This is a genomic window from Sulfitobacter dubius (genome assembly GCF_027214245.1).
Lineage (GTDB): Bacteria > Pseudomonadota > Alphaproteobacteria > Rhodobacterales > Rhodobacteraceae > Sulfitobacter > Sulfitobacter dubius_A.
Genome location: NZ_JAPWHM010000006.1, coordinates 1 through 57,671 on the forward strand (window position 1 = coordinate 1; position 57,671 = coordinate 57,671).

Below are 57,671 nucleotides of genomic sequence, written 5' to 3' on the forward strand. Positions count from 1 at the left end.
AGCGCCAGGGGCCGGTCTGTCGCGGCCGGCCCAGACCTGCCATTACCTTGATGATCGAACGCTGCGATGCAGCTTCACGATATCGGCCATTCATCCCTCGCGCATCATTTTCGAAGGTGAAGGTCGGCGGAGCGGACAAAGGAAGCATCCGCTCGAGTTATCTCCGTCTCATCATGCAGTTTTTCGAGGAGCTGGACCGCGCGTGAGAGGTCACGTCCGTTATCCGCGCCTCATCTCGCGATCGTTTTCAAGATGACCTCTGCGGCCTCCTTCGGGCGGTCCCATTGCGGGAAGTGGCCACACCGCTCGAACCAGTGTAACCGCGCGGTGGGGAAGGCCGCTTGTGCGCGCTCCGCCTGACGTGGCAGCAGGAGTCGGTCCTGACGGCCCCAGCCAATCGTCACGCGGCCCGGAGGTGTGGCGGTCCCCTCCTGCAACGGACCACGCGCCAGTTCGCGCAGCATCGCGTCGAACACATCGGTCTCGGCTATGGCCGTCAGCTCGTTCCGGACCAGCATGGGATCAAGGGCGCCGGGCTTCGCCGACAGTTGCGCGAGCAGAACGGCCCGCGCGGCACGGCTGTGCGAGAGCGCCGGAATGTGCCGCCGCAGGAGGCGCACCAGCCGGACCGAGGCGGCAAGCGTGGAGCGGAACCACGCCGTCTCCCAGCCGCACCAGAAACCGCCCGGATCATAAGCGACCGTGTGGCCGCCGATGCCCCGCCGTGCCAGTTCCAGCACCAGCCGCGCGCCGACAGAACTGCCGACGGTATCAATGTCGACAAGCCCGTTCCGGTCGATAAACTGTTCGAGCGCATCCGCATAGGCGGCAATCGTCTGGCGCCCCGGAATCGCCGGAGACCCGCCGTGTCCAGGCAGATCGACCAATATGACTTCGCGTTCGCGAGCAAGCATCGGCAGTATGCCGTCCCAGGACCGGACGCTTCCACCCAGCCCGTGAACCAGGAGCAAGGGTGTTCCGGCACCGTGACGTTCGCAATTCAGTTCTATGCCCAAGGAACGTTCGGCAGCGAAACTGGTTCCGCCGGTTGTCCTGGTAGCCGACGGGTCGTCGTGCCGACGGAGGCATGCAGCGGACGCGCATATTCCGATCCTCCTGCGCATCGCCGCCGCCGACGCACCCGCGCAGCAGATATCAATTCCTGACCCCTGTGCGGTCGTCTCGCCGCAGTCAAGGACGGCCCAAACCGGACACTCAGCACTTCTATCAGAATCTGCGGCCGCAGTCCGCATTACAGACTTTCGCTGCAGGAGCAAAATCTAAAGAGTAAAAATCAAACAGATCATCGAATAAAGGGACATTTGCATTGTCATCCTATAGGAGGGTGTAACGTCCTCCGTAACATCCTCCATACGCCTACTGAACAGAGACGTTACTTCTTGAAATCAGCATCTCGATTGGCATCCCGCCTGCGCTCAGCGACAATTGAGTTGTCGAACCGCGAAACTGTCTTGTCTACCCAGCGGTGAACTAGAGGATTGGACGAAACGTCTTTCAGCTGAATCAGTCGCGCCCTCTCAGTTTCGATTTTATTGGTGTATGACCCCCACCAGCTCCCTGATGTAATTCTCGAAGTGACGGCATCCAATGCGTCCAAATCATCAATGTATTGGTCAGTGAAATCGACAAAATTGGCTGACCACTCGCTATTTTCTTCGTCACCTGGGAATAGCTCAATCCATTCAAGCACGAGTGGCAGACGCTCTTTTTTTTCGTCAAGCATCCAAGCAACAATTATTTCCATAGGCATGTCGTTAAGGACGCCAGCGCCTGCAGGGTTCCCTGTTCGCGCCTTGAAAAGCCCATTTAACCGATGCTCCCGCAAGGCATCCGCATTTTTTATATGTTCATGAAATTTCTGCCACACCTGTTCGGGGTCGATAGAAATTAACTTTCGGAGAATTTCTTGGGCGTAATCGTCAAAAGAGAGTTGGACACTGTACTCCTCAACTTCAGTTACGCTCAGAATAAAATTCAACAATTTTTCTGCGAATGTATCGTCCACGAAACCTTCATCGAGCAACTTCTCTACAATGTCGTGCCAATGGTACCAATCCATGTTCGAATAGTTATTACGCTCAAAGAGGGTGGGATTTGCTACGATACCCTTGACGACCTCAACAAACGGTTCTCGATTGAAGCTTTTCTTGTAGAGCATCCGTCCTATGAAATCGATGGCAGCCCACGCGCCAACGCTGCCGCGTTGATTCATGATGTGGAGCAGATCAACGATGAGATCAGGGGCGATACCTTCCAACGTCTCAGAAAAAGCAATTGCGTCGGTGGAGCGCGGCTCGATTTTGCCCTCATTCAGCAGTTCGATCACGCGACACATAAGTGAGTCATCCAAACCTGCAGCGGCGATAAAGTTAACTGCATGCGGAACAAGCACTTCGACAGCGAGGGCTTCGTTCAGGCATTCAAGCGCGGTGTCACGGTTATTCCGGCGTGCGCCCCTGATGACGCTACCTACGAAATTCGCAAACTTCGTTGTATCGTCTTGCAGCGACTGCAAGCTCTTTAAATGTTCAAGCAATGTGTGCGGATCATCGGCGTGGGCGGAAATCTTATCGACAGTGATCCAGCCCGAATTGAATTCTCCAACTGCAAACGCATCTAAAACTGGAAAGAAATGTTCCGCAGTCTTCGGGCTGCGTGCAACAATTTCTTCAACCTTGTTAGTACTATAATTAAAGTCGTTTTCGCCATCGCGATTGTACATGGCATCCGGGTCATGAATGTCAATCGCCCATCCCGAACTGTAGACTAGCAAAAGCTCAACATCAGATTTCGGCAACAGCTCGTCATAATATGTGCGGAGCTTGGCCTGATAGTCTTCAGGAGTATGATTTCGGTCGAAGTAGAGCCATTGGTTGACGGCCATAAGCGGTTTGGTCCAATGCGGATGGCGCTCAAGCAGCCGAGCAATCATGTCTTGAACTTCGCTAAACATTGGTTGGATATGAAGCAAGCTCCTCAGATGCGAACCGATGGAATTCAGCGCGGTTCTTGCATGCTCTTGTTGGTCGCCAAGTGCGATGCGCTCTAAGCGTTTTAGAGCTTCCCGATAGTAATCCCATATCTCGCCATAATTTTTGGGATGCCAATCGTCGAGCGCTTCATCTGCTCCGATGTTCTCGCTCCCACCCGATCTGGAAAAATGTCCGCTTTCTAGCATCCTATCGAGTGCTGAAAGGCAAATTTCTTGCACACGTTGGTCTTTATGGGAGAGACCTTCATCAAGAACAAACAATTTTTCCCTTGGGGTTGCTTCCGTGCCAGAAAGTTGAAGTTGGTACAGGCTCGTGAACTGTCCAGTTGCATTGTTGGCCCAATTCTCATTTTCTGCCGCACCTAGAAGAAGCAGAAGTCGGGCGGCTGAAATGAAAGTCTGATGCCGAAATACCAGCTTCTCCAAGGCCCACACGACATGGCGTCGTCCGGTTTCAAAAGACTTCAACTCGTCAACAGATTTTTCACCAAGCAGCCGTTCCAGATGGTCCATCGTTGCGTCGGGCGCGAGATGGACAAATCGATCAAGCAATTTTGAGCCAAACTCAGTATCCAGAAAGGCTAGGTCAGGTAATGCTTCTCGGACTAGTTCTTGGGCGAACTCTCTGACTCTTTCAGACCATGACACCCACCTTAGGCGTCCGACCATGCGAAGTCTCATGTCTTCACTCAAAGACCAGAAAAAGCCCGCCAATGTACCCGATGGTTTAGATTCCAACCACATGTTCGCCAATCTCATAGCAAGCGGGAGGGGTTGAACAGCGGCATAGTCTCCCTGCCTAAGGATTACGCCGGTTTCCGCGAAAGAGGCCAAGTCGCCGAAAATTTCTTGCGAGTCACGCCCCGCGAATTTGGCGACTTCTTCGAGTTCGCTACCCACATCTCCCTCGACCCCGACTAGCGTAAACAGACTCACGAGCTGGAGGCTTTCCAGCGCGGATGCGTCCTCACCACGCTCACCCCAAACGATGCGGGAAACCAATGCCTCGACAGAACCAAGCTCGAAGTCTTTGTCTTCCAACGCCCTTGCAGCAAAAACGGCCATTCGTGGAAAGCCCTGGGCTAATTCGCGCACCAACGTGGCGTTGCGTCCCTTTGCGCGTTCGTGAACAGCGCTCGCGATGTCGATGATATGCTCGTCGGACGCCGGATTGAGTTTCACGACGAGGTTCTTCCGCATCGACTGCGCGTTCGATTCGACACCAATCGTAATGACATTGCACTTCGAGCCTTGTCGATGCGCAATCTCGCTTAGTCGTGTGTGAATTGGGTTTGGGCAATCATCGACGATCAAAATTGCTCGCGAACCAGAGTCGGCAATCTCGCGGGCGAGATTGAGCAGCCGATCACCGACATCTTCATAGTTGCAATAGACAACTTGATTGGCATCCAATGCATCGTCTGGTTCTGCACCTTTGTTAATGAGTTCATAGACGAAACGCGTTTTTCCAAACCCTGAAGGTGCAAAAACCCGAAGCGCGTTACCTCTGTCGCCGAAAAACTTGAAGATTATCTGGCGAATTTCTTGCAGATCCTTCTCTTCGGCGATGCTCGGGTCATCGTTTTTCCAACGCCGTATCTCTGAGCCTTGCGCCAAATATCGAGGCTGTTCGCTGACTTTATATGGAACCTCCGATATTTCGGGCGATTTTGACCAATCTTCGTGGGTCTGAAATCCACCTAAATGTACATCGCGTAATATGGCGTTGAGCCAAAGCCCGACGGACGGATGAGCGTTTGTCCATGCCGCAAGTTTGTTGCAGTCGAATATGTCTATTGAGGTGAGTCTGCTTGGATCATGCCCTGCCTCAATAATACCATCGCGAATAGCGTTGATACGATCCGTTCGTTTTGTTCCAACGACTGCCGTTGCTGTGACGACAATATATGCTCCGCTTCGGTTGATGGTTTGAACGAGGGCCTCATTCAGAATCTTTTTGTTGCCAGTCTTTTGAGAGGCTTTGGTCCAAGTCTCTTTTTTTAGACCGGATGGTGAAGTTGCCCCGCGCTTACTCTGAAACACTGAGTAGCGGCTCGGCAACCAATCTGTTTGGTTTGGGCCTCCTGACCACTCTACTCTGCCATCTTCACCACCATCAGCGATGGTGATCTGAGCGGGTACGCTGCCAGAGCGGAGTGGAATACTGTGCTTGAGAAGTTCCGCATTGACGAGCCGACGCAGCAGTTCCACGATCTGGTTGGCGTCTAGCCTTTCTATTTGGTTTGCATCAACTTCAAAGATCATTCTTCGCACGTTTCCTCTGTTGGTTCGCCCTTCCCGATGTATTGGCCGAGATTGCGGTCGTAGGGGCCTGCGTTGGGCAGTACAATTGCTACACCACAACAAATAGGACAACCAGCACGATCAATGAGTCTTGCGGCTTGAACGCGAGTTGGCTTAACGCGCTCCTGCTTCAGTAAAGAATGTCCGCTCTTCGAGGCTCAGCTTTCCAAATGCGCGGGCGCAGCGAAAGTCCGGAATCCGCCCCTTGCGTCCAAAGGCTTAGCCAACCGCAGCGAAAACCATGGTCCGCGATGAATAGGACTTCAAACATGCGGGGCGTCCTTAGTCCCGTTGAGTAGCTTCAACCCTATCTGCCCACCGTCTCGGGAGGTTCATGCGCAAGCTGCATCAAAAGGTAAGTAAGATTAGTCTGCACCAGTCTTTTCCGGAAAAATGATTTAGAAGTAGGCCCCGTAGGCTTTGCCGTAGAAATTGCACCTCGCATCTGTAGGCACAGCGTTTCCGTTATTGGTAGGCTCCGCTGCGACTGCGAATTCGTAACGATAACTTAAAAGGCAGTTGCAGGGTGACTTCTGGCCCCAATAGGGTGGGCGTCAACCATGCAGTTGACATGTATATCGAACTACGAGCCTGATCATGGATTGATACCAAGCGGGGCTAGTACAAAAATGTTTGGGACCGCTTGCCATAAGTAGTCACATGATGGACCCCGTCCGTGAACAAGCAGTTCGGCTGGTTGATGAGGGAACAATTGCGATCAAGCAGGGCGAGAAGCGCGTCGATCCTAAGTCGTTCATTGGGATATACCGCATCGCCATCGCCAAGAAGCCGAATTAGTCTTGCGCCAAGCCGCGCCACCAAACGGCCTGTGGTTTGTTCTTTGGGTGCCGGCGGTTCACTCCGGGGCGCCGTCGTTCAACCAGACCGGCCCACGTTCGCCCAATGCCACCTTGGCTTCATGCACCTTTCCTTGAGCAGTTTTCACGTCTTCATTTGTCTTTGCATTCTTCACAGCCAAGCGTGCTTGCATGAGTTCTTTTACAAGCGCCGCCCGTTCCGCTTCGGGGAGGGTGGGATTGGTACAATGCGAAAGACGGTTCTTGAAAAACAATAATTTAAGGGGGATTACCTTAGCGGAATTGCATGACATACTAGCATTCCAACTATTTTCAGATGCAGGTTAAAAGATGGCGAAGATGACCAAGGATAAATTGCGCTCGCGAGATTGGTTTGCGCGCGAAGGTGATCCGGAAATGTCGGCGCTGTATCTTGAACGTTATCTGAACTACGGGCTCACGCGCAACGAGCTTCAGGGCGGCAAGCCGATCATCGCGATTGCACAGACGGGCAGCGATCTCAGCCCCTGTAACCGCCATCATATCGAGCTTTCCAAGCGTGTCAGGGATGGAGTTATCGCGGCAGGCGGGACCTGTATCGAGGTGCCTGTGCATCCCATTCAGGAGACCGGCAAACGCCCTACGGCCAATCTGGACCGCAATCTTGCCTATTTGTCATTGGTTGAGACGCTTTACGGCTATCCAATCGATGGCGTGGTCCTGAACATCGGATGCGACAAGACGACTCCGGCCCTGTTGATGGCGGCTGCGACGGTCAATATTCCGGCGATCGCACTGTCTGTCGGCCCCATGTTGAACGGCTATTGGAATGGGGAGCGCGCAGGCTCGGGCACGGTGATCTGGAAAGCGCGCGAGTTGATGGCAAAGGGCGAGATCGATGGCGAAGAGTTTATGGAGATTGCCGCCTCCAGCGCGCCATCCGTCGGATATTGCAACACGATGGGAACGGCCACCACGATGAACTCCCTGGCGGAGGCTTTGGGCATGCAGCTTCCCGGCTCCGCTGCCATTCCCGCGCCGTACCGCGAACGCGGGCAGATCAGTTATGAGACAGGAAAGCGTATCGTCGGGATGGTCTGGGACGATCTGCGCCCGTCCGACATCATGACGCGGGAGGCTTTTGAAAACGCCATCGTCATCAACTCGGCCATTGGCGGCTCTACCAATGCGCCCATTCACCTCAATGCGATCGCGGCGCACCTCGGGGTACCGCTGGACAATGACGACTGGCAAGCCTTGGGGCATAAGGTGCCGCTGTTGGTGAACCTCCAGCCGGCGGGGGAGTATCTGGGCGAAGATTATCACCGCGCGGGCGGCGTGCCTTCCGTGGTGGCGCGTCTGTTGGAGGGTGGATTGCTGCCGCACCCTCAGGCGACCACTGTGAATGGACGGTCGATGGGCGACAATTGCGAAGGGCGCGCCGCGACGAACGATGACGTGATCCGCAGATTGGAGAACCCGCTATCGACGAATGCGGGGTTCTTGAACCTCTCGGGCAACCTGTTCGAAAGTGCGCTTATGAAGACCAGCGTAATCTCTGACGATTTTCGCAAACGCTATTTGTCGAATGCGGACGACCCCAATGCCTTTGAAGGCCGCGCTATCGTGTTCGACGGCACTGAGGATTATCACAACCGCATCGATGACCCTGCCGAGGATATCGACGAGAACTGCGTCTTGTTCATGCGGGGTGCGGGGCCGAAGGGCTATCCGGGCGGGGCTGAAGTGGTCAACATGCGCCCCCCTTCCTATTTGCTGAATAAAGGGATCGCCGCCTTGCCCTGCGTCGGCGACGGGCGGCAGTCTGGCACGTCCGGGTCGCCTTCGATCCTCAACGCCTCACCCGAAGCAGCGGAGGGAGGCGGCTTGGCTCTTTTGAAAACCGGTGACCGGGTGCGATTTGATCTGGGGAAAGGGACCGCGGACATGCTGGTACCGCTGGATGAGCTGGCCGAGCGGGCGCGTCAACTTGTCAGCGACGGGGGATACCAAATGCCCGCCAGCCAGACACCGTGGCAGCAGTACTTCCGCGAGCTAACAACCGGATTGGACAAAGGGATGACATTGCGCGATGCGCCTTTCTATCGCGATGTCGCCCGTAAGAGCAGTCCGAGGGATAGTCACTGATGACCGGTTTGTTCATCCTATAAAGAGGGCGGACGCCATTCGAGCGTGAGTTGGCGCCCGTCTCTAGCGCCCCAACCAGCCGCCATCGACAGGCAACGTAATCCCCGTGACATAACGCGCGGCGGGGGAGGCGAGGAACGTGACCGCACCCGCGATATCTTCAGGCTCGGCCCAGCGACCCAGTGGGATACGGTCGAGGATCGCTTTGTTCCGCTCGGGGTCAGCGCGCAGGTCTGCGGTGTTGTTGCTTACGACATAGCCCGGCGCGACAGCATTCACTGTGATTCCCTGTGCCGACCACTCGTTAGACAGGGTTTTCTTAAGCCCCGCCACGGCGCTTTTCGATGCCGTATAGGATGGCACGCGAATGCCGCCCTGAAACGAGAGCAGCGATGCAACGTTGATCACACTGCCGCTTTGTTGTGCCGTCACGCGCGTCTCGCGTCCTGGCCAAGCCCACGGAAGAGACCAGCTTCAGGTCGAACCCGGCCAGGCCAAGATGGTGGGCCAAGGCACGGTGATAATTACCGGTCGCCTCAAACCCGATCCGCACTGGCAGATCATAGCTGGCAAGAGCGGCTGAGAGGCGCTGAAAATCCTCCAAGGTGTTCGCAATTGTCATGCGGCGGCGACGCTTTTTGCCCGGGATGCCAATCAGCACCTCGTGCCGATGCTTGGAAATGTCGATAGCGACCAACACGGTCGTAAGGGTAGAATGGGTAGCGGTCATAGCCGGTCTCCTCAGCAGTGTGGTTGTGCAAAACCATTGTTGAGACCTGAGACCCGGTTATGGCCACCCGCTGCGCAATTTAGAGGCTGCGCAGGCGGCCATAACCTACCAGAAGCCATTCTTCCCGACGTGCTGCGGGACAGAGTTCACGAGTCGGGCCATTCTGGGGTGGGCCGATCAGAACGCAATTCCGTAGCACTATATCGACCCAGGGAAGCCGCAGCAGAACGCCTTTATCAAGTCATTCAACGGCAGCCTGCGCGACGAGCTGCTGAACGAGGAGATATTTGACACCCTGGACGACGCCCGCCGGAAGCTGGCGCTCTGGCGTTACGACTACAACACCGTCAGGCCGCACTCATCGCTCGGGAACAAAACACCGATCGAAGCGAGCTGGACGCTTGAGCAATTTAAGTGCTCCGCGCCCGGCGCGCTTGCCCAGCCCGAAACCGACGACTATCAAAATCAAACCCGCAGGCTCTCGTCATGAACGAGGGACCAGTGGGGGGCAGGTCAATGCTCTTATCTGAAAGCTCATGCCAACCGGCGTCGCAGAGTTCGTCCGACTATTCGTGTTTAAGCGACGCTCCTATATTCCGAAGCCAAACCAAAGACGGGAAGTTGTTGCCTCTTTCGGCAGCTGGAATGCGCTCCGGTTGCCGCAAATGTGAGCGTAATTTATGCAGGCGGGCCAGAACGGCGCTTATACAGCTCCGTTGAGGATTTAAAAACAAACAATCTTGACTGCTTTTAAATAAGCTCCCAACCTAACTGAACATAAGAATCAAGATAGACATCTCAGGGAGCATAAACATGATTAAGCGTCTTCTCGCAGGAATGGTGATCTCGGGCATAGCCGGAGTCGCGGCGGCCGAAGTGGAATTTACAGCAAATTCGTTTTACGCGGCCGAACATCCTCATTCGAAGTATGGCTACATTGAATGGGCCAAAATGGTTGAAGAAATGTCTGGCGGAGAACTGAAGCCAAACGTCTACACCGGTACCGTGCTGCTCGCGCCGCGTGCGAACCTGCAAGGTATTCGCGACAACGTGGTTCAGGTTGCGCATCATGCGGCAGTATACACCCCCTCGGAGATGCCTGTTGCAAACAGCATCCAGGAACTGGGTTTTAACTATTCCGATCCGCTGACGATGATTTTAGCCTCGACCGATTTTAGTATGAACAACGAAACACAGCTTCAGGAATGGGCCGAAAAGGGGGTCGTATATCTTGGTTCTTATGCGACGCCGCCCTATGTCCTGTTTTGCCGTGAACCCGTGCGTACGCTGGAAGAATTCAAAGGAAAGCGTATCCGCACGGCCGGATCGAGCGTGTCGCAGTGGGTTGAAAAAGCAGGGGGCATCCCCGTCAACGTCCCCTCCAGCGAAATGTATACCGGCCTTGAGCGCGGGACACTCGACTGTGCTTCGAATGCCGCAAATGACCTCATTGACCGGTCGCTCTGGGAAGTCGCGGAACATACCACGATGCTGTCGACAGGCATGTATTGGACGGGCCCACAGTGGGGCTTCAACCCTGAATTCTGGTCTGGGCTTAGCACCGAGCATCGCGAAATTCTGCTGGAAACAACCGCACGTGCTATGTCGCGCATGATTGTCGAGTATGTCGGCAGCGCCGAAGAAAAGCTCGCTCTGGCGAAGGAGAAGGGCAACAATGTCTATGAACCGGGCGAAGACCTGCTTGCGTCGGCTGAGGAGTACCGCGCGAACTCAGTGGAAACCGCTTACCAGACCTCGCAAGAGACCTATGGACTGAGCAACGGCAAAGAGGTCATCGATGACTTCATCGCGACCCATGAAAAATGGGAAGACTTGCTGACCGACGTTGACCGTACTGATGCGGATGCGGTTGCTGAACTGGCCTTGCGCGAGATCTACAGCAAAATCGACGCCTCCACTTACGGCATTCAATAATACTGAGAAGGGCGCCCGCGTGGCAATCGCGCGCGCCTTTATGATGGAGCGCGGGCACATGGCAGAACGAAAACGACGCACTCAGGCCGAACGGTCGCTTGAGACGACTTCCAGCCTTCTTGAGGCCACGCTGGCGTGTATCAAGGACAAGGGGCTGATCAACACCTCGACGACTGAGGTGGCGCGACGTGCGAAAGTTTCGCGAGGGGCGCTGCTGCATCACTTTCCGACCAAAGAAGAATTGATGGCCGAAGCCCTGCGGTCATTGCTGTTGCGCGAAACAGAAGAAGCCGAACGGGCGGCAAGTTCCGTTGTGGATGACTCACTCACGATCGACCAATTTCTCGACTTCGTCTGGCAACGGTTCTCCGGTGACCTGTACATGGTCTCAATGGAATTTGTGAACGCCGCGCGCACAGATCCTAAGATCAAGGCCGCATTGGTGCCTGTCGGGCAGGACTTCAACGACGCTTATGGTCGTATCTGGGAAAAGATCGATGGGCCGTCCGATGACCCCGCTGTGCAAATGCGCCAAAAGGTCGAGATCACCGCGATCATGTGTTTAGCGCGCGGAATGGCAACGCAGACGATCTGGCGCGATGACCCCGACCTTTTCCGCGAGACGATCAATTACTGGAAAGGGCTTCTGAAGCTTTCGCGTAAACATCAAAATTCCGAGCGTGCATCATGAACGAGATAGAAACACGCGGAGAAGACGGCACATTTTCCGTTCTTGACCGCAGTATCTACCTGCTGAATCGAGGATTTGTCGTGTTTGCGGCTATGGCGCTCATCCTGATGATGTTCCATGTCACTGTTGAGGTCGCAGGCCGTGCGACCGGTGCCTTTACGATGATCGGCACGTTAGAGATCGTTTCCTTCTACTATATGATTATGCTGGTCATGCTGCCGATGGGCTTTGTTGAGCTGCGTAATGAACATATACGGGTTGATCTCTTTGTTCAGTGGATGCCTGCCCGGGTGCAGCTTGTTCTCTACGTACTCAGTTGCCTTATGAGCATCACTTTCTTTGCAATGATGTTCTGGCAAAGTTTCTATGATGCGCTGAACTCCACTCAGCGAATGGAAACCATCATGTCGAATTTCATCTTCTACATCTGGCCGAGTCGCTGGGCTTTGCCGATCGGTTTCTTCGGGTTGTTGTTGGCCTCGCTCTCCAACCTCCTGAAATCAATCCGCCATAGAAAGGCGTTGTAACGTGGACAATACGACTATTGGAGTGATTGCTGTCGCAGTTACGCTCTTGCTCATCGCACTACGCTTTCCGATTGGGGTGGTACTGGGACTAGTCTCAATCGTCGGCATCGCTGAGATCACCAATATGCGCATCGCATGGGGCGTAGTGTCAGCAACGCCGTTCGATTTCATTGGTCAATGGGAACTGACTGCAGCGCCGATGTTCCTTTTCATGGGGTATTTGGCCACCGAGGGGAAGTTGACCAGTGGGTTGTTCGGCGCACTCAGGTTGTTTCTCGCGCGGCTTCCCGGCGGCTTGGCAATTGCGAGTGTGGGGGCCTGCACCTTTTTCGCGGCGGCCTCTGGCTCCAGTGTTGCCACAGCGGCGGCCATGTCGCGCATCGCTGTGCCTGAGATGCTCAAAAACGGGTATGATAAGGGGTTAGCCACTGGCACAATCGCGGCCTCAGGCACATTGGGTTCGCTTATTCCGCCCAGCGTATTGCTCATCCTTTATGGCGTATATGCGCAGGTTTCGGTTGGCCAATTGTTCATGGCCGGCTTTATTCCGGGGCTGATGTCGGCCGTTCTGTATGGGATGATGATTGTCGCGCGCGTGAAGGCAAAGCCAAGCCTTGCCGGCACTGTCGTGGTTGAGGCTACGCGGGCGGAAAAACTTGAGGCCCTCAAAGAAATCTGGCCCCTGCCGACCCTGATCCTTCTGGTTCTAGGCGGGATATTCAGCGGCTATTTCTCACCCACCGAAGCGGGCGCGCTGGGTGCATTCTTTGCGCTTTGCATCGCCTTGATAAGGAGATCGCTAAGCTGGGTGGAATTTAAGGCCGCCGTGGTTAGCACGCTGCAAAGCACCGCGTCGATCTTTTTGATCCTGATCGGTTCGGTTCTATTTACCAAATTTTTGGCAATGTCGCGTTTGCCGACAGCGTTTTCCGGAATGATCCTTTCTGTGAGCGACAGCCAGTGGTGGATCCTATTCGCGGTCGCCGTGATCTATCTTCTCCTCGGCATGCTGATCGATTCCATCGGGTTGTTGCTGCTCACCCTGCCGTTGATCCTTCCACTTGTGGATGCAGCGGGGATCGATGCGATATGGTTCGGCATCATTGTCATTAAGCTGCTCGAAGTCGGCCTGGTGACCCCGCCAATTGGGCTGAACGTCTATGTCATCAAAGGTGCTCTAGGAGACCTCGTGACCCTGCCCGAAGTTTTTCGTGGGGTAGCGTGGTTCATTGTAATGGACTTCGTCGCCTTGCTTCTAATCATCCTAATCCCCGCTTTGTCGCTCTGGCTTCCGTCGCTGCTCTACCAATGAACGAGGGCGCTCGTACTCCAGCCTTCGCTGATGGCGGATCACCAAAACTCATAACGCGACTATTAAGAAAAAAGGAACTCCCATGACTATGCAGATTATCCGAAACGCCCGCATCATTGATGGATCGCAGGACCGTGCGGCTGACCCGCAGGACATCGTCATCGAGAACGGCGTCTTCCAGGAGGTATCCGATAAGGTCTCTCTGCGTTGCGACAATGAAATCGACGCGAAAAACCACTTCGTGATGCCCGGCTTAATCGACTGCCATGTGCATGTGATCGCCACGACAGCTGACCTAAAAGCGAATGCCGACCTGCCCAACTCACTGCTTGCCTACCGCATGATGGCGCTGATGAAGAACATGATATCACGTGGCTTCACGACGGTCCGCGATCTGGGCGGCGCAGATGTCGGCATCGTCGATGCAATTGAGGAAGGTCTGCTGGTCGCGCCCCGTCTGGTGATCTGCGGAAAAGCACTGTCGCAAACCGGGGGGCATACGGACTACCGTGGTCGATACAATCCACGCAGTGTGGATTACTATCGTGATCAAATCGGCGCGATGGGGAGGATCGTTGATGGCGTCGACGACCTGCGCCGCGCTTGCCGCGAAGAGATCAAGGGCGGGGCAAATTTCATCAAACTTATGGCCAATGGCGGTGTCTCTTCACCGACTGATCCTATCGGATTCTTGGGATTCTCTGTGGCAGAGCTTGAAGCAGCGGTCGAAGAGGCGTCCAACGCAGAAACCTACGTCGCAGGCCATCTATATACCGATGAGGCGATCAACCGGGCCTTGGACGCTGGTGTTTACTCGATCGAGCACGCAAACCTGATCAAACGCGAAACTGCCCGCCGCGTGGCCCAAAAAGGGGCGGTCGTCGTCCCGACCAACATCACATATGAACTCCTTGGTACGCGGGGCGCCGATTTCGGTCTGCCGCCTGAATCGATCGCAAAGGTCGCTGACGTGCGGGACGCAGGGTTGGAGGCCCTGACCATGCTTCATGAAGAAGGAGTGCTGATGGGCTATGGCTCAGATCTGCTGGGGGGCATGCAGCACTATCAGTCGGGCGAATTCCCTCTGCGCGGTCGCTTCCTCCCGGCCCATGTCGTCATCCGCTCGGCAACCTTGGATGCCGCTAAGGTGATGCGAATGGAGGGGCAGATCGGCTGCATCGCAGAAGGGGCGTATGCGGATCTTATCATGGTGCGGAGCAATCCGTTGGACGACCTTTCAGTGCTTGACGGGCAGGGCGAGCACATCAATGCGATCATGAAGGATGGTCGCTTCGTGAAGGCTTTATAAAAGTCGCCGATCGGGGGGGGGCACCCCCCCCCTTCCTAATACAAGGCGGTGAAGGTACTGCTCGAAACATACCTTACAATAGGATCTATTCATGCCCGCCCTAGACCAGATCATCGCCTTTCAAGACGAGTTGACCAGCATCCGCCGTGACTTCCACGCTCATCCAGAAATTGGGTTTGAAGAATTTCGCACTTCGTCTCGCATTGCCAAGTTACTGGAAAGCTGGGGCATAGAGGTAACGCGGCAAGTCGGAAAAACCGGCGTAGTGGGGGTGCTCAACGGCGCACGCTCTGGTCGTACAATCGGTCTCCGCGCGGATATGGATGCCCTGCCAATGGAGGAGCGGACGAATCTGCCATATTCATCTCAAAACGAAGGCGTGTTTCATGGCTGTGGTCATGACGGTCATATAACAATGCTACTAGGCGCGGCGCGCTATCTAGCAGAGAACCGAAATTTTTCTGGCAGCGTTGTCTTTATATTCCAACCCGCAGAAGAAGGGCTGGGTGGCGCGCGCGCAATGATTGCCGATGGTCTTTTTGAGCGTTTTCCCTGTGACGAGCTTTATGGCATGCACAATTCGCCCTATAGCAACCATTCCGATATCTCAATCCGTCCAGGCAAAGCGCAGGCCGGGGCAAGCTTCTTCGATATCGACATCGTGGGCCAAGGCAGCCATGGTGCGATGCCACAAACGAGCCGTGATCCGGTAGTGATCGGCGCCGGATTAGTAAAAGAATTTCAAGAAATCGTTTCACGAAATATGGACCCGACCCATCCGGCTGTCGTTTCTGTCACGCAGTTTAACGCAGGATCGGCCTATAACGTTATTCCAGAGAGCGCTACGTTGCGGGGGACCTTTCGGTTCTTTGACGATGCCGATGGCGCGCTCATCGAAACGCGGATGCGCAAAATTTGTGCTGGATTTGCTCTATCACACGAGATCGCGATCAACGTCGATATCCGCAATATATTCAGCGTCCTGTCGAATGATCCGCAAAGGGTTCAAGACCTCATCGAGGTAGCGCGGGAGATTGTGGGAGACCAGGCCAAACTAAATGCGCCTCTCACGATGGGGTCCGAGGATATGGCGGACCTTCTCAACGTCGTACCGGGCGCCTTTTTTAATTTAGGACATCACGGAGACGTACCATTGCACAACCCGGGTTTCATATTTGACGATACAATCCTGCCTGTTGGGGCAAGTGTTTTCGCGCGGCTCGTCGAACGCCGCGGAGCTGCTTAATTTCTCATCAGTACCTTCACAGAATTATCAAAATTCCTAACCGCGCCTGATCACGGCGCGGTTTTTTGTTGACCGAATCATATTTCGTAATCCAGGTTGCTTAATATGGATCATATGTTCCAAAATATGGAACAACGGAGGTTTCGTGTCAATTCTGCAAAATGCCCAGGCTGTTCTTAAGCTTTACTCTGCCGACTGCCTGGAACTGACGGTGACGGATGTCGCCCGCCGTCTGGATATGCCAAAAGCGAATGCCTCCCGTCTAATGAAAGCGATGCGCGATACCGGCATGCTGAGCACAATCGGCGATACGATGCGCCATCGTCCGGGTACGGTGATGCTCGATTTGGCTGCTATCTTCCGGCGCTCGTCTCGGTTGATCTCCCGTGCGAGCGAAGCTGTCTCGACACTATCAACCCAGTTCGGCCACACTGGTTACATCTCTATTCTGGATCGCCAAGAGGTCACTGCGGTTGCTGACTTCCCGGGCACCAACGCGCTAAGGGTCGTATCGAACATCGGACGTCGGCTGTCGGCGCACCAAAGTGCCACTGGGCGGTCAATACTCGCGCGCATGTCGGACGATGAAGTTGCAGCGCTTTATGAGGAACAGCCTTTAACTGGCAGTTTGCGTTCTCAACTGTCGCAGATACGCCGGAACGGATTTGCCGCTTCCTCTCAAGAGAGCACTGCTGGTGTAGATGCAATCGCGGTCGCCGTCGGCGATCCCGCGACCCACGAAATCATCAGCCTATGCATCGTCTACCCGCACGGCATCGTCGATGACGATGGGCGCAATCAAATGCTTAAGGCGCTCGCACGAGCCGCGGGCGAAATTGCGGCGGACTTTGGCGACAGTGCCTTTGTCGCCCCCAATCTCGAATAATAAGGACAATTCGGTATGACTTTATCGCAAAATCGTTGGCGCGTCGGCTTTGATATCGGTGGCACATTCACTGATTTCGTCCTTTACGACGCCGAAACCGCCAATGTCACGCTGCACAAACGCCTAACCACACCTCACGATCCTTCGGAGGCAGCACTGCTCGGCCTTTCCGAACTTTTGGAGTTGCGGGAAATCAGCCATGCTGATGTTTCCGAAATTGTTCATGGTACCACTTTGGTGACCAATGCCATCATTGAACGGAAAGGCGCCCCAGTCGGCCTGATTACGACAACGGGTTTCCGCGACCTGTTAGAGATGGGCACCGAGCAACGGTACGATATTTATGATCTGTTCGTTTCATTTCCCGACCCGATGGTCAGCCGCGATTTGCGGCTTGAGGTTGCGGAGCGGATGAATGCTACAGGCGAGGTTGTTAAGGCACTAGATGAGGACGCCGTTCTTTCCGCCGCGCGTCAGCTTGTCGACGCGGGCTGTGAAGCGATTGCGATCACCTTCCTGCATTCCTACGCCAATCCCACACATGAACAACGTGCCGCTGAGCTGATCAGTGCTGAATATCCCGAGATTTCAGTATCCATTTCTTCCGAAGTCGTCGCAGAAATGGGCGAGTATCAGCGGATTGTAACAACTTGTGCGAACGCTTTCGTGCAGCCGCTTATGCACAGGTATCTGACCAAGCTGGAGCAACACTTGCGCGGTGCCGGTTTCGTCGGCCCGCTGCGTTTAATGCATTCTGCCGGTGGTCTTGTTTCTTTAGAGACGGCACGCGATTTCCCGATACGTCTGCTGGAAAGTGGTCCTGCTGGCGGTGGTCTAGCGACTGCACTCTTTGGCGAGGCCGCGGGCCTGTCGGATGTAATTTCTTTCGATATGGGCGGCACAACGGCGAAGGCTTGTATGATCGAAAACGGGCGCGCCGAAGTTGCGCCGATGATGGAAGCCGCTCGCGTTCACCGGTTTACGAAAGGGTCAGGCTTGCCGATCAAAGCCCCCGTGATTGAGATGATCGAGATTGGTGCCGGAGGGGGCTCCATCGCTGCAATCGACGAAGTAGGATTGCTTAAAGTCGGGCCTCATTCCGCGGGCTCAGATCCGGGCCCTGCATGCTATGGAATGGGCGGTTTGGAGCCCACGGTGACGGACGCAAACCTCGCACTCGGCTATTATGATCCCGGCTTCTTTCTTGGCGGGCAGATGAGTTTGGATCTCGAAGCGGCACAAACTGCAATTGCGCGTGTCGGCAGCCGCCTAGGTCTCACCGTGCCGGAAACAGCGCTCGGCATTCACAAGGTTGTGGTTGAGAGTATGGCGGCAGCGGCCCGCGTCCACCTTGTCGAGCGCGGCAAAGACCCGCGCGAATATTCGATGGTAGGATTTGGCGGCGCTGGCCCTGCGCATGCGGTCGATGTAGCACGAGCTATGGGAATTACTTCGGTTCTTATCCCGCCCGCTTCCGGCGCGGCTTCGGCGGTTGGATTCCTAGCAGCGCCATTGTCTTTTGATGGCGTACGTTCGCGCCGGGTTGAGTTGACGCCGGGCTTTGATGCAGAGGCCATCAATACCCTACTGGCGGATTTGGAGGCAGAAGGTCTGCACCATTTAACCCGCGCTGGCATTGATGCTGATCAGGCCGTGATCGAGCGCACCGCAGACATGCGTCTTGTGGGGCAGATGCACGATATCTCGGTTCCACTGCCACTGGGGCCCCTGGATGAAAGTAAACTCCCTGCTATCAGAGCCGCTTTTGTCAGCGCCTATTCGACGCGCTACGCTGAACCGTTTGAAGGTGCGCGTTTCGAAGCGGTAACTTTCCGTGTTCGGGTAGCCGGACCCACGCCAAAGCTGGCATTGACCGGTGCTACGGGCGGCGGCGACAGCGCCAATAGATTGAAAGGTCATCGCAAATGTTGGTTTGACGAGGGCGAGTTCGAAACCGCAGTCTACGACCGCTATGCTTTGCAGGCTGGCGATGAACTTTCTGGCCCGGCCATCATTGAAGAACGTGAATCAACGACTGTGATCGGCCCAAACGACTATGTCAGCATCGATGCTGGTTTGAACCTCTGTGTCAGAGTTGGCGCAGTCGCTGCTGCAGAAGAGTTGATCCCTGAGAATATGAGCCGCGCCAAGGCGGTAGCGAGAATCAAAGGTGACCCGATCGGTTTGGAGATCATGTGGTCACGCCTCGTGAACGTCGTAGAAGAAATGTGGCTAACAGTGTGCCGAACCGCATTCTCGCTCGTCATTGCAGAGGCGCAAGATTTCGCTTGCGAGCTGCTCGACAAGGATGGTGAGACATTGGCGCATAGCCCGCGCGCCATGCCGGTATTCAATTTGACGCTCCCGCGTGCAGTCAAAGCGCTACTGGCGGCATATCCAGCTGACACCTTGAAGCCTGGGGATGTGTTGATCACCAACGATCCTTGGCTTTGTGCGGGGCACTTATTCGATATTGCGATTGTGACACCGGCGTTCAGCAACGGAAAACTTGTCGGCTTGATGGGAACTGTCGGCCATGTCTCTGACATTGGGGGCACCAAAGACAGCCTTCATGCACGAGAAATCTATGAAGAAGGGCTGCAAATCCCACCGATGAAGCTTTTCGAGGCAGGCACTCCGAATGAAACGCTCGTGCGGATGATTCAGCAAAACGTCCGCAATGGCGAGCAGGTTCTGGGCGACATCTATTCCTTCGTCGCGGCAAATGCTTTGGGAGCGGAGCGTCTGGACGCATTCATGCGCGACTACGGGCTGCACGACCTCAGCGCGCTAGCCGAGGTTGTACAGGGGCTTTCGGAAAAAGCGATGCGCGACGCGATCCGCCAAATTCCGGACGGAGATTATCACTCGAAGATCACCAATAATCCGCTCGGCGAAATCATCGAATATCCGGTGCTGGTCAAAGTGGCCGGTGATGCGATTACGGTGGATTTTGACGGTGTGCCGCCGCAGCTACCGCAGGGTGGTTTGAACTCTACGCTCAACTACACGGCTGCCCATGCAACTTACCCGCTCAAGTGCATGTTGACCCCAACGGTGCGCGGAAATGCCGGTTGCTACCGCCCCTTCACAGTCACAGCCCCTGAAGGGTCCATTTTGAATCCGACCTATCCCGCCGCGGTGAACCTGCGGACACGGACCGGCTGGTATCTGGCACCAAATATATTCGGAGCGCTGGCGAGTGCCGCACGTGACAAGGTTCAGAGCTTTACCGGCCTAGCCGTCGCCGCCAATATCTACGGCCAAGATCCGTCAGGACAATTCTATTCTGACATGCTGTTCTGTGGCGGTGGGCAGGGTGGATCGGACCGGGGCGATGGCCACTCATCCTTGCTATGGCCAACCTCTGCGGCGAATACGTCAATTGAATTAATGGAAAGTCGTGTGCCGGTTCTGGTAATGGAAAAAGCCTATGTTCCCGACAGCGGCGGAGCAGGCAAAACTCGTGGCGGCTTGGCACAGCGTATCTTGTTCCGCAAGCGCGATGATGATGGCATCGAAATGCTTGTCTCAGTTTATCCTGAAGGGGTCGACAATCCGATTGACGGCTTCTTTGGCGGCTTGCCCGGACTTGGTGCGCGGGGACGGATTGTTTCGGCATCGGGCGAAGAGTTGCACGATTGCGGCACTGGTGAGCTTGTCTCGCTCTTCAGCCCGGACGAAGTCGTAGAACTTACACTTGGCGGTGGATCAGGGTTTGGACATCCAGCCGAGCGTGCGCCCGCTGCTGTGACTCGAGATTTGCAGCTAGGTCTGATCACACCAGACCATGCATCGCGCCATTATTCACAAGCGACACCTTCCACGCCAGCTCAGGCCAAAAGCAAAGTGCCTGCCTGATCCACAACGACGGGGGGCAGAAAATTACCCCCCGCTTTCCCAACCTGGAGAAACTGATGCATACTTCTTCCCCCCTAAATCTGACCCGTCGCAGCCTGTTGGCTATGGCTGGTGCCGGTCTCGCAACAACAGTCTTCCCTAAAGCGATGTTCGCTCAGAACTCTGCGGTTATGGTCATCGCATCGGGTCAGGATATCCCGAACTTTGACCCCCACACCGCGACCGGCTATTCGGCGTCTTTCTTTATGCGCAACGTCTACGATCCACTCGTGCGCGTATCCGGTAATCCGCCCGAACCAACGCCAGCAATTGCTGCCAACTGGGATGTAAGTGAAGATGGGCTGGAATATACTTTTAATCTGAACCCGGACGCAACATTTCACTCGGGCAATAATGTGACAGCAGGGGACGTCGTCTATTCCTTCCGGCGGGCTCTTCGGCTTGCCAAGGGTAACTCTTGGATGATCCGAGATATTGTGACCGAAGAAGGTGTCACCGCCGTAGATGACGAGACGGTCAAATTCACCCTCGCGGTACCGTTTGCGCCTTTCCTGCAGGTGTTGCCATGGGTCTTTATCGTCGAGAAGGCAGTGGTCGAAGCCAATCTCGGTAGCGATGATGGGCAAACTTGGCTCATGACCAATACGGCAGCGTCCGGACCTTTCGCCGTGACGCGTTACCAGCCCGGCACGCTCTATCACCTTGCGCGGGCGGAAACCGCTTGGCAGGCAGGAGGTGGTAACCTTGCAGGTGTTATCTGGCAGATTGTCCATGAAACGGCGACCCAGCGTCTGATGGTTCAGCGCGGCGAAGCACAAATCGCTGTGGACGTTACTTCTGAGGATATGGACGCTCTAGCAGATGCGCCCGGCGTTGTTCGGATACTTGAGCCCGAGTACCGGACATTCTCGATCAAAATGAATACCGAAAATGGACCCTGTGCTGACATTAATATGCGCAAGGCAATTTCCTACGCGACAAACTATCAAGCAATCATTGACGCCGCAGGCTATGCCGATCTGATGACGGGGCCTCTACCGGGGGGGATTTTGGGCTTCAACCCTGATCTGGCGGTCTATCGAATGGACCTCGAGAAGGCTAAGGAGCATCTTGCGATGACCGAAACGCCTGAGGGCGGGATTAAACTGCGGATGGTCCATGTATCGGGATTGGAGCAACAGCGCCGCTGGGCATTGATCATGCTCGACAGCCTGAAGGCGTTGAACATCGAATTGGAGATCATGCCAATGAACTGGCCCGACATGGTTGCCGCTAGCCAATCACCTGAGACCTTCCCTGATCTGTTCCCAGTCTATCAGACAGCAAACTATGGCGACCCGGATAACATCGCATATGCAGCCTACCATTCTTCCCGCAACGGCGGTTGGCAGAACGCTGTCTATAACAATCCAGAGGTTGATGCCTTGATCGAGGCGGGACGCGCCGAAGTAGACCCCGCGAAGCGCGAAGGCATTTATCACAAGTTTCAAGAAGTCGTTGTTGCCGACGCGCCGGATATTTTTGGTGTTCTGGAAAAGCGGCGGCTGGCGATGCGGGATTCTGTGAAGAACTATCACTTCACCCCCGTAGCTTCCAACGCGATTGAGGTTTTCGGCCTGTCGATGGAGTAAGCTACTTTTTTTAAGGGGGGCGGGCTCATCATATTGGCCCGCCTGCTCAGATTGAATACGCTAGAAAAGGGCTTGCCCGATGCTTCAATTTATCCTGCGACGATTGCTGATGCTGATCCCGGTGATCATCGGCCTGACCATCATTATGTTTGCCATCGCGCGGATCTTGCCAGGCGATCCTGTCGGTCTCGCCGCAGGCCCTAATGCGACAGAATCGGAGATCGCCGCGCTATCGACTGAGTTTGGCCTCGATCAGCCAGTCTGGGTGCAATATTGGACATATGTAACCGGGTTGCTTCACGGAGATCTGGGAACGTCGCTTTTGACACGCCGACCGGTCGCCGCCGACATCGCCGCTTATTTGCCCGCGACACTGGAACTGGTGCTCGCCGCGATGGGGTTTGCCATCGTGGTCGGAATTCCACTGGGATTGGTGACCGCCGTTTGGCGCAACAAGTGGCCGGACTACCTCAGCCAAATCGGCGCCATTGGCGCTATTTCGATGCCGCGTTTCTTTCTCGGCCTGCTGCTGCAACTGTGTTTTGCGATGTGGCTAATGTGGCTGCCTCTAGGCGGGCGTTTGCCTATTATTGTTATCCCGCCACCGAACATCACAGGCTTTCTGACAATCGATAGTTTGCTGGCCGGCGACTGGAATACCTTCACTCTGGTACTGCGCCACCTTGCCTTACCGGCAATCGCAATGTCGCTGTCTCCCTTGGCCACAATCATGCGCATGATGCGTTCTTCGACCATCGAAGTGATGCAACAAGACTATGTAATGACTGCGCGGGCGCTGGGTCTGGCTCCGCGTTTGATCATCACCAAGTACGTCGCCCGAAATGCGGTATCGGCAACACTAACAGTCATTGGACTGTATTTCGGCTGGCTCTTGGGTGGGACCGTACTGGTAGAAACCGTATTCGACTGGCCAGGGCTTGGACTCTACGCCACGAAAGCCATCGTAAGCCAGGATATGATGCCTGTGATCGGGGTCGCACTGGTGATTGGTCTGCTTTTTGTGCTCGCCAACTTGATCATTGACGTACTTTACGGCGTCATCAACCCAAAGGTACGCTACTCATGACCGACGCCGTTTCAATCGACGACTTGTCACCACCAAAGTATGACAAGCTGCGTCGCGGCTTCTTCAGGTTTCGGCAAAGCAAGCTGTCGCTGCTGGGCGTGGTTCTTGTTGCCATGGTGCTATTTTTCACGGCTTTTGGTGCCATTCTTGCCCCCTATCCGGAACATATCGCTGGCGGGGTGGACACCGCAAACCGCTTTATCGCCCCCTCTTGGTCTTATCCGTTTGGCACGAACGAGCTGGGCCAAGATGTTCTGTCACTTGTCATGGCGGGCACCACGGTTTCTGTTCTGGCAGGGTTCGGCGTGGTTCTTATTGGCTCAATTATCGGAACGTTGATTGGCGCGGTCGCCGGCTTTGCGGGCGGCTGGGTGGATGAGGTACTAATGCGGCTGACCGATTTAACGCTAACTATACCTGGTCTTATCCTTGCCATGGCAATCGCCGCAGCGCTGGGGCCGGGATTTGGCAACATGGTCATCGCGATCTCTCTATCCTGGTGGCCGGGCTATGCGCGACTGGTCCGGGGCGAGGTGCTTGCAGCGCGGGAAGAAGTCTATGTGACCGCAGCACGCGCAATCGGTGCCACGCCCCGGCGCATCCTGTTCCGCCACATTTTGCCCAATACCGTGTCGCCGATCATTGTGAAAATGTCGCTCGATATGGGCTTCGCCATCCTGACTGTCGCTGGCCTGGGGTTTATTGGCATCGGCGTCCGGCCTCCAACCCCGGAATGGGGCACGCTTCTTTCAATCTCTCGGTCGTACATGCCGGATTACTGGTGGACGGCCATGGCCCCTGGCATGGCGATGTTCGTGGCTGTGTTTGGCTTCAACCTGCTTGGTGACGGCCTGCGAGACGTACTTGATCCGAAAGCGAGGCGCTGATGACCGCTCTGCTCGAAATCCGTGATCTTCATCTGCACATGAGCAGCTATGAAGGCCATGCACATGTTCTTAATGGCATCAACCTGACCGTAAAACGGGGCGAGATCTGGGGCCTTGTCGGGGAAAGTGGTTGCGGAAAATCGCTCACTGGCCTGTCGGTTTCACGCCTCGCTACTTCGCCTCCCGCGACTTATTCCAAGGGCAAGATATTGCTTGAAGGAACCGATTTGTTATCCCTTGCACCCCGTCAGATGCAAAAACTGCGTGGCAAACGTATCGGCATGATTTTTCAGGACCCGACGACCAACCTGAATCCGGCTTTTCGGATTGGCGAGCAACTAACGGACGTAGCACTTGCTGCCGCGTCGCAAGATGACACCATTCTTGATTGCCCGCCGGGTTCAGGCAAACGCACCCGTCGTTCCGCGGCGCTGCGCCTTGCGGGCGAGATGTTGGCGAAGGTTGGCATCCCCAATGCTCACGCCCGCCTTTCCAGTTATCCGCACGAGTTTTCTGGCGGGATGCGGCAACGGGTGCTTATCGCGATGGCAATGATCGGGCGTCCCGACCTTCTGATCGCGGATGAACCGACAACAGCGCTTGATGTATCGGTTCAAGCGCAGATTTTGAAGCAGATCAAATCCAACGTTGCCGAATATCACATGGGTGTGGTGTTGATCACCCACAACCTTGGTGTTGTCGCTCAGACCTGCAGCCACGTTGCTGTGATGTATGCGGGAAATATCGTCGAAAGCGGGCCTGTTGGCGCCGTCATCGGTGACCCGGTGCATCCCTATACCCGGGCGCTGATTTCTGCCATTCCGACAAAAAACACCAAGCGCGGCGCGCTGAAGGGCCTTGCGGGGACTGTCCCAAATCTTTTGCAACCGCCCGCCGGATGCCGTTTTGCCCCACGTTGCGCATTTGCGCAACCTGCTTGCTCTAACTCCACGCCACTGCCTGAACCCGTCGGGACAGACCACAGCGTCGCTTGTATCCGCGCGGCCGAAATGGAGCCAATGACCAATGCTTGATGCAACCCCGATGCTTGAAATTAATGACGTCAGCAAAGTCTATCCGGGCCGCCGCGGAATGTTCGGAAAATCGTCTGAGGTACATGCCCTGAACAAGGTATCGCTATCGGTGAACCGTGGCGAAAGCTTTGGTCTCGTCGGGGAAAGTGGGTCAGGAAAAACCACCATGACACGCTCTATCCTGCAATTGGAGAGACCGACTTCGGGCGTAATCCGCTTTAAGGGCCAGGACATGGCCCATCTCTCGCCGCTTGAAATGCGGCAGTTGCGCGCTCGCATACAAATCGTGTTTCAAGATCCTTATGCATCGCTCAATCCGCGCATGTCGGTGCATGATATTGTGACCGAACCGATGCTCATTCACATGCAGTCACTGGGTCTGAACTCGCGCGAACGCACCGACCGTGCCGCAGAGCTTTTGTCATTGGTTGGCCTTGGCCCCCAGCATTTACGCCGCTATCCGCATGAGTTTTCGGGCGGTCAGCGCCAACGTATCTGCATTGCACGCGCGCTCGCCTCCGGCCCTGAACTTCTGATCCTTGACGAACCTACGTCAGCGCTGGATGTGTCCGTTCAAGCCCAAGTACTAAACTTGCTCTTCGATCTTCAAGATAAACTCGGATTGACCTATTTTTTCATAAGCCATGACCTTGCGGTTGTGAGATACCTTTGTGATCGCGTCGCCTTGATCTTGCACGGGCAGATTGTCGAAGAAGGAAGCAGTAACGAGATTTTTGATAACCCTCAAAGCGACTATGCCAAGATGTTGATTGGGGCGATGCCTGAAGTCCGGGTCTAAGTGAGGCCGGCGAAAACTTTCTTAAGATTTTTAAGGTTATATTGTGGACCTGACTGTGCAGCCAGTGCAGCAAATTGACGGAAGGCAGATTGCCCGCCCTGTTCGCTGGCCCATGAGGTCGCGCAGGTGATCGGTGCGCTCATCAGTTTGCACCTGCCACTTCTGGAATTCAGCGGGCTCGATCTCGGCCCGCTCAACCGCTTCAGAGAACCGCGATACGCACCGACGGCGATGTGGCCGAGGTCACTTCAAAGTCCCGCGCCACAATACCCGCAGGGCGGAACGGCAAGGCCGGAGTTTTTGCGGATGTGGTGACCTTTCCTGCGTCTGCCGGTGCGAGCTATGTGACAGGGGCGCGTATTCGGATCGATGGGGGTGCGATTAACACGGTTTAGTTAAGCGAGGAATAAAGGTGGAGGGAATAAAACGGAACGTATCTTATACATTCTATAATCGATCCAATCATTTGTGCCGTCAGGATTTGACGCAGAAAGATACAGTGCAGTATCGACAGTAAGGTCACAAACCACATATCGAATAGGTACAGCTTTACGAGGCCTTCAGCTTTGCCCGACCGTATTTCGCCCCTGATCCTTTTCCGCAACCAGACCTTCCGCTCTTTGTGGATCGCCGCGCTGGCGTCGAACTTTGGTGGGCTGGTGCAGGCGGTGGGTGCCGCGTGGCTTATGACCTCGCTCTCGGGCTCGCAGAGTATGGTGGCTCTGGTGCAGGGCTCTGTCGCTTTGCCGATCATGATCTTCTCGTTGCTGGCGGGTGTCTTTGCCGATAATTTCGATCGCCGCCGGGTCATGTTGATCGCGCAGAGCTTTATGTTCGGCGTCTCAATTCTACTAACCTTTATGGCTTTTGAGGGTTGGCTTACACCTTGGCTGCTCTTGGCTTTTACGTTCTCCATCGGTTGCGGGACGGCGCTGCATAACCCGTCTTGGCAGGCGACCATGGGCGATATCGTCAGCCGTGAGGAGCTGCCCTCGGCGGTGTCGCTCAACTCTATGGGGTTCAACCTGATGCGGAGCATCGGGCCTGCGGCTGGCGGGGCGATTGTTGCGATTGCGGGCGCAGCGGCGGCCTTTGCCGTCAATGCGCTGAGCTATGTGGCGATCATTCTTGCCTTGTTGCGGTGGACAGCGCCGCTGCGTGATACTCATCTGCCGCGTGAACCGATGGGCAGCGCCTTTTCCGCCGGGCTGCGCTATGTCGCGATGTCGCCCAATCTGATGCGGGTTATCCTGCGCGGATTTTGGTTCGGACTGTCGGCCATCGCTCTGCTGGCGCTTCTGCCGGTCGTGGTGCGTGAGACATTGCAGGCGACGGCCTTTGTCTATGGCATCATGCTGGGGTGTTTCGGCATGGGGGCTGTGTTTGGTGCTTTGGCAAACGCGGGGCTGCGGGCGCGGTTCCGGAATGAGATGATCGCGCGTGGCGGTTTTGTTGGCTTCGCCCTCAGCTGTGCCGTGCTGGCGGTCAGCGCGCAGCCTGTTTTGTCGGGTACCGCGCTGATGCTCGCTGGGGCGTGTTGGGTGCTGTCGCTGTCGATGTTCAACGTGACAATTCAGCTTTCAACCCCGCGATGGGTCGTGGGCAGGGTGATCGCACTTTACCAGACCGGCACCTTCGGGGGCATGGCGGCAGGCAGTTTGATCTGGGGGATCGTCGCCGACCGGGGCGGGCCGGAAACCGCACTTGCCGGGGCCAGTGTGATGCTGCTGATCGGTGCGTTGATCGGCTTGCGGCTGCCGCTGCCGGAGTTTAGCGGGCTCGATCTCGACCCCCTCAACCGTTTCAAAGAACCCGACACGCGGTTTGATCTCAGCTATCGCAGCGGGCCGGTAATGGTCATGGTCGATTATGAGATTGCGCAGTCGGATGTGCCGGAATTTCTAACCGCGATGAGCCTGCGACGTCGGGTACGCATTCGCGATGGCGCGCAGCAATGGGCGCTGTTGCGCGATCTGCACCGACCGGAGCATTGGAGCGAGAGCTATCATGTGCCAACTTGGGGCGAATATGTCCGCCACAATGAGCGGCGGACCAATGCAGATGCAGAGCTATCGGATCAGATCCGGCGGCTCCACCGCGGCGAGGCACCGCCCGAAGTGCATCGGATGATTGAGCGCCAAACCGTGCCACTGCGCGACGATATGTTGCAAAAGGAGACATGAACAAAGCCCATTCAAAATCATCGAGTGTGAATCACTCATATTGTTCAAGGTGCTGAACCCGCGCCGGTAGGCCGTTCACATCATTAAGCTCACCAAAGTGGGTCATTCGACCCTTGAAAGGCAAGTTTCAGCCATTTGGACGAAGGCTCACATAATAGGCCTGCCTTTGCAGTCGCATCGCGCGGCCAATGCCACAGGGGAAGAGGATTATTTTGAAGCCAGTTTCTTGTGGCAATTGGAAGGGTGGGAAAGCGGAACTCCTAACGGTCCGAACGGGCCCGTTTTCGGGGCCAAGAGGTTATTTATAGTCATCGATTCAGTACGTTGAGGGACTTTCCGCCTGAAGAGGAGCCGGAACCCTAAGCGGAACTCAACCTTAGATCTACTTTGGTTAATGATCTGCGCTTTATCCACCTTGCCAATGCGGTTTCTCCTGTCTCAGGATCGGTGTGATGGGGTCTCTGTCCCGTCGGAAGGATCACTCGTCGCACCGGTCAAGGTAGGCTTCGTTTTCGAGAGGGACTCGAAGATCGGACGTTCGCTGAACGCAGCGTTTGGGCCCCGGTACCCTCCACTGACCATCATCGTGTCGTGCCAAAGCCAGCCTACCTGTTTCGCCGCTGTCAGCGATATCGCCCATTCCTGCCAAAAGGTATTGTCAGACAGATACTGCTGAGTCCGGCACCTAAAACCCGGACGAGGCCCGTCAGAAAATTGGAGCATGAATGTCCGCCGAGTGCGGGCGAAGACGAAGGGCAGTCGCGACGATCGTGATCTCCAAGCCAAGCGCGAACTTTGCTCAGCGATTCGCTTTCTCGGAGGTGAATACCCCTGTTTCCCGCATCGGGTCACCTGTTCGCTCGTTTAGACGCAGTGAAAACCGCCCCTTTGAGTTAGGAAACAGTTTGTTTCCAAGCCCAACGGGCGTGCGAAAGAGTCATTTGAACCGTCGCTTCGGGATGCCCTGCTTGGAAAATTCGCCTTTCGAAAAGGCTTCAAGTGACTGTTTTCGCAAAGCTATGTGTTTCCCATGCTCCGGCCAAGCCGCTAAGCGAACTGCCGAACACGCGCGTTCACCCTACCAATTCAATCTCTGCCTCTCCGTTTCCAATGGGGGGCAGGTTCGACTGCTCAAAGGAAATGAACATGCACGCAGCCGCTAGCCTCCGGGCTTTTATTGAACTTCATCTAACCGCGTTTCGGGCGGTGATTGCCGGCACTGATCCAGAAGGCACGGATATGGACGCACCGAGGCTCGAAGAATGGACGCCTGTCTTGCGCGGTGCCCAGTTGTCGCTGGCGGGAAATGTGGAAGGCCATCCGGCGCTCGGAAAAACGCAGATTGTCACGTCACCGTTGATCCATGTTTCTGAGGACGACCAATGGGCGCGTACGCTTTCGCGCTGGTACCGTCTCGGAGCGCCGCTTGCGACAGATACCGCGAATGCTTTTCCAGAAACCGCGGTTGCGGGGTACTGCGAAATATTGGCGCCCGATGTACTTAGTGTTCCTTTGCACTTTGCCAGGCGTCTTACCGATAAGCGTCCAGTTCGAATGGCAAAACAGGCCTTCGAACTAGGATTCGATGATCTGGTTCCGGCGCTGACCCTGGTGGCAAGAACATGGCCGACGATCGGTGACGAAAAAATTACGAGATAACAAAATCTTAGCCTGGTCAGAAAATTCTTCAAAAATAATCTCTAAGTTTTTTCGCGACCTCCTCGTACCTCCATCCTTATGAGGCGACGGCGTTCTGCCGCGTCCTGAATAATCAATCGGCGGTCTCTGCCATAGCTTTGAAACCTCGGTTTCAGAGGACGGATGAGGCTTGCCTAGACGAAAGATGACAAGATGAGTTTCGACGACACCTACCTTCATAGCCGCGCCACGCGGGCCATCCCGAAGAAATCTCCGTTCCACTTCGTGGGTCAGATGACTTTCTTGAATGCAAACGGCAAATCGCAGGCAATGGAGTACAACAGTCTGCTGGAATACCACGTGGCGATCTGCAGCCGTTACCGGCCGGACGTCGTGGATGTTGAAGAGCAGATCGCGCCTATCATGGTACGTCACGGCACAGTGCGGGCGACCCCGTACTGGTTTGACTTGCGGCTGACCCATCGGAACGGGCAGCGCACCGCCATTTCGGTAAAGCCGCAGCGCAAGGCCGAGCGCCATGTGTTTCACGCGAAGATGGAAGCTGTCACCAGGGTCGCGACGATGGAGACCGCCAATAGGGTTTGCGTCGCGACTGAGCGGAACGTCGACCCAATCGAACTGGCGAATGCCAAATTGTTTCATGCTGCGCGGCACCCTGATCCGTACATGGATGATCAGGTGACTTCGGCGCTGGACGCCCTGACGAAACCTATGCAGATCCGCGAGTTTCTGGACGCCTGCGGCATTGGTTCGACTGGATTTTGGAGTGTGATCCGGCTGATCCGCTCCGGAGCCGCCAAGGTCCTCGCAGCGGAGCGCATCACGCCTCGGACTATTATCACGCACGGGGAGAATAGCTAATGCCGGTCTCGCTGAAGCCCCGTCGCAAACTGCTGGAGGAAGGGTGCCGTTTCCGCATCGGCCCGCGCCTTGCTGAGGTAATTGCCGTACGCCCTGAGGGGTATGTCGTCATCTGGGAGGAGTGGACTGATCCCAAGACAGGTGTCGTAAATGACTCTGCCCACGAATTGCTGAATTACCCACGTGTCGAAACGGAAAATAGCCATGGCCAGTTGGTGATCCTCAGCCGGCCGGGGATGAAGGATGCCGACCCGTCCTCCATTCCCCGCCATTGGCGGACCCACAAAGAAACTTCGCGGATGCTTGTCCGCAAAGCTTGCGCTCTTGGAGCACAGGAGTTGATGTCGGAAGGACGGATCGGAATGACGCGTCAAGCTTTCGAGCAAGATGCCGAATTGATCATTGCGCGGGCGAGGACTGTGCATGCTCAGCTCGTGCAGGAGGAAAACGCGACACGGCATAAGCGTGGGGCACGGGCGACGCTTTATGGCGAAGAAGCGGTGCGCAACCCTTATGTTTTTGAGCTCACGGTTAAGGCAGGAGACCCCTCGTCAAAAGGAGCATCCATTTACAAGTGGCTTGGAAAGCTGAATCGGCTTGGAGAAGATGGACTGTATGACAAGCTCCGCGCATGCGGTGGAAAGGCCGGGCATTCGGAAGAGCTCGCAGATTTTGTAACGTCAGTAATCGACGACTTGATTGATGAGGAACGCCAAGAACTCAGCTCGTTGCATGACAGTGTTCTGGCTGCGATCAATCATGAAAACAAGCGGCGGGTGAGTGCAGAGCTGCCTTTGCCTACATTGTCCAATCGGGTTAGCCAGACGTTTGTGCGCAAACAGGCCGCGCGTCTCGGGCGCGCTGCGCTGGTGACGCGGCAGCGCGGCTTTGATCAGGCATATAAGGACATGCACGCCTTGGGTGTCGGTATCACGACCCTCAGGGCGCTCGAACGCGTCGAGATCGATGAGTACACCATCGACCTGACACTCTTGTTGCGGCTGACAGGGATCTTCAAGTTGCTTACGCCTGCAGAGGCGAAGACCCTCGGGCTGGACGGAAAGCCAAAGCGCGTAGTGATTTCTGCCGCTATCGACGTACACACACGCTGTCTCTTGGCGCTCCAGATCGTGCCGAAAGGGATCACCGGGGTTTTGAAGCAGACGCTCGAGATGATCTATACAGACAAGACTACGATCTCCGATGCCGCTGGCTGCAAATATGACTGGTTCCAGCACGGAGCGCCCGAGGAAGTCGTAATGGATCGTGGCGGATCCTACATCTCGGATGAAGCTTATCATATCTTGGCGTCTCTCGGGATCACCAACCTCGGTACCCCGGCTGGAAAACCCTGGTTGCGGCCGTTCATCGAGCGTGTCTTCGGCACGATGCACAAGACATTCCTGCAGAGGTTCTCTGGCCGCAATTTTTCAAACGTCGTTGAACGTGGCCGCAATGATCCGGCAGCGCGGGCGACGCTTACGTTGGAAGAATTCCTGAGCTGGCTGGTCCGGTGGACGGTCGACGGATATCACAACAGACGCCAAGAAGGTTTGGGCATGACGCCACTTCAGGCGTGGAAAAATGCGACCGAAGATTTGCCGGTGAGGGAACTCAGCAGTCGGGAAATGCGCCTCGCCTTCGGCACCCGGGTCACGCGGAAACTGGGGCGGCACGGGCTGACCATCAACCGGGTAAATTATCAAGGGAAGTACCTAGAGAATCTCTGGTTCGGCCCCGATGGCGACAATAAGATTCTCGAGGTCTGCTACTGGCACGGTGATATCGGCACAATTGATGTGCGTGCCGATGCTGGGGAGTGGAAAACAATCCTTGCTGCCGATGAGCGCTGGATTGGGAAGACCGAGATGGACGTGCGCGAGTGGTTGGTATCCCGCCGGGAGATTGATCCGGAAGCGGAGGCTACACGGCTCGAACTTGTCTATGAAATGGACCAGCGTTCAGGCTCCCTGAAGGCCATGAACGGGCTGCTGGCTAGGTCGCGTGATGCTAAGGGCCTGGAACAGGCGGACGCCTACTTTGCACAGCACACGGATACTGCAGAGCGCCGGCACCTCGCCGGGCCTCACCGCGACTTGCTGGCAGATGAAGTCGAAGTCACGGGACAAGAAACAGTGGATTCGACGCAGAACTCCGCTGACGCGACTGGTCTTCCGGCCGACGATGATCTTCTGGAGTGATCTATCCGCTCTCCTGCCTCTGACCGCGGTGGGGGGCGATAATACTAGCATAATCAGTAAGTTACGAGAAAGTCACAAAATTACTGAAAAACCGCTGAGTTCTTTCGCGTGTCCCTCATATCTCCGCCCTACAACAGAAAACCCCAAGGAGTACCCTCCCCATGACGACCCTTTTGTCCACCCCTCTGACCCCCGCCAGCACCAAGCCCGAAAAGCTCGCGTGGCTGATGGATCGCTACTTTCGCCTCGACCGCGATTACGCCCTGATCAGCAGGCTCCATATGTTGTTCGCGTCTGATGAGAACGGCGAACTGACTTCCGAGCCCCGCGTCGACCCTCTGACCCGCGAAACTCGCGGCTTGATGCTGGTCGGCAATTCCGGCACCGGGAAGTCGGCATTGGCGCTGCGGACCCTCCGTGCGCTGCCGATGTTCGAATTGGCCGGTCGCGAGACCGAAGGCAACACGCTTTATGTCACGGTGCCGCCTGAGGCTACGATCAAGAGCCTTGCAGGGCGGATCGCGAAGGATCTCGGGTACCTAGACATTAACCCGCGTGCAAAGGCCTATGAGGCCTGGGATGTGGCGCGTCACAGCATGCAGAAACGTGGCATCCGCTTGCTGGTGATCGACGAGACCCACCACCTGCTGCGCAAGGGGTCCGGTCGTGATGTGGAAGGTGCGGTACAGACACTTAAGTCCCTTCTGCAGGGTGAATGGCCGGTCGCGGTAATTATCGCCGGGGTCTATAAGCTGCACAACGGCATCATGACCGATCCGGAAACGGATCGTCGTTTCCCGAAGTTCGAGCTGACTTCCATCTTGGAAGGATCACGTGAGGCGCAGACATTTGCGCGCAGCATGCAGCTTTGCGCTGATAAGGTTGGCCTGTCACTGCCAAAGGATGCGCATTTGCCCGAACGTATCCTCTTCGCCGAAGGGGGCGTGGTGGGCCGTTGTATTTGGCTCGCTAAAGCGGTCCTCAGCAGGGCGCTGGACGAAGAGCGCGCTGAAGTAACACTTCAGGACGCCAGTTTCCAGTTCGAACTGGAATACGGTGCCTTTCCCATGTCGCCGTTCGCGCAGGGATCGTGGAGTACCGTACGGCAGGCCTTGCTTGATGGGGGCTGGTCCCGGTGACACAGCTCCTTCCTCACATTCCGTTCGCCCCGCGCGAAACTCTTTTGTCCTACGCGGGGCGCCTCGCGGCGATCCACACGGGGCAGGGTATCACCCGGCTTCTGGCTGACATGCGCATCAATTCGGAGCAGTTCATCCTTGGTCGCGATCAAGCCGTCACGCAGTTCGCCGAGGTGGTGGATGTGGACTTGGCACTCCTTCAGCGGTCCAACATGCGCGCGATGGGGCCTGATGTCATGTTCCGCGAAGAGCGTGTGCAAAAGACCTTTCTTGTCCGCGCGGCGGACAAGTACTGCCCGGTTTGCTTGGCCGAGGATGGGTCTCATCGTGGGTGGAAGCAGCGTCTGAATTGGTGTTTCGCACCTGTGCATCGCTGCCCTGACCACGGAGTCTTCCTGAGCCGCCTGTCGACGCCCACCCGCACCCTTCAGGAAGCTGCGGGGCAGCTGGACTGGCAGGTGAGAGAAGCGAAAGGAAAGTCTCCGGCCTACCTGCATTGGCTTGAGGCCCGTCTGTGGGCGGGTGCCACAACGGACCCCTGGCTCGACGAGCAGTCAATACAGCAAGTACTGGACGCCTGTCTGATGGTGGGAAGCACGCTGACCCACGGCCACCGGCAGCCGGCGAAGAAGCTTTCTCCAATTAAGCAGGAAGCGGCCATCCAGGTTGGCTTTGATCATTTCATCCATGGACCGGAGGGGGTTACCATGGCCTTGGATGAGATCCGTGAGAACTCTCCAGCACGCGCTGTCCAAGCTGGGCCACTGGCGCACTACGGCCTGTTGTTCGATTGGCTGGACCGTCGGAGCAAAGGGTACGAACCGGGTCCGATCCGCGATATCCTGAGGGATCATATCATCAAACATGACGCCGTGGACGTCGGTACAAAAGTCCTCGGTGTGGAGGTCAGGAAGCGGCGATATCACAGTGTCCAGAGCCTCGCCGAAACCCTTGGTATCAATCGCACCCGGATGTCACGCCTCCTTCAGAAGTTGAACCGCGTTCCGCAGGGGGCCACTGATGCAGAGAGTGGATTACTCAGGTTCGAAGCAGACGAAATTGCTACACTGGTGTCAGACTTCGAAACTGCTGTCCCACTGTCAGACGTACCCGACTATATCGGCGCTTCTCTCACTCAAATGCAGGCTCTCTATGCGGCGAACCTGCTTTTGCCACTGGTTCCGCGCAATTCCCGGGGCGCGGTCCGGAATGTGGTCTTCGCCAAGCGGCATCTCGACACGTTTCTGGTGCCTTTCGAAGCATTGCCGAAAGTGGACCAATCTCAGGTCGAGGGTCTCCATTCTATTGCATATGCCTGTCAGCGTGGAGGCGGCACGACTGCCGAAGTGGTCAAGGCCATCGTAGATGGCGATCTTTCTGCGTTTCGGCTGCCTGACAAAAGTGGGTTGGCAGCTATCGTCCTCTCTCCTCTGGAGGCCATCACGCGCCGCGCCATCTGATCTCCTTTTAACGATTTTTGCCAAGGGTCCGCATTGCGGACCCTTTTTTTTGTTCGGGCATTCCAAAGGAGCGGGAAGAACTTAGCTTTGTTACGGGAAAAACTTAGAGTTTTGACATTTTTACGTGTTTTTAAGGTGCTGATATCTATGTCAAAAAATGGGCAAATTCTCGTGGCGGGAAAAACTTGGTATAGTTTTACAAGGGGCAGACGGCTCTGCACTTCACCTGATCAAAATCGCTGCTGGCCCCGCTTGCGGAGGGCTTGCGTGAATATGAACCGATGCCGTTGACAACTGTCACACTGGCGAAAACTGGCGCCGTTTAAGCGCCAGCGACATTCATTTCGTTCCGCTAGATCAGGTCGCTATCGGTGCTGCCGCCGCTCCGTTTCAGCGGAACGCTACAACCCCAATGATCGCCTCAATTGCCCCACAATCTGGTGCAGACCGGAGGAATCTCGCCTTCGATCGCCGCCATGGCATCGACGATAAGATCCTCGCGCCAGCGGCGGCCTGCGATTTGCACGCCGATGGGCTGTGGTCCGCTGGGCAGCTCTGCGATATGCGTGGGGATGTTGCCCGCGGGCAGGCCGGTAAAGTTCATGACGAAAGACCAAAGCCCCGTGCCCAAGACCTCACGGACGCCTTCCAGACCTTCGGTGTCGCGCCCGGCTGTGAAGAACGGGGCAAACATGAAGGGGGTCAACACGAGGGGGTAGTCCTCTAGGAACATCGACCATTCGCGCGCGTAATGAGTGCGTTTGGCGACCATGGCGAGCTGCTCGGTGCCTTTGAAGGGCGGGTATTCGGTGTAGTAATTTTCAAAGATCGCCTTTAGATCGTCGGACCCATGGGTGCGAATATCCTCGCCCATCAGGGCCTGCACTTCGCCCAATAGGGCGCGATACCCATTTTTGCCAATTTCATAGGCGAGGGGCGGCTCCACTTCTTCGACGGCATAACCCGCGTTGGAGAGCGCAGATGCCGCCTTGTCGAGGGCGGTGGCCACGTCCGGGTGCAGGCCAAAGCCGAAATCATCGCGGGTGAAGGCGACGCGGATCGGGCCTTTGATTGCTTCGCCGCGCCATGGCAGGGGCACGTGAAACGGATCACGCGCATCTGCGGCGATCAGGCTGGGCATCGACAGATGCAGGTCCGCTGCCCTGCGCGCAATTAGGCCCTGCACCGACATGGATTGCGCCAAAAAGCCCCGCTCGGCCTTCTGGCTGGGGTTGAATGCGGCCACCCGGCCCAGACCCGGTTTTACCGTCACCGCTCCATTGGCCGAGGCCGGGAAGCGCAGGGAGCCGCCGATGTCGTTGCCATGCGCCAGCGCGCCGATCCCCGCCATGACAGCCGCCCCCGCCCCGCCGGAGGAGCCGCCCGCCGACAGGTGCCGCCCCCAAGGATTGTAGGTGCGCCCGTGGAGCGGGTTGTCGGTATCTGCGCGAAAGGAGAACTCAGGCGTATTGGTGCGCCCGATCACGATGGCGCCCGCCTGCTTGAGGTTGCGCACCAATGGTGCATCCTCGGGCGCGATGTTGTCTTTATAAGCGGGTACGCCATTGCTTGTCGCGTGACCCTTCTGATCGACGTTGATCTTGATGGTGATCGGGACACCGTGCAGCGGACCCTTGGCCGCGCTGCTTGCATCAAGAGCGGCAGCCTCGGCACGGGCTTCATCAGCAAGGCTCTCCACCACTGCGTTGAGAGCCGGATTGGCCTCTTCCATGCGTGCGATTGCGGCCTCGGTCGCTTCCACTGCCGAAATCTTTCCTGCGCGGATTGCGGTTGTGATTTCCTGCGCGTTCCATTGCCAGAGCGGTTTACTGTCAGTCATTCCAATTCCTTTCGTGTCAAACGTTCTTCACGGCCTGTTCGGGGCCAATTCTACCGCAAGCCTCTCAGCGAAAAGACTAGCCCTATCAGAAGGTTGAGGGTGGTAAGTTGGCATCGTTAAATACTTGCAGGCACCCTGACGGCGGAGAGGACCGTGGAGGGCGTGACGTCGGGGTATGACCTTGCGAATGCATGCCGGCACAGGATCATCCCGCCATGATCGCGCGTGAGGCTTCAATGGCCAAAGGCGCGGCCCTGGCGACGAATTCAGCCGGAGTGTATTCGGAGAGAGACCCCGCGAGGTGTATGACACAGAGCGGCGCGCCGTCCCGATCCGTGATGGCAGCGCCCACCGCCACCTCGCCAAGCGCATATTCCTCGCAAACCACGGCATAGCGATTTTCACGCGCGATCGCGAGTTCGGCCATGATCGCTTCGGGATCGACTTTGGTGTTGGAGGTGAAAGGTTGCAGCGTCGCACGGGTCAGGATCTCGCGCGCTTTCTCTTCCGGAAGCTGTGAAAGAGCAGCGCGCCCGCCAGCAGTACAATAGGTTGGCACACTGTGCCCGACGAGGGTCGCAAAGAAGGTCTCGCGCTTGCTTTGCATGCGCAGGGCATAGATCAGCCGCGTCTCGTCATAGAGGCTCAGATCGACCCGCTCGCGCAAGGACTTGCGCAATTCGAGCAGTACCGGCGTCGCTTTCTGCACCACGGGGTCGAGCCTGAGCAGGTCGTGCGCATGATCCAGCAAGCGGGCACCAGGAAGATACCCACGATCATCTGCACTTCGCCTGATATAGCCAAGCTTTGTGAGCGTATGCACGAGCCGCTGTGCCGCGGATCGGTCCAACCCCGCATTTTCGGCGATACTGGAAAGGGTCAGCGGACCTGTTGCATGGTGAAAGGCCCCAAGCACCTGCATTGCGCGCTCTGCTGCCCGAACGAACAAACGATCATCATCTGCCTGATTGTGCGCCGCCTGTGGGGCTTCAACCCGGAAATATTTGTCCATGAATGACACCTTGTTGACGAATCGTAAAATTGCGGTTTACGCTTGCTGTGCACTATATCTATAGTGACAGGCGATACACAATGGAAGAAATTACCTAACCCGATTTTGTGTAAACAGGGCGATAGCGGCCCTTAAGACGTTTAGGAGGTTGGTTTGACTGGTGGATCTGGATTGCGGGTGGCTGTTGCGGGCTTTCTGCACGAGACGAACACATTCGCCCCAAATCCAGCGGATATGGAGGCTTTCCAACGCGGCGGCGGCTATGTCCCTATGATGCGCGGCGCGGCGATGTTGCCCGCTTTCCAAGAGGTCAATCTTGGCATGACGGGCGCGCTGCGGGTTGGGCGGGCTCAAGGCTGGGATATTGTTCCGATCCTTTGGGCAGGGGCGATCCCCTCGGCCCATGTAAGTCGCGACGCCTATGAGACGATCGCCGGTGAGATCATCGAAGGCATCCGAAATGCCGGGCCGCTCGACGGGGTCTTTTTGGACCTGCACGGCGCCATGGTGGCTGAACATCTCGACGACGGGGAAGGGGAGCTGGTTCGCCGTCTGCGCGAGGTCGTCGGGCCGGATTTGCCCATCGCCACGGCGCTCGATCTTCATGGCAATATCTCTGAAGATTTTGTTTCGAATGTCGATGTGCTGGTCGGTTTTCGCACCTATCCGCATGTGGATATGGCCGAAACCGGCGCCGCTGCGGCCCGCCATCTTGACCGGATCATGACCACGGGCCTGCGCCCGACCAAGGCCTTTCGCCAGATGTCATATCTGGTGCCGATCCCGTTTCAATCGACCGAAATGTCGCCGGGGCGCGAGATCTATGAGGGTGTTGCTGCCTGCGAGGCTGCCGGGGCGCTATCGGCCAGCCTGTTCATGGGCTTTCCAGCCGCGGATATACCGGACTGTGGCCCAGTGGCCGTGGCCTATGGCGAAACTCAGGCCGACGCAGATGCCGCCGCCGACAGGCTTGCGGCGTCCTATGAAGCGGCAGCGCCCGCTTTTCTAAAGAACGAAGCCTATGACCCCGACGCAGCGGTGGCAGAGGCGCTTTCCCGCGCCGCCGGGCCGGGCAGGGGGCCTGTCATCATCGCCGACACACAAGACAATCCCGGCGCAGGGGGCGTTTCAGCGACCACCGGCATGTTGCGCGCCTTGGTCAAGGCAGAGGCGCAGAATGCAGCCATTGGTTTGATCGTTGACCCCGCCGCCGCCGAAGCGGCCCATCATGCCGGGGTCGGGGCCGAAGTTAATGTCGCCCTAGGCGGCCATGCCAGCGTGACGGAGGACGCCCCGTTTCAGACGACGGCCACCGTGATGCATCTGTCTGACGGGACGCTGCGCGCGACGGGCCCCTATTATGGCGGCACGGCGCTGAATCTCGGCCTCTCTGCATGTCTGCGCATCGGCGGGGTCCATGTCGTCGTAACCAGCCGCATTGCCCAGATGGCCGACCGCGAAATGTTTCGTTTTGTCGGCATCCCGCCCGAAGAGATGGACCTGCTGGTGGTCAAAAGTTCCACCCATTTCCGCGCAGACTTTGCCCCCATCGCGCGCGACATCCTCGTCGCCTGCGCGCCGGGGCCGATGCCCCTCAATCCGGCTGATTTGCCCTTCACGCGCCTGCGCGCTGGGCTTCGGCTGTCCCCAGATGGTCCCCGGTTCGGGACCGACGGTGCACCTTCTGCACCACCTGACCATGGCGGCAAGACTGCCATGGCCCAATAAAAAATCAAAAGATCACTCAACAAGGGAAAACCACATGATACCTCTACGATCCGCACTGAAACAGTCGCGCGGACTTGCCGCCGCCTTCGCCGCCACCACGGCGCTTTTGGCGCCCGGCTCTCTGGCGGCGCAGGATGGCGAAACGACCATCACGGCGGTCATGCACTCGGGCCTGCGGGTTCTTGATCCGGTCATCACCACCGCGCATATCACCCGTAACCACGGCTACATGGTCTATGACGTGCTGACCGCCGTAGACGAGAACTTTGAGCCGCAGCCGCAGATGGCCAGCTGGGAAATCTCGGAAGACGGGTTGGTCTATACTTTCACCCTGCGCGAAGGGCTGATGTTCCATGACGGCGCGCCGGTCACCGGCGAAGATGTTGTGGCCTCTCTGAAACGCTGGGGCAAACGTGATGGCGGTGGCCAGCTGATCTTTGACGTGACCGAAAGCCTTGAGGCCAGCGATGAGAAGACCATCGTTTGGACGCTGACCGAGCCTTTCGGCCCGCTCTTGTCGGTGATCTCCAAACAATCCGCCGTGCCGCCCTTCATCATGCCCAAGCGCGTGGCCGAAACCTCGGCGGATGAGACGATCACGGAGTATATCGGCTCCGGCCCCTTCGTCTTTAACCAAGATGAATACGAGCCCGGCGTGAACGTCACCTATGAGAAGTTCGACGACTACGTCCCACGCGACGAAGAAGCCTCGTGGATGGCGGGTGGCAAGGTCGTCAATGTCGACCGTGTGGTCTGGACCACGATGCCCGACGCGCTGACCGCGATCAACGCGCTCTCGGCGGGGGAGATCGACTATCTCGAACAGGTGCAGATTGATCTGCTGCCGATCCTCGAAAGCAGCCCCGAGGTCACGGTCGAGACGCGCGATGACCTTGGCTATGTGACCATCGGTCGGCCCAACCACCTGCACCCGCCCTTCGACAATAAGCTGGTCCGTCAGGCGGCCATGGCGGCACTGGATCAAGAATCCATGCTGCAAACGATGCAGGGCGACCCGGCCTATTACAACGTCTGCGGCGCGATTTTTGGCTGTTCGACCCCTCTGGGCAACGAAGCGGATGCAGAGATCGTGACCGGTGGCGCGGACCCGGAAAAGGCCAAGGCGCTGCTCGAAGAAGCGGGCTATGACGGCACGCCGATCGTGCTGATGGCGCCGACGGATGTGATCAGCCTGATCAACCAGCCGGTGGTGGCCGCCCAAGCCCTGCGCGAGGCGGGTTTCGAAGTCGACATGCAGTCGATGGACTGGCAATCGGTCGTGCAGCGCCGTGCCCAGCAAAGCCCGGTCTCTGAGGGCGGCTGGAACATGTTCTTCACCAACTGGATGGTGCCCGAGATTTCGGACCCGCTGACCAACGTGATGGTCAGTGGCCGTGGTGACGAGGCATGGTTCGGCTGGCCCGATGACCCCGAGATCGAAGAGCTGCGTGCGAAGTTCATGAAGGCCGAAGGGCCCGAGGCGCAAAAGGAAGTGGCTGTCGAGATCCAGAAACATGTCATGGATAACGTCAACTACATCATGATGGGGGAATATCTGATCCCGCAGGCGCGCCGCAACACGATCCAGAACATGCTGCCGTCGCCCGTGCCGGTGTTTTGGAACATGACCAAAGAGGCGGAGTAATCCAGCCCTCGGAGAGCGCGCCCGGCGCGCTCTCCACCGTCACCTCTGCACGCAGGCAGCGCCCCGAACCGACTTCGGGACTGCCTTCTTTCCGCCGAAAGGGACCTTCCGGAAAATGCTCGTCTATATCCTGAAGCGCGTCTTGGCCACGATCCCGGTCATGCTGATCGTCGCCATTTTCGTGTTCCTCCTGCTGCGTCTCACCCCCGGTGATCCGGCAGCCATTCTTGCCGGCGATGCCGCCACCCCCGCACAGCTTGAGCGGATCCGTGACCGTCTGGGTCTGAACGATCCACTGCTGACACAGTTTTTCACATGGATCGGCCAATTGCTGCGCGGTGATCTGGGCGTATCGCTTTTGTCGAATACCTCGGTGGCGGGCATGTTGGGCGACCGGCTGGGACCGACCATCAACATCGCGCTGATGACCATCACGATCTCCGTCCTGCTGGCGGTGCCGATGGGGGTGATCGCCGCTTGGCGTCACCGCACATGGGTCGACTTTCTGGTGATGTCTTTCTCGGTGCTGGGCTTTTCGGTGCCGGTCTTCGTGATCGGCTATATCCTGATCCAAATCTTCGCGATCGAACTGCGTTGGGTGCCGGTGCAGGGCTACAAGGCGCCCTCGGAGGGCATCGGGCCGTTCTTCTCGCGCGCGATCCTGCCCTCGCTGACGCTGGCCACGATTTACGTGGCTCTCATCGCGCGGATGACGCGGGCCTCTATGCTCGAAGTGCTGGGCGAAGATTACATCCGCACCGCCCGCGCCAAGGGCGTGCGTGAGAATGTCGTGCTGTTCCGCCATGCGCTGCGCAATGCCGCGGTGCCGATCCTGACCATCATCGGCACCGGTTTCGCGCTGCTGATCTCGGGCGTGGTGGTGACGGAGAGCGTCTTTAACATCCCCGGCATCGGGCGTCTGACGGTCGATGCGATCCTCGCGCGCGACTACCCGGTCATTCAGGCGATGATCCTGCTTACCGCGGGCATCTACGTCTTCGTGAACCTCTTGGTTGACGTCTCCTATTCATTCTTCGACCCAAGGATCCGGTACTGACATGATCGAGCAACCCCAATCCCGTCACAGCGCCTTTCAGGTGCTGACCGGACTGCTTTCCCTGCCTGCAGGCGCAAGGGTCGGTATCGGCCCTATGCTGGCGGCTCTGACCCTTGTAACCATCGTGCTGGCCTCCATTCTGGCACCACTCTACGTGCCCTATGACCCGCTGGCGATGAACTCAGCCGCGCGGCTCAAACCACCGTCCGAGGAGTTTCTGCTGGGCACCGACCCTTACGGGCGGGACACATTCTCCCGCGTGATGGTGGGCGGGCGCGTGTCGCTGCTTATTGGCGTCGGCGCGGCGCTGGTCAGCGTCGCCATCGGCTTGGCCATCGGCCTTGTGGCTGGTTTCTTCCGCATGGCCGATAGCATTATCATGCGGATCATGGACAGCCTCATGGCGATCCCGGCGATCCTCTTGGCGATTGCCTTGGTCGCGCTGAACGGGCCGAGCCTTGGGTCGGTGATCATCGCCATCACCGTGCCAGAGGTGCCGCGCGTGGTGCGACTGGTCCGCTCTGTCGTGCTTTCAGCGCGCGAGGAACCCTATGTCGAGGCCGCCATCGCGCTTGGCTCCTCCATGCCCAAAATCCTGATCCAGCACCTGATGCCCAACACCATGGCACCGCTGATCGTGCAGGGCACCTATATCTGTGCCTCGGCGATCCTGATTGAAGCGATCCTGAGCTTCCTTGGCGCGGGCGTCAGCACCGAGATCCCCACATGGGGGAACATCATGGCCGAGGGGCGGACCTATTTCCAGATCAAGCCGGGGCTAATCTTTTGGCCGGGTCTGCTGCTGTCGCTTTGCATCCTGTCGATCAACCTTCTGGGCGACACCGCACGCGATCTGCTCGATCCGCGCATGAAGAAACGGGAGGGCTGAGAGATGCAGTTCAAGAACAAAGACTTCTCGGAGGCGCGTGAGGTGCTCAAAGTGCGCGATCTGCGCATCGGGCTGGCCGGGCGGCCACAGGCGAAACCGGTGATTGACGGCATCGACCTGACGATCCGGGCGGGCGAAACGCATTGCTTGGTGGGTGAATCCGGTTCGGGCAAATCCGTGACCTCGCTGGCGGCCATGGGGCTGCTGCCGAAATCGGCCCTAGAGGTACAGGGCGGCAGCATCACGCTGGATGATTTCGAGATCACCAGCGCCAGCCACGCCCAGATGCGCCAGCTGCGCGCGCGGCGCATCGCCATGATTTTCCAAGAACCGATGACCGCGCTGAACCCGGTGCTGCGGGTGGGCGAGCAGATCATGGAAGTGCTTAACATGCACAGTGACCTCAGCCAGTCCGAGGCCAAGAAACGCACGCTCGACATGATGGATCAGGTGCATCTGCCGGATGTGAACCGCATTTTCTCGGCCTTCCCGCACCAGCTTTCTGGCGGGCAACGCCAGCGCATCATGATCGCCATGGCGCTGATCCTCGACCCTGATCTGCTGATCGCGGATGAGCCGACAACGGCCCTGGACGTGACCACGCAGTTGCAGATCCTCAAGTTGATTGCCGAGATGCAAGAGCGCCACGGCACTGCCGTGCTCTTCATCACCCACGACATGGGCGTGGTGGCCGAGATCGCGGATACCGTGACGGTCATGCAGCAGGGCAAGATCGTCGAACGCGCGCCGATTGAAAAGCTGCTGACCAAGCCGGAAAAGGACTATACCCGCACCCTGCTGACTGCCGTGCCAAACCTCACCCCGCGCCCCGCAAGGGCGGCGGCGGCGCAGAACGAGGTGGTGCGTGTGGCCGGGCTCGACATGACCTATGGCGGCGGCGGCTTCCTGCGCCGCAGCGAAGGGGTCAAGGCCGCGCAGGATGTCAGCTTTACCATCAAACCGGGGCGGACGCTGGGCATCGTGGGGGAGTCCGGTTCGGGCAAATCCACCGTGGCGCGGGCCATCATGCGGCTGATCGACCCGACAGCGGGCAGCGTGAATGTCGCGGGGACCGAGATCGCCAAACTCTCCCGCCGTCAGCTGCGCGACCACCGCAAGCATTTGCAAATCGTGTTCCAAGACCCCTACCGCTCGCTTAACCCGCGTTGGACCGTGGCGCGCAGCCTTTGCGAGGGGCCGATCAATTTCGGCACCCCGCGCGAAGAGGCGATGCGCCATGCGGCCGAGCTGATGGAGCTGGTGGACCTGCCGCGCGATGCGCTTGACCGCTATCCGCATCAGTTCTCAGGCGGGCAGCGCCAGCGTATCGCCATTGCGCGGGCGGTGGCGATGAAACCCGATCTGCTGGTCGCGGATGAGGCCGTCTCGGCCCTCGATGTGAGTGTGCAGGCACAGGTGCTCGACCTTTTGGATGACATTCAAGAGAAGTTCGGCGTGGCCATGCTTTTCATCACCCATGACCTGCGCGTTGCCGCGCAAATTTGTGACGAAGTCTTGGTCATGCAGCGCGGGCAGGTTGTTGAATATGGCCCCGCGGGCGATGTGCTGGCCAATCCGCATCACGACTACACCCGCAACCTGATCGAAGCGGCACCGGGCCGCCATTGGGATTTTGCCAACTATCGCGCGCTCGGCAGCGCCGCCATGACGACAGGAGCCACCGCATGACCGTCCTTCCCAAGATCGAAGCCTTCGCCGCCGATCTCACCGCCATCCGCCAAGACATCCATGCCCACCCCGAACTGGGGTTCGAAGAGGTCCGCACCGCGGGCATCGTGGCCGAAAAGCTGCGCGCCTACGACGTGGATGAGGTCCATGAAGGGCTGGGCGGCACCGGGGTTGTGGGCATCATCAAGGGCGCGGGCGGCGGCAACCGCCGTGTGGGGTTGCGTGCGGATATGGACGCCCTCCCGATTGTCGAGGATTCCGGCGTGCCCTATGCCTCGACCAACCCCGGGCGGATGCATGCCTGCGGCCACGACGGCCACACCACCATGCTGCTGGGGGCCGCGCGCTATCTGGCGGAAACGCGCGATTTCGACGGCACCGTGGTGCTGATTTTCCAACCTGCCGAAGAAGGCTTGGGCGGTGCGCGCCGGATGCTGGAGGAAGGGCTCTTCGAGAAATTCCCCTGTGACGAGATCTACGGCATGCACAACGATCCAAACTCGGAGCCGGGTATGGTCAATGTCACCCCCGGTGCGGCCATGGCAGGGGCGGCGTTCTTTGATATCACCGTCAAGGGCACCGGCAGCCACGCCGCCATGCCCCATCAGTCGCGTGACCCCATCGTCATCGGCACGGCGCTGGTGCAGCAGTTGCAATCCGTCGTCAGCCGCAACACCCCGCCGACCAAGCCAATCGTGCTGTCTGTCACTAAATTCAACGCAGGTTCGGCCTATAACGTGGTGCCCGACACCGCCACCATCGCTGGCACGATCCGTTATTTCCATGAAGACGTGATCGAAATGGCTGAGGCCCGGATGCGCGAACTCTGCGCAGGTATGGCCACGGCCTATGGAATCGAGATCGACGTCGACATCCGCAATGTCTTTGACGTGTTGATGAATGACCCCGAATTGACCACCGCCTATGTCGAAGCAGCCGCCAGCGTGGTGGGCGGCGAGAACGCCCATGTCTCGACCGAACAGGCTAGCGGGTCGGAGGATTTTGCCGATATGCTGAAAGTCGTGCCGGGCGCCTATTGCCGGGTGGGCCATGCGGGCAGTGTGCCCTTGCACAACCCCGGCTTCGTGCTGGACGACGCCATTCTGCCTGTCGGTGCCTCGATCTATGCGCGGATCGTTGAGACGCGCCTGCCGAAGGTCGGCATCTAAGCTATTGCACTCACCCGCTTAATTTAAGCCATTCGCCCTGCTGTCGTGCGGCGGAGAAAAGGAGTTTGAATATGACCAACCCGCTCGATTTGCCCTTTGATACCGAAGAGATGCTCACCGGGCTGCGCCCTTGGATCGAAACCGAAAGCCCCACATTCGACGGGGCGGCGGTGAACCGCATGATGGATGTGGTGCAGCACGAACTGGCGATCTTGGGCGCGCGGACCGAGCGTATCCCAAGCCCGATGGGGCTGGGCGACAGCCTGCGGGCGGAGATGCCTCATCCGAAGGCGGGCGAGGGGGGCATTCTGCTTCTGGGCCATATGGACACGGTTCACCCCATCGGCACATTGGCCAAACTGCCCTACAAACGCGAAGGCGAGATTTGTTATGGGCCCGGCCTGATGGACATGAAGGGCGGCAATTACGTCTATCTTGATGCGCTGCGCAAACTGCTGGCCGCCGGGGTCGAGACGCCGCTGCCGGTGACGGTGCTGTTCACCCCCGATGAGGAAATCGGCACCCCCGCCACCCGCCGGCTGATCGAAGAAGAGGCCAAGCGCCACAAATACATCCTCGTCCCCGAACCCGCGCGCCCCGACGGCGGCGCGGTGATCGGGCGCTATGCCATCGCGCGGTTCAATCTTCAGACGCGGGGCCGCCCCAGTCACGCGGGCTGGGCGCTGTCTGAAGGCCGCTCGGCCATCGCTGAGATGGCAAAGGCCGTGGGCACGATCGAAGGCATGACGACCGAAGACTGCACCTTTTCGCTCGGGGTCTTTCACGCGGGCCAATGGGTCAACTGCGTGTCCTCGGTCTGCGATGCCGAGGTGCTGAGCATGGCCAAGACGCAAGAACAACTCGACGCAAGCGTGGAAAAGATGATGGCGCTGAACTCGGACGAGGGCGACGTGATCATGGAAATCCGCCGCGGCGTCACCCGCCCGGTTTGGGAGCCCGATCAGCCCGGCACGATGGCGATGCTGAAGCTTGCCCAAGACATCGGGGGCGAACTGGGGATCGAGATCACCGGAAGCTCTGCCGGGGGCGGATCGGACGGCAACTTTACCGGTTTTCTGGGCCTGCCGACGCTGGATTCCATCGGCGTCCGCGGCAAGGGGCTGCATACGTTGCAAGAACATATCTATATCGACAGCCTGACCGAGCGAGCCAAGCTGGCGGCGGGTCTGTTCTGTCGGCTGACACCTTAAAGAGGGATCAAGGCCCAAGAGGGGGCTGTCGGTTCCCTCTACGCCAGCCCGGCGGCCATCTGCTGCGCGTCGCTCCATTCGCGGGGGGATTGGCCATACATGCGCTTGAATTCCCGGCTGAATTGCGAGGCGCTAACATAGCCCACACCCATCGCCGCCTCGCTGACCGTGGTCCCGCCTGCGATTTTCACGGCGGCATTGTTCAGCCGCATGGATTTGACGAATTGAATCGGCGACATCGTCGTTACCTTTTTGAATTTACGATGAAATACCGCGCGGCTCATCCCGGCGCGTTGGGCCATATCGTCGATAGAGATGGGCGCATCCAAATGGGCGGCGACATGCGAAATCGCCCGCGCAACGGCATTGCCCGCCCCAAAGGCGCGTCGCGCAAAGACCCCTGCCTCCCCTTTGAGAATAGCATAGTAAAGCTCACGCAGGCGCGCATCGGAGAGCACGGCGCGGTCGGTCTCGCTCTCACCCAATTGCAACAGACGCAGCAGCGCGTCAGAGAAGGCGTCATCCCATGCGGCCAGCTTGATGCCCTCCGCCCGCAGGTCGCCGGGGGCGGGGGGGATGAGGTTTCCCGCGCTTTCCATTTCCAGCGATAGTTCGGCCATCAAACGCCCATCTAGGGCGATCAAGACGCCATAAAGCGGGGTTTGGGGTGACGCGCTTGGCGTGCCCGCTTTGACCGGCATCGACATCGGGCAGCACATATAGCGGCTGTCGTCATAGACATAGCGCTTGCCGTCCAAAACGGCCTCCTTGGCGCCGCTGACGATGGCAATGACACAGGGTTCATAGACCGCTGGCATACAGGGGATCGCGCTGGTCGCTTGGAAAAGCTGAACGCCCTTGATGCCGGTCTCGGTCAAGCCGTCGCGCTGGCTGTGCTGTTCGATGATATGTCGGATTTGCTCTTTGCTCATGGTGCCAATCTAGGGCCGCATGTTTGATGAAAGCAATAGGAGTGAGAGGATCAGGCAAGTAATCGCGACGATCTGGCCTGTTTCCCCCGGGGGGTGAGATTTATCTGCAAGGTCAACGGGGCGCGATGCCTCTTTAACGGTAAGGAGCAAGACCATGGCAGACAAGACTTTCGGCGCGAACGGCTGGACCCCTGAGCGGATTGGCAGGCTGGAGGGGAAGACCTTTGTGATCACCGGGGCCAATGTGGGGGCCGGTTTTCAGGCGGCGCGGACCTTGCTGAGCAAAGGTGCCGCAGTCGTGATGCTGAACCGCAGTGCAGAGCGGTCGGCGGAGGCCGTGGCAAAGCTGAAAGACGAATATGGCGCGGCGGCGCAGGTCAGCTTTGTTCGGATGGATCTGGCCGATCTGGACACGGTGCGCAGCGCTGCGGCATCGATTCTGAGCGATGTTCCCCAGATCGATGCGCTGATCTGCAACGCCGCCATCGCGCAGGTGCCGAGCCGCCGGTTGACCAAGGCGGGACATGAAAGCCAGTTGGGCACCAATCACTACGGCCACTTCCTGCTCTGCGGCTTGTTGTTCGACCGGATCGAAGAGACCGCGGGCCGGATCGTGGTGGTGGCGAGCCTTGGCTACAAGATGGGCCTGCGCACCATCCAGTTCGACGACATGAACTGGGACAAAAACTACCGCGCCAACTCCGCCTATAGTCAGAGCAAGCTGGCGCAGATGATGTTTGCCTATGAATTGCAGGACCGCGTCGCGCGGGCGGGAAAGAACGTTGAAGTCTTTGTCTGTCACCCCGGTGCCTCGGCCACCTCTTTGATCAGCACCAGCGGTGGCCTGATGACGCGGTTCACGTGGTGGCTCATGTCGAAACTGCCGATCGTTCAAACGGCAGAGCGGGGCGCCTATCCAGAGGTCATGTGCGCCACCGAAGACGGGCTGGCGCAGCGCGCGCTTTACGGGCCCACAGGCCGGATGGAGATGGTCGGCCCGGTTGGGCGCGGATCGCTGGAACCCTATGCCTATGACAAAGCCACGATGGTCAAACTCTGGCAGCGGTCCGAAGAAGAGACAGGATTTCACTGGGACGTGTGAGGGGGGCGGGGCATGTAGCTGCCCCGCCAGACCTTGCGAAATCAGGCACACTTTGCCCCGGCGTAGAGTGTCGTTTGGCAAGTCAATTGCACAATAAAGTTGCAGTTGATGTGTCGTTAGCGGACAATTCTTGCCAAACGAGATCATTCGGTTAGTCTCTGATCTCGGGTCGCCCGACCAATAGCGTATTTCGAAGTAAGCAAAGGGGCGGCCACTCTGGGAGGAGGAAACATGACTGAGACTAAAAAGTTCAATCGACGTTCGTTCCTGACGAAGTCCGCACTTGCTGGGGGGGCCGCTACTGGGAGCATGCTGGCCGCACCGGCGGTGTTGGCGCAAGCGCCGATCGTCATCAAGATGCAGACGTCGTGGAACGACGCCAACATCTGGCAAGACTTTGCCCGCGACTACGCGACCCGGGTCGAGGAAATGTCGGGCGGGCGTCTGAAGGTCGACGTGCTGCCTGCGGGCGCGGTCGTGGCGGCGTTTCAGGTGCTCGATGCGGTGAACGACGGTCTGATCGACGCGGCGCATTCGGTGCCCGTCTATTGGTACGGCAAGAACAAGGCCGCATCGCTCTTTGGCACCGGCCCGGTCTTCGGCGGCTCTGCCACCACCATGCTGTCGTGGTTCTACCAAGGCGGCGGTCAGGAGCTTTATAACGAACTGACGCAGGATATCATGGGCCTCGACGTTGTCGGCTACATGGGCTTCCCGATGTTCGCGCAGCCGTTCGGCTGGTTCAAGAACGAGGTCAATACGGTCGACGACCTGCAAGGCTTCAAATACCGCACCGTGGGTCTGGCCGCCGATCTGATGGCCAAGCTGGGCATGTCGGTCGCACAATTGCCGGGCGGTGAAATTGTACCCGCGATGGAGCGGGGCGTGATCGATGCCTTTGAGTTCAACAACCCGTCGTCGGACAAGGACTTCGGCGCACAGGACGTGGCCAAGAACTACTACCTGTCGTCCTATCACCAAGCGTCTGAGAGCTTTGAGTTCCTGTTCTCCAAGATGTTCCTCGAAGACCTAGACCCTGATCTTCAAGCGATCCTCAAATACGCTGTGGAAGCGGTTTCGACCGCGAACACGGCGAAGGCGATGGACCGCTACTCGGCTGACCTGCAGTTCCTGCAGAATGAAGCAGGGGTGAACGTCCGGCGCACCTCGAAAGAGATCCTCGATGCGCAGCTTAAAGCATGGGATGAGTTGATCCCCGAGTTGGAATCTGACCCCTTCATGAAAAAGACCCTCGACAGTCAGCGCGAATGGGTCGACCGCGTGGCCTATTACGAGTTGATGAACTCGCCGGATTACGGGCTTGCTTACGAGCATTACTTCCCCGGCAAGATCAAAATGTGATCACGCATACCCGCAAGTAATGAGGCCCCCGGCGCCACCATGCGCCGGGGGCTCTACGAGACATTGGGGACATCATGATATCTTTCATTCGGTTCGCCGATAACCTTTCCGCATGGTTCGGCAAGGCTTTCGCTTGGCTCATTTTGCTGATGTCCATCGGCACGGGCTACGAAGTTTTTGTGCGCTATGTGCTGAACAATCCGACCGCTTGGGCGCTGGATGTGTCCTTCATCATGTATGGCACACTCTTTATGATGGGCGGGGCTTATACTTTGTCGCGTGGCGGGCATGTGCGAGGGGATTTCCTCTACCGGCTGTTCCAGCCGCGCACCCAAGGCATGATCGACCTCGTGCTCTATATCATCTTCTTTTTCCCCGGGGTCACGGCGCTGATCCTTGCGGGGTGGAAATACGCCGCCCGGTCTTGGTCATATGGCGAAGTGTCGGTCAACAGCCCGGCGGGCGTGCCGATCTATCAATTCAAGGCGATCATCGTGGCGGCGGGAATCCTGCTGTTCATCCAAGGCATTGCGCAGGTCTGCCGCTGTCTTATCGCCATACGTTCCAACTACTGGCTCGAAGCCGAGGAAGACGTCTTTGAGACCGAAGACCTCATGATGCGCGAAGCCAATAAGGCCGAAAAGGGCCATCTCACATGACCGATCCGCAAATCGCCCTGATGATGCTTGGGCTGTTCATCGTCTTTGTTTTCCTAGGGTTCCCAATTGCCTTCACGCTGATGGCGATGGGCATCGGCTTTGGCTACTACGCCTATTTCGACGCGCGCCGCATGTGGCGCAGCTTTGACCGGCTGGAGGAAACCGCCGGCCCCTGGGAGCAATGGTCGACGTGGTTCGAGGGGTTATTTAACAACCGAATATTCGACCTCTTCGTGAACCAGACCTTTACGGTGATGTCGAACGAAGTGCTGACCGCCGTGCCGTTATTCTTGTTCATGGGCTATATCGTCGAGCGGTCGAACATTGTGGACCGTCTGTTCACCACGCTCAACATCGCGTCCAAGAACATCCCCGGTTCGATGGGGGTCGCGGCGCTGATCACCTGTGCACTGTTCGCCACCGCCACCGGGATCGTCGGTGCCGTAGTGACGCTGATGGGCCTCTTGGCGCTGCCCGCGATGCTGAAGGCACGCTATGATCCGTCCTTCGCGGCAGGCATCATCTGTGCGGGCGGGACGCTGGGCATCCTGATCCCGCCCTCGATCATGCTGATCGTCTATGCGGCGGCAACGAACGTCTCCATCGTGCGGCTCTATGCGGCGGCGCTGCTGCCGGGGCTGACGCTGGTCGGGCTCTACCTAGTCTATATCATCGGTCGCTCGCTCTTGCAGCCGTCTTCGGCCCCACGTCCCACAGCGGATGAGGTGCCGGACATGCCGATGGGCAAACTCTTGTTGATGATCGCTACGTCCTTCCTGCCGCTTGCCTTCCTCATTTTCGCGGTGTTGGGGTCGATCCTCTTCGGCCTCGCCACCCCAACAGAGGCGGCGTCGATCGGCGCGCTTGGGGGTATCTTCCTCGCTTTCATCTATCGCGCGATGACATGGCAGCGGATGCGCGAGAGTGTCTACCTCACGGTGCGCACCACGGCGATGGTCTGCTGGCTTTTTGTCGGCTCCTACACTTTCTCGGCAGTCTTCTCCTACCTCGGGGGCGAGCATGTGATCTCCGAGTTCGTTCAATCGCTGAACCTCTCGCCAATCATGTTCCTGATCCTCGCGCAGCTCATCATCTTCCTGCTCGGCTGGCCGCTGGAATGGTCAGAGATCATCATCATCTTCGTGCCGATCTTCCTGCCGCTGCTGGCGGTGTTTGAGATCGACCCGCTGTTCTTTGGCATCCTCGTGGCGCTGAATCTGCAGACCAGTTTCTTAACGCCACCGATGGCCATGTCAGCCTATTATCTCAAGGGCATCGCCCCGCCGGAACTACGGCTGACACAGATCTTCGCGGGGGTCATGCCCTTCCTGTTCTGCGTCATCCTGTCGATGGTGCTAATGTATGTCTTCCCGCAGATCGTCTTCTACCTGCCGGAGCTGTTCTATGGGGGCTGAGGCAAAGATGACAGCCGCCGCAGCGCTCGGCGTGGTCGAACTGCGCGACCGCTTGGCGAGCGGCGCGCTCGACGCTTTGGCGCTGGTGGAAAGCTGTATCGCGCGGATCGAAGCGCGCGAGGAGGTGGTCGGCGCTTGGGCATGGTTCGATCCCGAGTTTGCCCGCGCGCAGGCCCGCACGCTCGACAGCTATCGCCGGGCAGGCAGGCCGCTGGGGCGTTTGCATGGGCTGCCGGTGGGGCTGAAAGACGTCATCGACACCCGCAGCATCCCCACGGAAAACGGCGCGGCCCATGACAAGGGGCGCGTGCCGCTGCGCGATGCTTTCATCGTGGAGCGGCTCAAGGCCGAGGGCGCGATCATCATGGGCAAGACGGTCACGACCGAACTGGCCTTCATGCATCCGAACAAGACCACCAATCCGCACAACCCAAACCATACCCCCGGCGGCTCGTCCCAAGGCTCGGCTGCGGCGGTGGCGGATGGAATGGTGCCGCTGGCCATCGGTACGCAGACGGGTGGCTCGGTGATCCGGCCCGCGTCTTTTTGCGGGGTGACGGGGTATAAACCCACCTTCGGCGCGATCCCACGGCGCGGGGTGCTGACGCAATCGCCCTCGCTCGACACCATTGGTGTCTTTGCCAGTGATCCCGCCGGTACGGCGCTGCTGGCCGAGGTGCTATTCGGCCATGATCCCGAAGACAGCGCCACCACCCTTGCCCCCACGCCCGCGCTTTTGGCGCAGACCACCACCGCGCCGCCGATCCCGCCGGTCTTTGGTTTCGTTCGCCCGCCGGGGTGGGAGGATGCCGATCCGCAGCTTCACGCGGCTTTCGAAGAATTGGTCGCAGCACTTGGCGATCAGGCGTTTGAGCTGCCCCTGCCGTCGGTCTTCGACGGGGCGGCCGAGGCGCGCAAACGCATCAACTTTGCCGAGATGGCCTATCACTATTACCCCTATTTGCGAGATGGGGCCGACCTGCTGTCGCCTGCGACCCGCGAGGCGATGGAGGCGGGCAACAAGGTACTGGCCCGCGATTATCAATCGGCCCGCGACCTGCCCAAGGTGCTGACCGCCGCGCTGGAGGAGTTGCTGACCCGCTGCGATGCGATCCTTTGTCCCTCCGCCACCGGCCCCGCTCCGCGCGGGCTGGAGACGACCGGCGATCCGATTTTCAACGGGCTATGGACGCTCTGCGGCAGCCCCTGTGTGAACGTGCCTTTGATGACTTCGGAAGACGGGCTGCCGATGGGCGTGCAACTGGTCGGCGGTCACGGCCAAGACGGACGATTGATGCGCAGCGCCCAGTGGCTTTTCGACTGGGCCGACGGAACAACCCAATGAGGATTGAAACATGAACCGCTTGCTTGCCCTTTTCGCCTTTGCCGCGATTGCGGTCTTTTTGCTGATCCTTGCTATAGAGGTGCCCAGCATCGACCTGATCATCATCGTCGCGGTGACACTGGCCTTCGTGGCCTATGATTTCTTCACCTCCAGTCGGAAAGACCGGGACTGACCCATGGCCAAACCCGTCATCTGGATCACCCGACAGCTTTCGGACGCCACGCTTGAACGGGCGCGCCGTGATTATGAGGTGATCTGGGATCCCGCCGACGAACCCGGCAGTGCCGAAGACATTATCGCGATGAGCGCGCGGGTGGATGGGATGATCCCCTGCCATTCCGAGCATTTCAGCGCGGAGGTCGTGGCGCAGCTTGACCCTCGGCTCAAGATCATCGCCAACCACTCCGTCGGCGTGGATCACTGCGATCTGCCAAGCCTCAAGGAACGGGGTATTGTCGTGACGAACACGCCCGGCGTTTTGTCGGATGCTACGGCGGAACTGGCGCTGATGTTGATGCTGGGTGCGGCGCGTCATGCGGTGGCGGGTGACCGGCTGGTGCGCAGCGGGCAGTGGCAGTCGTGGTCGCCTGCGATGCTGGTGGGCAAGCAGCTTTCCGGCGCGCGGCTTGGCATCGTCGGGATGGGCGGCGTGGGCCGTGCCTTTGCCCGCAAGGCGCGCGGGCTGGATATGGAGATCCATTATCACAACCGCCGTCGACTGGATACGGAAGCGGAGGCGGGGGCGACCTATCACGCAGCGTTGGACGACCTGCTGGCAGTGTCGGATTTCCTGTCGCTGCACTGCCCGGCCACGCCCGAAACCATTGGCCTCTTGAACGCTGCGCGCCTCGCGCAGATGCCCAAGGGCTGCGTGATCGTGAACACCGCGCGGGGCAATTTGGTGGATGAGGCGGCGCTGCTCGACGCGCTCACTTCGGGCCATGTTGGCGCGGCGGGGTTGGATTGTTTTGTGACCGAGCCGGGCGGCAACCCGGCCTTTGCTGCGCATGACAACGTCATGATGATGCCCCATGTCGGCAGCGCCACGGTCGCCACCCGCAATGCGATGGGTTCTAAGGCGCTTGATAATCTCGATCACTTTTTCCGAGGGGAAACCCCGCCGGACCAGTTGTAGGCATCCTTTCAAACGACACCCGGCGGCGGTGCGGGCGCGGCGCGACGCAGCCGTGACGGCAAGGGCAGGGTGATGATGGCAAGACAGCCAATCACCAGTGCCACACCGATCCAGCCAAGCGGAGGCAGGCGTTCGCCCACGATTAAAACAGCAAGCACGGCTGCGACGACCGGTTCGAAAAGGGTGATGACGGTCGCCGTGCTCGCCTCTACCCGGGCAAGGCCGTAGCCAAAGGCAATATAGCCCAGAAACATCGGCACGGCGGCCATATAAAGCCCCACGGCGGCGTTGTTCCATGACGCCAGAAAAGCCTCGCCCGAGACCAGCAGCACCGGCATCAGCAGCAGCCCACCCAGTCCAAAGGTGGCGCCCATCGCGATCTTGGAGCCTGTTCCTTGCAGCATCATCCTCCGCGCGCTCCACGAATACAGCGCATAGGTAAGGCCACCAATCAGACCCAGCAAAACGCCGAGAGGCACCGAGGAACCGCCTACCACCTGACCGTGCGCAGCACCTTCGGCCAAACAGATCAGCCCCATGCCGATCAGCCCCACCGCCGCGCCGAGAGACCAGCGCAGGGTGAGGCGTCGGCCATCCAGCACGTATTCGATCAGCGCCGAAAGCAGCGGCGCAGAGCCGATTGTGATGACCGTGCCCACCGTCACCCCCGCCAGCCGCATCGCGCCGTAAAAGGCCAGCGGATAGACCGCCACCGCCACTGCGCCGATGACCAGCAGACGGCGCTGCTGCAAGAGCCGCGCACGCTGGTTCAGGATGCCCCGCCCGGCCCAAAGGGCCTGCGCGATCCCGCCCAGACCCATGGCCGCAGCACCAATGGCGGCGGCGCTCACGTCGGGGGCAAAGGTGGCGGCGGTGCCGGTGGTACCCCAGACGACGGCGGCGAAAAGGATGGCGATCACGCCCCAGCGGTGGCCCTGTATCACGTAAGCGTCCTTAGCATATCTTCGGCCATCGCGCGCGCCGTGCGCACCTGGCGGCTGTCACCCTCAAGCCCGGCGCGGGCCATCGCGCCTTCCAACAGAAACGCAAGATGCGCGGCGGTGGCAGCGGCGCGCTCCGGGGCCTCGGGCAATAACTCGGCAAGGTGCTGGGCCAAGATGCGCTCCACCTCCTCTTTGTGCTGGCGCACCGCGTCACGCCCGGCATCGCCTGCCTCAAGCTCTGCCGCCGCGTTCAATAGGCCACATCCCCGAAAGCCGCGCTTATAAGCGCATTCTGCATGATCCTGATAGGCGTCGAAGACGGCCAAGACCCGCGCCTGCGGTGTCTGCGCGGCAGCGGTCCGCGCGGCGTAAAGCGCAAGCCACTCCGCGTGCCGCGCCTCTAGGTATTGGCTCACTAGATCGGCTTTGGAGGAAAAGTTGTTGTAGAGGCTTTTCTTGGCCACGCCCGCACGGGCGACAATGGCGTCGATCCCCGTGGCGCTGATGCCGTGGTTGTAAAACAGCTCCTGCGCGGCCTGCATCAGCCGATCGTGGGCGGGGCGTTGTCTGGGGGTCTTTGCCATGGTCTCTCCTGCCGGTAGGTAGACCGGTATACCTAATTATGTCCCCACGCAAGTCTCTGGATGACGCGACAGCGCCTGCGCCAAGCGCTGCGCGGCGGTCACGGCCTCCGCCCCCCGAAGCGGCCAGGTCTGCGTGAGCCCTTCGATGATGAGCAATAGCGCCGTCTCGGCCCCCGCCAGATTGGTGGCCGCGGCGGCTTTGGCCGCGACCTCGGCCTTGTGCCGCGTCAGTAGGGCGCGCAGGTTGTCGCTG

The 57,671-nt window shown here is 58.1% G+C and carries 47 protein-coding genes and 3 pseudogenes (1 of these 50 running past the window's edge); 38 read left to right on the forward strand and 12 right to left on the reverse strand.

What is annotated here, in order from left to right; all coding sequences use genetic code 11:
• A partial coding sequence (locus O4H31_RS15585) for a hypothetical protein (RefSeq protein WP_269347243.1) occupies window positions 1-206 on the forward strand: 206 nt, incomplete at its 5' end.
• Between the two features lie 24 nt (window positions 207-230).
• Here the strand turns inward: O4H31_RS15585 and O4H31_RS15590 are convergent.
• The gene (locus O4H31_RS15590) at window positions 231-1,253 is read right to left on the reverse strand and encodes an alpha/beta fold hydrolase (protein WP_331283701.1); all 1,023 of its coding nucleotides are present in this window, start codon (window positions 1,251-1,253) and stop codon (window positions 231-233) included.
• Window positions 1,254-1,393: 140 nt separating this feature from the next.
• The gene (locus O4H31_RS15595; RefSeq protein WP_269347247.1) at window positions 1,394-5,278 is read right to left on the reverse strand and encodes a hypothetical protein; all 3,885 of its coding nucleotides are present in this window, start codon (window positions 5,276-5,278) and stop codon (window positions 1,394-1,396) included.
• A 699-nt stretch (window positions 5,279-5,977) separates the two neighbouring features.
• Between O4H31_RS15595 and O4H31_RS15600 the strand changes: the two genes are divergently transcribed.
• Entirely contained in the window at window positions 5,978-6,115 is a 138-nt protein-coding gene (locus tag O4H31_RS15600; protein WP_269347250.1) for a DUF3253 domain-containing protein, read from the forward strand.
• A gap of 58 nt (window positions 6,116-6,173) precedes the next feature.
• Here O4H31_RS15600 and O4H31_RS15605 read toward each other — a convergent pair whose 3' ends face one another.
• A complete protein-coding gene (locus O4H31_RS15605) occupies window positions 6,174-6,428 on the reverse strand; it encodes a hypothetical protein (protein WP_269347252.1) in 255 nt (84 codons plus the stop codon).
• A 37-nt stretch (window positions 6,429-6,465) separates the two neighbouring features.
• Here O4H31_RS15605 and O4H31_RS15610 point away from each other — a divergent pair, with 37 nt between their 5' ends.
• Window positions 6,466-8,262: an IlvD/Edd family dehydratase gene (locus tag O4H31_RS15610; protein WP_419723608.1), complete on the forward strand. Its 1,797-nt coding sequence runs from the start codon at window positions 6,466-6,468 to the stop codon at window positions 8,260-8,262.
• A gap of 63 nt (window positions 8,263-8,325) precedes the next feature.
• Here the strand turns inward: O4H31_RS15610 and O4H31_RS15615 are convergent.
• Window positions 8,326-8,676: pseudogene (locus O4H31_RS15615) on the reverse strand (SDR family oxidoreductase); the annotation flags it as partial.
• 19 nt (window positions 8,677-8,695) lie between these two features.
• Window positions 8,696-8,992 (reverse strand): annotated as a pseudogene (locus tag O4H31_RS15620) (IS110 family transposase); the annotation flags it as partial.
• Window positions 8,993-9,128: 136 nt separating this feature from the next.
• Between O4H31_RS15620 and O4H31_RS15625 the strand changes: the two are divergent.
• The 14 genes and pseudogenes from O4H31_RS15625 to O4H31_RS15690 form a co-directional block, all read left to right on the forward strand.
• Window positions 9,129-9,482: pseudogene (locus O4H31_RS15625) on the forward strand (integrase core domain-containing protein); the annotation flags it as partial.
• A gap of 323 nt (window positions 9,483-9,805) precedes the next feature.
• Complete coding sequence (locus O4H31_RS15630) at window positions 9,806-10,927, forward strand: C4-dicarboxylate TRAP transporter substrate-binding protein (protein WP_269347256.1); 1,122 nt, start codon at window positions 9,806-9,808, stop codon at window positions 10,925-10,927.
• A 19-nt stretch (window positions 10,928-10,946) separates the two neighbouring features.
• Window positions 10,947-11,618 carry a TetR/AcrR family transcriptional regulator gene (locus O4H31_RS15635; RefSeq protein ID WP_269347257.1) on the forward strand — a complete coding sequence of 224 codons (672 nt, stop codon included), beginning with the start codon at window positions 10,947-10,949 and terminating at the stop codon, window positions 11,616-11,618.
• Entirely contained in the window at window positions 11,615-12,145 is a 531-nt protein-coding gene (locus O4H31_RS15640; protein WP_269347259.1) for a TRAP transporter small permease subunit, read from the forward strand. The genes O4H31_RS15635 and O4H31_RS15640 overlap by 4 nt, the downstream gene beginning before the upstream one ends.
• 1 nt (window position 12,146) lies before the next feature.
• Window positions 12,147-13,457 carry a TRAP transporter large permease gene (locus O4H31_RS15645; protein ID WP_269347261.1) on the forward strand — a complete coding sequence of 437 codons (1,311 nt, stop codon included), beginning with the start codon at window positions 12,147-12,149 and terminating at the stop codon, window positions 13,455-13,457.
• A gap of 82 nt (window positions 13,458-13,539) precedes the next feature.
• The gene (locus tag O4H31_RS15650) at window positions 13,540-14,766 is read left to right on the forward strand and encodes a metal-dependent hydrolase family protein (protein WP_269347263.1); all 1,227 of its coding nucleotides are present in this window, start codon (window positions 13,540-13,542) and stop codon (window positions 14,764-14,766) included.
• A 91-nt stretch (window positions 14,767-14,857) separates the two neighbouring features.
• On the forward strand, window positions 14,858-16,012 hold the full coding sequence (locus tag O4H31_RS15655) for a M20 aminoacylase family protein (protein WP_269347266.1): 1,155 nt from the start codon (window positions 14,858-14,860) through the stop codon (window positions 16,010-16,012).
• Window positions 16,013-16,157: 145 nt separating this feature from the next.
• The gene (locus O4H31_RS15660) at window positions 16,158-16,898 is read left to right on the forward strand and encodes an IclR family transcriptional regulator (protein ID WP_269347268.1); all 741 of its coding nucleotides are present in this window, start codon (window positions 16,158-16,160) and stop codon (window positions 16,896-16,898) included.
• Window positions 16,899-16,913: 15 nt separating this feature from the next.
• A complete protein-coding gene (locus O4H31_RS15665) occupies window positions 16,914-20,759 on the forward strand; it encodes a hydantoinase B/oxoprolinase family protein (protein WP_269347270.1) in 3,846 nt (1,281 codons plus the stop codon).
• A 56-nt stretch (window positions 20,760-20,815) separates the two neighbouring features.
• Complete coding sequence (locus tag O4H31_RS15670) at window positions 20,816-22,390, forward strand: ABC transporter substrate-binding protein (protein WP_269347272.1); 1,575 nt, start codon at window positions 20,816-20,818, stop codon at window positions 22,388-22,390.
• A gap of 79 nt (window positions 22,391-22,469) precedes the next feature.
• Window positions 22,470-23,477: an ABC transporter permease gene (locus O4H31_RS15675; protein WP_269347275.1), complete on the forward strand. Its 1,008-nt coding sequence runs from the start codon at window positions 22,470-22,472 to the stop codon at window positions 23,475-23,477.
• Window positions 23,474-24,364 (forward strand): ABC transporter permease, encoded by an 891-nt coding sequence (locus tag O4H31_RS15680; RefSeq protein WP_269347276.1) that lies wholly within the window; start codon window positions 23,474-23,476, stop codon window positions 24,362-24,364. Before O4H31_RS15675 ends, O4H31_RS15680 begins: the two co-directional genes overlap by 4 nt.
• Window positions 24,364-25,398, forward strand: coding sequence for an ABC transporter ATP-binding protein (locus O4H31_RS15685; RefSeq protein WP_269347278.1), 1,035 nt, complete (start codon window positions 24,364-24,366; stop codon window positions 25,396-25,398). The genes O4H31_RS15680 and O4H31_RS15685 overlap by 1 nt, the downstream gene beginning before the upstream one ends.
• The gene (locus tag O4H31_RS15690) at window positions 25,391-26,197 is read left to right on the forward strand and encodes an ATP-binding cassette domain-containing protein (protein ID WP_269347280.1); all 807 of its coding nucleotides are present in this window, start codon (window positions 25,391-25,393) and stop codon (window positions 26,195-26,197) included. The genes O4H31_RS15685 and O4H31_RS15690 overlap by 8 nt, the downstream gene beginning before the upstream one ends.
• Here the strand turns inward: O4H31_RS15690 and O4H31_RS15695 are convergent.
• A complete protein-coding gene (locus O4H31_RS15695) occupies window positions 26,194-26,340 on the reverse strand; it encodes a hypothetical protein (RefSeq protein WP_269347282.1) in 147 nt (48 codons plus the stop codon). The two genes, O4H31_RS15690 and O4H31_RS15695, sit on opposite strands and share 4 nt — an antisense overlap.
• A 90-nt stretch (window positions 26,341-26,430) precedes the next feature.
• Here O4H31_RS15695 and O4H31_RS15700 point away from each other — a divergent pair, with 90 nt between their 5' ends.
• From O4H31_RS15700 to O4H31_RS15730, 7 genes are all read left to right on the forward strand, one after another.
• The gene (locus tag O4H31_RS15700; protein WP_419723609.1) at window positions 26,431-26,592 is read left to right on the forward strand and encodes an SDR family oxidoreductase; all 162 of its coding nucleotides are present in this window, start codon (window positions 26,431-26,433) and stop codon (window positions 26,590-26,592) included.
• A 171-nt stretch (window positions 26,593-26,763) separates the two neighbouring features.
• On the forward strand, window positions 26,764-28,380 hold the full coding sequence (locus O4H31_RS15705; protein ID WP_269347284.1) for an MFS transporter: 1,617 nt from the start codon (window positions 26,764-26,766) through the stop codon (window positions 28,378-28,380).
• Between the two features lie 1,146 nt (window positions 28,381-29,526).
• Window positions 29,527-30,039 carry a DUF6634 family protein gene (locus tag O4H31_RS15710; protein WP_269347286.1) on the forward strand — a complete coding sequence of 171 codons (513 nt, stop codon included), beginning with the start codon at window positions 29,527-29,529 and terminating at the stop codon, window positions 30,037-30,039.
• Between the two features lie 192 nt (window positions 30,040-30,231).
• Window positions 30,232-30,900 carry a hypothetical protein gene (locus O4H31_RS15715; RefSeq protein WP_269347289.1) on the forward strand — a complete coding sequence of 223 codons (669 nt, stop codon included), beginning with the start codon at window positions 30,232-30,234 and terminating at the stop codon, window positions 30,898-30,900.
• Window positions 30,900-33,101 (forward strand): hypothetical protein, encoded by a 2,202-nt coding sequence (locus O4H31_RS15720; protein ID WP_269347291.1) that lies wholly within the window; start codon window positions 30,900-30,902, stop codon window positions 33,099-33,101. The genes O4H31_RS15715 and O4H31_RS15720 overlap by 1 nt, the downstream gene beginning before the upstream one ends.
• Before the next feature lie 161 nt (window positions 33,102-33,262).
• Complete coding sequence (locus O4H31_RS15725; RefSeq protein ID WP_269347292.1) at window positions 33,263-34,240, forward strand: TniB family NTP-binding protein; 978 nt, start codon at window positions 33,263-33,265, stop codon at window positions 34,238-34,240.
• Window positions 34,237-35,700, forward strand: coding sequence for a TniQ family protein (locus O4H31_RS15730; RefSeq protein ID WP_269347293.1), 1,464 nt, complete (start codon window positions 34,237-34,239; stop codon window positions 35,698-35,700). The genes O4H31_RS15725 and O4H31_RS15730 overlap by 4 nt, the downstream gene beginning before the upstream one ends.
• 421 nt (window positions 35,701-36,121) lie before the next feature.
• Here the strand turns inward: O4H31_RS15730 and O4H31_RS15735 are convergent, their stop codons facing one another.
• A complete protein-coding gene (locus tag O4H31_RS15735; RefSeq protein ID WP_269347295.1) occupies window positions 36,122-37,540 on the reverse strand; it encodes an amidase in 1,419 nt (472 codons plus the stop codon).
• Between the two features lie 205 nt (window positions 37,541-37,745).
• A complete protein-coding gene (locus O4H31_RS15740; protein WP_269347297.1) occupies window positions 37,746-38,552 on the reverse strand; it encodes an IclR family transcriptional regulator in 807 nt (268 codons plus the stop codon).
• Window positions 38,553-38,705: 153 nt separating this feature from the next.
• Here O4H31_RS15740 and O4H31_RS15745 point away from each other — a divergent pair, with 153 nt between their 5' ends.
• The 7 genes from O4H31_RS15745 (at window position 38,706) to O4H31_RS15775 (ending at window position 47,940) form a co-directional block, all read left to right on the forward strand.
• Window positions 38,706-40,280 (forward strand): M81 family metallopeptidase, encoded by a 1,575-nt coding sequence (locus O4H31_RS15745; RefSeq protein ID WP_269347299.1) that lies wholly within the window; start codon window positions 38,706-38,708, stop codon window positions 40,278-40,280.
• Window positions 40,281-40,314: 34 nt separating this feature from the next.
• Window positions 40,315-41,925 carry an ABC transporter substrate-binding protein gene (locus tag O4H31_RS15750; protein ID WP_269347301.1) on the forward strand — a complete coding sequence of 537 codons (1,611 nt, stop codon included), beginning with the start codon at window positions 40,315-40,317 and terminating at the stop codon, window positions 41,923-41,925.
• Between the two features lie 115 nt (window positions 41,926-42,040).
• Complete coding sequence (locus O4H31_RS15755; protein WP_067266948.1) at window positions 42,041-42,982, forward strand: ABC transporter permease; 942 nt, start codon at window positions 42,041-42,043, stop codon at window positions 42,980-42,982.
• A gap of 1 nt (window position 42,983) precedes the next feature.
• Window positions 42,984-43,871, forward strand: coding sequence for an ABC transporter permease (locus O4H31_RS15760; protein WP_067625113.1), 888 nt, complete (start codon window positions 42,984-42,986; stop codon window positions 43,869-43,871).
• Between the two features lie 3 nt (window positions 43,872-43,874).
• Complete coding sequence (locus O4H31_RS15765; RefSeq protein ID WP_269347309.1) at window positions 43,875-45,560, forward strand: ABC transporter ATP-binding protein; 1,686 nt, start codon at window positions 43,875-43,877, stop codon at window positions 45,558-45,560.
• A complete protein-coding gene (locus O4H31_RS15770; RefSeq protein WP_269347312.1) occupies window positions 45,557-46,729 on the forward strand; it encodes a M20 aminoacylase family protein in 1,173 nt (390 codons plus the stop codon). The genes O4H31_RS15765 and O4H31_RS15770 overlap by 4 nt, the downstream gene beginning before the upstream one ends.
• A 71-nt stretch (window positions 46,730-46,800) precedes the next feature.
• Window positions 46,801-47,940 (forward strand): M20/M25/M40 family metallo-hydrolase, encoded by a 1,140-nt coding sequence (locus tag O4H31_RS15775; protein ID WP_269347314.1) that lies wholly within the window; start codon window positions 46,801-46,803, stop codon window positions 47,938-47,940.
• A gap of 38 nt (window positions 47,941-47,978) precedes the next feature.
• On the opposite strand, the gene O4H31_RS15780 is transcribed toward O4H31_RS15775, so the two are convergent.
• The gene (locus tag O4H31_RS15780) at window positions 47,979-48,872 is read right to left on the reverse strand and encodes an AraC family transcriptional regulator (protein WP_269347316.1); all 894 of its coding nucleotides are present in this window, start codon (window positions 48,870-48,872) and stop codon (window positions 47,979-47,981) included.
• Window positions 48,873-49,026: 154 nt separating this feature from the next.
• Between O4H31_RS15780 and O4H31_RS15785 the strand changes: the two genes are divergently transcribed.
• The 7 genes from O4H31_RS15785 to O4H31_RS15815 all read left to right on the forward strand — a co-directional run bounded on the left by O4H31_RS15785 (window position 49,027) and on the right by O4H31_RS15815 (window position 55,890).
• Window positions 49,027-49,974 carry an SDR family oxidoreductase gene (locus O4H31_RS15785; protein ID WP_269347317.1) on the forward strand — a complete coding sequence of 316 codons (948 nt, stop codon included), beginning with the start codon at window positions 49,027-49,029 and terminating at the stop codon, window positions 49,972-49,974.
• Window positions 49,975-50,205: 231 nt separating this feature from the next.
• Window positions 50,206-51,336, forward strand: coding sequence for a TRAP transporter substrate-binding protein (locus O4H31_RS15790; protein WP_269347319.1), 1,131 nt, complete (start codon window positions 50,206-50,208; stop codon window positions 51,334-51,336).
• Window positions 51,337-51,410: 74 nt separating this feature from the next.
• On the forward strand, window positions 51,411-51,995 hold the full coding sequence (locus O4H31_RS15795) for a TRAP transporter small permease subunit (RefSeq protein ID WP_093928097.1): 585 nt from the start codon (window positions 51,411-51,413) through the stop codon (window positions 51,993-51,995).
• Window positions 51,992-53,410, forward strand: coding sequence for a TRAP transporter large permease (locus tag O4H31_RS15800; protein ID WP_243261476.1), 1,419 nt, complete (start codon window positions 51,992-51,994; stop codon window positions 53,408-53,410). The genes O4H31_RS15795 and O4H31_RS15800 overlap by 4 nt, the downstream gene beginning before the upstream one ends.
• Entirely contained in the window at window positions 53,400-54,755 is a 1,356-nt protein-coding gene (locus O4H31_RS15805; RefSeq protein ID WP_419723610.1) for an amidase, read from the forward strand. The genes O4H31_RS15800 and O4H31_RS15805 overlap by 11 nt, the downstream gene beginning before the upstream one ends.
• A 10-nt stretch (window positions 54,756-54,765) precedes the next feature.
• Window positions 54,766-54,927, forward strand: a complete 162-nt coding sequence (locus O4H31_RS15810; RefSeq protein WP_269347324.1) for a hypothetical protein — start codon at window positions 54,766-54,768, stop codon at window positions 54,925-54,927.
• A gap of 3 nt (window positions 54,928-54,930) precedes the next feature.
• Entirely contained in the window at window positions 54,931-55,890 is a 960-nt protein-coding gene (locus O4H31_RS15815) for a 2-hydroxyacid dehydrogenase (RefSeq protein WP_269347326.1), read from the forward strand.
• 8 nt (window positions 55,891-55,898) lie between these two features.
• Here the strand turns inward: O4H31_RS15815 and O4H31_RS15820 are convergent, their stop codons facing one another.
• The 3 genes in view from O4H31_RS15820 to O4H31_RS15830 are tightly spaced (at most 36 nt apart) and all read right to left on the reverse strand, a layout consistent with a single transcriptional unit that may run on beyond the window.
• Window positions 55,899-56,834, reverse strand: coding sequence for a DMT family transporter (locus O4H31_RS15820; RefSeq protein ID WP_269347328.1), 936 nt, complete (start codon window positions 56,832-56,834; stop codon window positions 55,899-55,901).
• The gene (locus tag O4H31_RS15825) at window positions 56,831-57,418 is read right to left on the reverse strand and encodes a TetR/AcrR family transcriptional regulator (RefSeq protein ID WP_269347330.1); all 588 of its coding nucleotides are present in this window, start codon (window positions 57,416-57,418) and stop codon (window positions 56,831-56,833) included. Before O4H31_RS15825 ends, O4H31_RS15820 begins: the two co-directional genes overlap by 4 nt.
• Before the next feature lie 36 nt (window positions 57,419-57,454).
• Window positions 57,455-57,671: the 3' portion of a TetR/AcrR family transcriptional regulator gene (locus O4H31_RS15830; protein WP_269347332.1), read on the reverse strand. It continues 323 nt past the right edge of the window; the window shows 217 of its 540 coding nt (coding positions 324-540); its start codon lies beyond the right edge, outside the window; it ends in the stop codon at window positions 57,455-57,457.

Bases quoted from the DNA above. Each gene is read 5' to 3' on its own strand.
- O4H31_RS15755 (WP_067266948.1), top strand. From the start codon at position 42,041: ATGCTCGTCTATATCCTGAAGCGCGTCTTGGCCACGATCCCGGTCATG.
- O4H31_RS15750 (WP_269347301.1), top strand. From the start codon at position 40,315: ATGATACCTCTACGATCCGCACTGAAACAGTCGCGCGGACTTGCCGCC.
- O4H31_RS15630 (WP_269347256.1), top strand. From the start codon at position 9,806: ATGATTAAGCGTCTTCTCGCAGGAATGGTGATCTCGGGCATAGCCGGA.
- O4H31_RS15810 (WP_269347324.1), top strand. From the start codon at position 54,766: ATGAACCGCTTGCTTGCCCTTTTCGCCTTTGCCGCGATTGCGGTCTTT.
- O4H31_RS15695 (WP_269347282.1), bottom strand. From the start codon at position 26,340: ATGAGCGCACCGATCACCTGCGCGACCTCATGGGCCAGCGAACAGGGC.
- O4H31_RS15720 (WP_269347291.1), top strand. From the start codon at position 30,900: ATGCCGGTCTCGCTGAAGCCCCGTCGCAAACTGCTGGAGGAAGGGTGC.
- O4H31_RS15605 (WP_269347252.1), bottom strand. From the start codon at position 6,428: ATGTCATGCAATTCCGCTAAGGTAATCCCCCTTAAATTATTGTTTTTC.
- O4H31_RS15735 (WP_269347295.1), bottom strand. From the start codon at position 37,540: ATGACTGACAGTAAACCGCTCTGGCAATGGAACGCGCAGGAAATCACA.
- O4H31_RS15595 (WP_269347247.1), bottom strand. From the start codon at position 5,278: ATGATCTTTGAAGTTGATGCAAACCAAATAGAAAGGCTAGACGCCAAC.
- O4H31_RS15805 (WP_419723610.1), top strand. From the start codon at position 53,400: ATGGGGGCTGAGGCAAAGATGACAGCCGCCGCAGCGCTCGGCGTGGTC.
- O4H31_RS15765 (WP_269347309.1), top strand. From the start codon at position 43,875: ATGCAGTTCAAGAACAAAGACTTCTCGGAGGCGCGTGAGGTGCTCAAA.
- O4H31_RS15670 (WP_269347272.1), top strand. From the start codon at position 20,816: ATGCATACTTCTTCCCCCCTAAATCTGACCCGTCGCAGCCTGTTGGCT.
- O4H31_RS15685 (WP_269347278.1), top strand. From the start codon at position 24,364: ATGACCGCTCTGCTCGAAATCCGTGATCTTCATCTGCACATGAGCAGC.
- O4H31_RS15795 (WP_093928097.1), top strand. From the start codon at position 51,411: ATGATATCTTTCATTCGGTTCGCCGATAACCTTTCCGCATGGTTCGGC.
- O4H31_RS15710 (WP_269347286.1), top strand. From the start codon at position 29,527: ATGCACGCAGCCGCTAGCCTCCGGGCTTTTATTGAACTTCATCTAACC.
- O4H31_RS15675 (WP_269347275.1), top strand. From the start codon at position 22,470: ATGCTTCAATTTATCCTGCGACGATTGCTGATGCTGATCCCGGTGATC.
- O4H31_RS15760 (WP_067625113.1), top strand. From the start codon at position 42,984: ATGATCGAGCAACCCCAATCCCGTCACAGCGCCTTTCAGGTGCTGACC.
- O4H31_RS15800 (WP_243261476.1), top strand. From the start codon at position 51,992: ATGACCGATCCGCAAATCGCCCTGATGATGCTTGGGCTGTTCATCGTC.
- O4H31_RS15715 (WP_269347289.1), top strand. From the start codon at position 30,232: ATGAGTTTCGACGACACCTACCTTCATAGCCGCGCCACGCGGGCCATC.
- O4H31_RS15775 (WP_269347314.1), top strand. From the start codon at position 46,801: ATGACCAACCCGCTCGATTTGCCCTTTGATACCGAAGAGATGCTCACC.
- O4H31_RS15725 (WP_269347292.1), top strand. From the start codon at position 33,263: ATGACGACCCTTTTGTCCACCCCTCTGACCCCCGCCAGCACCAAGCCC.
- O4H31_RS15665 (WP_269347270.1), top strand. From the start codon at position 16,914: ATGACTTTATCGCAAAATCGTTGGCGCGTCGGCTTTGATATCGGTGGC.
- O4H31_RS15780 (WP_269347316.1), bottom strand. From the start codon at position 48,872: ATGAGCAAAGAGCAAATCCGACATATCATCGAACAGCACAGCCAGCGC.
- O4H31_RS15680 (WP_269347276.1), top strand. From the start codon at position 23,474: ATGACCGACGCCGTTTCAATCGACGACTTGTCACCACCAAAGTATGAC.
- O4H31_RS15790 (WP_269347319.1), top strand. From the start codon at position 50,206: ATGACTGAGACTAAAAAGTTCAATCGACGTTCGTTCCTGACGAAGTCC.
- O4H31_RS15650 (WP_269347263.1), top strand. From the start codon at position 13,540: ATGACTATGCAGATTATCCGAAACGCCCGCATCATTGATGGATCGCAG.
- O4H31_RS15590 (WP_331283701.1), bottom strand. From the start codon at position 1,253: ATGCGGACTGCGGCCGCAGATTCTGATAGAAGTGCTGAGTGTCCGGTT.
- O4H31_RS15785 (WP_269347317.1), top strand. From the start codon at position 49,027: ATGGCAGACAAGACTTTCGGCGCGAACGGCTGGACCCCTGAGCGGATT.
- O4H31_RS15740 (WP_269347297.1), bottom strand. From the start codon at position 38,552: ATGGACAAATATTTCCGGGTTGAAGCCCCACAGGCGGCGCACAATCAG.
- O4H31_RS15610 (WP_419723608.1), top strand. From the start codon at position 6,466: ATGGCGAAGATGACCAAGGATAAATTGCGCTCGCGAGATTGGTTTGCG.
- O4H31_RS15825 (WP_269347330.1), bottom strand. From the start codon at position 57,418: ATGGCAAAGACCCCCAGACAACGCCCCGCCCACGATCGGCTGATGCAG.
- O4H31_RS15690 (WP_269347280.1), top strand. From the start codon at position 25,391: ATGCTTGATGCAACCCCGATGCTTGAAATTAATGACGTCAGCAAAGTC.
- O4H31_RS15640 (WP_269347259.1), top strand. From the start codon at position 11,615: ATGAACGAGATAGAAACACGCGGAGAAGACGGCACATTTTCCGTTCTT.
- O4H31_RS15600 (WP_269347250.1), top strand. From the start codon at position 5,978: ATGATGGACCCCGTCCGTGAACAAGCAGTTCGGCTGGTTGATGAGGGA.
- O4H31_RS15815 (WP_269347326.1), top strand. From the start codon at position 54,931: ATGGCCAAACCCGTCATCTGGATCACCCGACAGCTTTCGGACGCCACG.
- O4H31_RS15655 (WP_269347266.1), top strand. From the start codon at position 14,858: ATGCCCGCCCTAGACCAGATCATCGCCTTTCAAGACGAGTTGACCAGC.
- O4H31_RS15770 (WP_269347312.1), top strand. From the start codon at position 45,557: ATGACCGTCCTTCCCAAGATCGAAGCCTTCGCCGCCGATCTCACCGCC.